The sequence below is a fragment of the Pandoraea cepalis genome, assembly GCF_902459625.1.
In the GTDB taxonomy this organism is placed as follows: Bacteria; Pseudomonadota; Gammaproteobacteria; order Burkholderiales; family Burkholderiaceae; genus Pandoraea; species Pandoraea cepalis.
In genome coordinates this window covers 171,212-228,882 of sequence record NZ_CABPRY010000008.1, presented here as the reverse complement: position 1 = coordinate 228,882, position 57,671 = coordinate 171,212, and the positions used below count along the sequence as shown (strand labels likewise).

General features: G+C 63.4%; 35 protein-coding genes and 1 tRNA gene (2 of these 36 running past the window's edge). 23 read left to right on the top strand and 13 right to left on the bottom strand.

The annotated features are described in order from the left end of the window. Both PCE31107_RS17215 and PCE31107_RS17210 read right to left on the bottom strand, forming a co-directional pair. Nucleotides 1-515, bottom strand: the 5' portion of a protein-coding gene (locus PCE31107_RS17215) for an SDR family NAD(P)-dependent oxidoreductase (RefSeq protein WP_150610005.1). Its footprint begins 298 nt before the window's first position; 515 of the gene's 813 nt are visible here — the first part of the coding sequence; the start codon lies at nucleotides 513-515; the stop codon falls past the left edge of the window. A gap of 9 nt (nucleotides 516-524) precedes the next feature. After that, the gene (locus PCE31107_RS17210; protein ID WP_150610004.1) at nucleotides 525-2,867 is read right to left on the bottom strand and encodes a bifunctional salicylyl-CoA 5-hydroxylase/oxidoreductase; all 2,343 of its coding nucleotides are present in this window, start codon (nucleotides 2,865-2,867) and stop codon (nucleotides 525-527) included. 312 nt (nucleotides 2,868-3,179) lie between these two features. Here PCE31107_RS17210 and PCE31107_RS23435 point away from each other — a divergent pair, with 312 nt between their 5' ends. The 3 genes from PCE31107_RS23435 to PCE31107_RS17200 all read left to right on the top strand — a co-directional run bounded on the left by PCE31107_RS23435 (nucleotide 3,180) and on the right by PCE31107_RS17200 (nucleotide 15,961). Then, nucleotides 3,180-3,377: a hypothetical protein gene (locus PCE31107_RS23435; protein ID WP_174966708.1), complete on the top strand. Its 198-nt coding sequence runs from the start codon at nucleotides 3,180-3,182 to the stop codon at nucleotides 3,375-3,377. Nucleotides 3,378-3,508: 131 nt separating this feature from the next. Then, nucleotides 3,509-5,182 carry a ShlB/FhaC/HecB family hemolysin secretion/activation protein gene (locus PCE31107_RS17205; RefSeq protein WP_174966707.1) on the top strand — a complete coding sequence of 558 codons (1,674 nt, stop codon included), beginning with the start codon at nucleotides 3,509-3,511 and terminating at the stop codon, nucleotides 5,180-5,182. 9 nt (nucleotides 5,183-5,191) lie between these two features. Beyond that, entirely contained in the window at nucleotides 5,192-15,961 is a 10,770-nt protein-coding gene (locus tag PCE31107_RS17200) for a two-partner secretion domain-containing protein (protein ID WP_150610001.1), read from the top strand. A 35-nt stretch (nucleotides 15,962-15,996) separates the two neighbouring features. Here PCE31107_RS17200 and PCE31107_RS23430 read toward each other — a convergent pair whose 3' ends face one another. Then, complete coding sequence (locus PCE31107_RS23430) at nucleotides 15,997-16,158, bottom strand: hypothetical protein (RefSeq protein ID WP_174966706.1); 162 nt, start codon at nucleotides 16,156-16,158, stop codon at nucleotides 15,997-15,999. A gap of 6 nt (nucleotides 16,159-16,164) precedes the next feature. Between PCE31107_RS23430 and PCE31107_RS17195 the strand changes: the two genes are divergently transcribed. The 3 genes from PCE31107_RS17195 (at nucleotide 16,165) to PCE31107_RS17185 (ending at nucleotide 18,634) form a co-directional block, all read left to right on the top strand. Next, entirely contained in the window at nucleotides 16,165-17,235 is a 1,071-nt protein-coding gene (locus tag PCE31107_RS17195) for a hypothetical protein (protein WP_150610000.1), read from the top strand. Between the two features lie 538 nt (nucleotides 17,236-17,773). After that, nucleotides 17,774-18,034 carry a hypothetical protein gene (locus PCE31107_RS17190; RefSeq protein ID WP_150609998.1) on the top strand — a complete coding sequence of 87 codons (261 nt, stop codon included), beginning with the start codon at nucleotides 17,774-17,776 and terminating at the stop codon, nucleotides 18,032-18,034. Between the two features lie 6 nt (nucleotides 18,035-18,040). Further along, the gene (locus PCE31107_RS17185) at nucleotides 18,041-18,634 is read left to right on the top strand and encodes a hypothetical protein (protein ID WP_150609997.1); all 594 of its coding nucleotides are present in this window, start codon (nucleotides 18,041-18,043) and stop codon (nucleotides 18,632-18,634) included. Between the two features lie 251 nt (nucleotides 18,635-18,885). On the opposite strand, the gene PCE31107_RS17180 is transcribed toward PCE31107_RS17185, so the two are convergent. Both PCE31107_RS17180 and PCE31107_RS17175 read right to left on the bottom strand, forming a co-directional pair. Beyond that, complete coding sequence (locus tag PCE31107_RS17180) at nucleotides 18,886-20,241, bottom strand: MFS transporter (protein ID WP_246181866.1); 1,356 nt, start codon at nucleotides 20,239-20,241, stop codon at nucleotides 18,886-18,888. Further along, on the bottom strand, nucleotides 20,238-21,635 hold the full coding sequence (locus PCE31107_RS17175) for a M20 family metallopeptidase (protein WP_150609996.1): 1,398 nt from the start codon (nucleotides 21,633-21,635) through the stop codon (nucleotides 20,238-20,240). The genes PCE31107_RS17180 and PCE31107_RS17175 overlap by 4 nt, the downstream gene beginning before the upstream one ends. Nucleotides 21,636-21,852: 217 nt before the next feature. Between PCE31107_RS17175 and PCE31107_RS17170 the strand changes: the two genes are divergently transcribed. Further along, nucleotides 21,853-22,770: a LysR family transcriptional regulator gene (locus PCE31107_RS17170; RefSeq protein ID WP_150609994.1), complete on the top strand. Its 918-nt coding sequence runs from the start codon at nucleotides 21,853-21,855 to the stop codon at nucleotides 22,768-22,770. A gap of 173 nt (nucleotides 22,771-22,943) precedes the next feature. On the opposite strand, the gene PCE31107_RS17165 is transcribed toward PCE31107_RS17170, so the two are convergent. From PCE31107_RS17165 to gloB, 3 genes are all read right to left on the bottom strand, one after another. Beyond that, nucleotides 22,944-24,845 (bottom strand): propionate--CoA ligase, encoded by a 1,902-nt coding sequence (locus PCE31107_RS17165; protein ID WP_130026508.1) that lies wholly within the window; start codon nucleotides 24,843-24,845, stop codon nucleotides 22,944-22,946. 408 nt (nucleotides 24,846-25,253) lie between these two features. Beyond that, the gene (locus PCE31107_RS17160) at nucleotides 25,254-26,936 is read right to left on the bottom strand and encodes a transglycosylase SLT domain-containing protein (protein WP_150609993.1); all 1,683 of its coding nucleotides are present in this window, start codon (nucleotides 26,934-26,936) and stop codon (nucleotides 25,254-25,256) included. A 325-nt stretch (nucleotides 26,937-27,261) separates the two neighbouring features. Then, the gene (gloB, locus tag PCE31107_RS17155; RefSeq protein WP_246181865.1) at nucleotides 27,262-28,044 is read right to left on the bottom strand and encodes a hydroxyacylglutathione hydrolase; all 783 of its coding nucleotides are present in this window, start codon (nucleotides 28,042-28,044) and stop codon (nucleotides 27,262-27,264) included. Nucleotides 28,045-28,103: 59 nt separating this feature from the next. Between gloB and PCE31107_RS17150 the strand changes: the two genes are divergently transcribed. The 5 genes from PCE31107_RS17150 to PCE31107_RS17130 all read left to right on the top strand — a co-directional run bounded on the left by PCE31107_RS17150 (nucleotide 28,104) and on the right by PCE31107_RS17130 (nucleotide 33,549). Continuing rightward, the gene (locus PCE31107_RS17150; RefSeq protein WP_017231813.1) at nucleotides 28,104-28,964 is read left to right on the top strand and encodes a methyltransferase domain-containing protein; all 861 of its coding nucleotides are present in this window, start codon (nucleotides 28,104-28,106) and stop codon (nucleotides 28,962-28,964) included. 11 nt (nucleotides 28,965-28,975) lie between these two features. Next, complete coding sequence (gene rnhA / locus PCE31107_RS17145; protein ID WP_017231812.1) at nucleotides 28,976-29,425, top strand: ribonuclease HI; 450 nt, start codon at nucleotides 28,976-28,978, stop codon at nucleotides 29,423-29,425. Between the two features lie 112 nt (nucleotides 29,426-29,537). Next, nucleotides 29,538-30,278 carry a DNA polymerase III subunit epsilon gene (dnaQ, locus tag PCE31107_RS17140; protein ID WP_150609990.1) on the top strand — a complete coding sequence of 247 codons (741 nt, stop codon included), beginning with the start codon at nucleotides 29,538-29,540 and terminating at the stop codon, nucleotides 30,276-30,278. A gap of 257 nt (nucleotides 30,279-30,535) precedes the next feature. Further along, nucleotides 30,536-30,610: transfer RNA gene (locus PCE31107_RS17135), tRNA-Val, on the top strand. A gap of 698 nt (nucleotides 30,611-31,308) precedes the next feature. Further along, complete coding sequence (locus PCE31107_RS17130) at nucleotides 31,309-33,549, top strand: NADP-dependent isocitrate dehydrogenase (RefSeq protein WP_150609989.1); 2,241 nt, start codon at nucleotides 31,309-31,311, stop codon at nucleotides 33,547-33,549. Nucleotides 33,550-33,658: 109 nt separating this feature from the next. Here the strand turns inward: PCE31107_RS17130 and PCE31107_RS17125 are convergent, their stop codons facing one another. Next, nucleotides 33,659-34,309 (bottom strand): TetR/AcrR family transcriptional regulator, encoded by a 651-nt coding sequence (locus PCE31107_RS17125; RefSeq protein ID WP_240756010.1) that lies wholly within the window; start codon nucleotides 34,307-34,309, stop codon nucleotides 33,659-33,661. Between the two features lie 156 nt (nucleotides 34,310-34,465). On the opposite strand from PCE31107_RS17125, the gene PCE31107_RS17120 reads away from it, so the two are divergent. From PCE31107_RS17120 to PCE31107_RS17110, 3 genes are all read left to right on the top strand, one after another. Beyond that, entirely contained in the window at nucleotides 34,466-35,305 is an 840-nt protein-coding gene (locus tag PCE31107_RS17120; RefSeq protein ID WP_150609988.1) for a metal-dependent hydrolase, read from the top strand. A gap of 1,117 nt (nucleotides 35,306-36,422) precedes the next feature. Further along, nucleotides 36,423-37,463, top strand: a complete 1,041-nt coding sequence (locus tag PCE31107_RS17115) for a porin (protein WP_150609986.1) — start codon at nucleotides 36,423-36,425, stop codon at nucleotides 37,461-37,463. 91 nt (nucleotides 37,464-37,554) lie between these two features. Further along, entirely contained in the window at nucleotides 37,555-38,847 is a 1,293-nt protein-coding gene (locus tag PCE31107_RS17110; protein ID WP_130026514.1) for an NCS2 family permease, read from the top strand. A gap of 186 nt (nucleotides 38,848-39,033) precedes the next feature. On the opposite strand, the gene PCE31107_RS17105 is transcribed toward PCE31107_RS17110, so the two are convergent. Further along, nucleotides 39,034-39,768 (bottom strand): GNAT family N-acetyltransferase, encoded by a 735-nt coding sequence (locus PCE31107_RS17105; RefSeq protein ID WP_425494733.1) that lies wholly within the window; start codon nucleotides 39,766-39,768, stop codon nucleotides 39,034-39,036. Between the two features lie 252 nt (nucleotides 39,769-40,020). Here PCE31107_RS17105 and pdxR point away from each other — a divergent pair, with 252 nt between their 5' ends. After that, nucleotides 40,021-41,631: a MocR-like pyridoxine biosynthesis transcription factor PdxR gene (gene pdxR, locus PCE31107_RS17100; RefSeq protein ID WP_240756011.1), complete on the top strand. Its 1,611-nt coding sequence runs from the start codon at nucleotides 40,021-40,023 to the stop codon at nucleotides 41,629-41,631. A 15-nt stretch (nucleotides 41,632-41,646) separates the two neighbouring features. On the opposite strand, the gene PCE31107_RS17095 is transcribed toward pdxR, so the two are convergent. Beyond that, nucleotides 41,647-42,867: an MFS transporter gene (locus PCE31107_RS17095; RefSeq protein ID WP_150609985.1), complete on the bottom strand. Its 1,221-nt coding sequence runs from the start codon at nucleotides 42,865-42,867 to the stop codon at nucleotides 41,647-41,649. Nucleotides 42,868-43,103: 236 nt separating this feature from the next. Then, the gene (locus PCE31107_RS17090) at nucleotides 43,104-48,173 is read right to left on the bottom strand and encodes an NAD-glutamate dehydrogenase (protein WP_150609984.1); all 5,070 of its coding nucleotides are present in this window, start codon (nucleotides 48,171-48,173) and stop codon (nucleotides 43,104-43,106) included. Between the two features lie 141 nt (nucleotides 48,174-48,314). Between PCE31107_RS17090 and dbpA the strand changes: the two genes are divergently transcribed. Together dbpA and PCE31107_RS17080 are read left to right on the top strand one after the other, a co-directional pair. Then, nucleotides 48,315-49,727, top strand: a complete 1,413-nt coding sequence (dbpA, locus tag PCE31107_RS17085; RefSeq protein ID WP_026131565.1) for an ATP-dependent RNA helicase DbpA — start codon at nucleotides 48,315-48,317, stop codon at nucleotides 49,725-49,727. A gap of 75 nt (nucleotides 49,728-49,802) precedes the next feature. Continuing rightward, entirely contained in the window at nucleotides 49,803-50,414 is a 612-nt protein-coding gene (locus PCE31107_RS17080) for a hypothetical protein (protein ID WP_017231799.1), read from the top strand. A 15-nt stretch (nucleotides 50,415-50,429) separates the two neighbouring features. On the opposite strand, the gene PCE31107_RS17075 is transcribed toward PCE31107_RS17080, so the two are convergent. Next, nucleotides 50,430-51,389, bottom strand: a complete 960-nt coding sequence (locus PCE31107_RS17075; protein ID WP_150609982.1) for a LysR family transcriptional regulator — start codon at nucleotides 51,387-51,389, stop codon at nucleotides 50,430-50,432. A gap of 219 nt (nucleotides 51,390-51,608) precedes the next feature. Between PCE31107_RS17075 and PCE31107_RS17070 the strand changes: the two genes are divergently transcribed. The 5 genes from PCE31107_RS17070 to PCE31107_RS17050 all read left to right on the top strand — a co-directional run. Beyond that, entirely contained in the window at nucleotides 51,609-52,865 is a 1,257-nt protein-coding gene (locus tag PCE31107_RS17070; RefSeq protein WP_150609981.1) for a D-amino acid dehydrogenase, read from the top strand. A 191-nt stretch (nucleotides 52,866-53,056) separates the two neighbouring features. Further along, nucleotides 53,057-53,959, top strand: coding sequence for a transporter substrate-binding domain-containing protein (locus PCE31107_RS17065; RefSeq protein WP_017231796.1), 903 nt, complete (start codon nucleotides 53,057-53,059; stop codon nucleotides 53,957-53,959). Between the two features lie 92 nt (nucleotides 53,960-54,051). Next, a complete protein-coding gene (cuyB, locus tag PCE31107_RS17060) occupies nucleotides 54,052-54,789 on the top strand; it encodes a cysteate racemase (RefSeq protein ID WP_174966705.1) in 738 nt (245 codons plus the stop codon). A gap of 336 nt (nucleotides 54,790-55,125) precedes the next feature. Further along, nucleotides 55,126-56,865: a putative bifunctional diguanylate cyclase/phosphodiesterase gene (locus tag PCE31107_RS17055; protein WP_174966704.1), complete on the top strand. Its 1,740-nt coding sequence runs from the start codon at nucleotides 55,126-55,128 to the stop codon at nucleotides 56,863-56,865. An 18-nt stretch (nucleotides 56,866-56,883) separates the two neighbouring features. Beyond that, nucleotides 56,884-57,671 carry the 5' portion of an HDOD domain-containing protein gene (locus PCE31107_RS17050; protein WP_150609977.1) on the top strand. It continues 721 nt past the right edge of the window, so 788 of the gene's 1,509 nt are visible here — the first part of the coding sequence; it begins with the start codon at nucleotides 56,884-56,886; the stop codon falls past the right edge of the window.

Below are 57,671 nucleotides of genomic sequence, written 5' to 3'. Positions count from 1 at the left end.
ACGCCGTGCTTGGCCGCGCAATACGCAGTGACATACGGATACCCGATCAGCCCGGCGGTACTCGCCACGTTCACGATGCGGCCCCACCCGGCCGACAGCATCGAGGGCAGCGCGGCGGAAATACAGTGAAACGTCCCCGTCAGGTTGACGTCGATCATTTGTTGCCAGAGCGCGCTGTCCGTCTTGCCGAATGGCGCGCTGAGTGCTTGCCCCGCGTTGTTCACCAGCACCTGCACCGGCCCGAAGCGCCCGGCCGCGCCTGCAAAGGCCGCGGCGACGGCGGAGGCATCCGAGATATCCGCACTGACCCAGGCCACCTTGCCATGCGCGGCCAAGGCGTGTGCACCGCTCGCGAGCGTGGCTTGATTGCGTCCGAGCAGCGTCACCCGTGCGCCCTGCGCCAGCAGTGACCGGGCCACGGCCTCACCGATACCGCGCGCGCCGCCCGTCACCAGCGCATGCACACCCGCGAGCGATGCGGGCGATGCGCCAGCCGAGATTGTCGTTGACGTCATGAACTGTCCTTATTTACCGATCTGTTGAGCGTAGGCGGCCGCACGCTCCAGATTGGTCTCGTACTGCCGCTTGCCCGCATAGTACTGTGACGGCCACGGCAGATCCTTGTAGCCGATCTTCGCGGCTTCGTGCAGCGTCCAGAACGGATCGGCGAGGTGCGGTCGCGCCAGCGCGCACAGATCGGCACGGCCCGACGCGATGATGCTGTTCACGTGATCCGCCTCGAAAATCGCGCCCACCGCCATCGTCGGAATGCCGGCCTCGTTGCGCACACGGTCGGCAAACGGCGTCTGGAACATGCGCCCGTAGACCGGCTTCTCGTCCTTGCTGACCTGGCCCGACGAGCAGTCGATGAGATCCGCACCAGCGTCCTTGAAGGCGCGCGCAATCGTCACGGCGTCGTCCGGCGTGATGCCGCCTTCGACCCAGTCGTGTGCCGAAATCCGCACCGACATCGGCTTGGCCGCCGGCCAGACATCGCGCACAGCATGGAAGACTTCCAGCGGATAACGCAGCCGGTTCTCCAGCGAGCCGCCGTACGCGTCCTGACGCTGGTTCGTGAGCGGGGAGATGAAGCTCGAGAGCAGATAGCCGTGAGCGCAGTGCAGTTCGAGCCAGTCGAAGCCTGCCTCGGCAGCGCGACGGGCGGCGTGCACGAAGTCGTCCTTGACGCGGTCCATGTCGGCGCGGGTCATCTCGCGCGGCGTCTGCGACACGCCCTCGATGTAAGGCAGCGGCGAGGCCGAGATCAGCGGCCAGTTGCCGTCGTCGAGCGGCTGGTCGATGCCGTCCCAGGCCAGCCGCGTCGAGCCCTTGCGACCGGCGTGGCCGATCTGCATGGCGATCCTGGCGTCGCTGCCCGCGTGCACGAAGTCGACGATGCGCTTCCACGCGTCGCGTTGCGTATCGTTCCACAGGCCGGGGCACCCCGGCGTGATGCGTGCGTCGGGCGACACGCAGGTCATCTCCGCGACGATCATGCCCGCACCGCCCAGCGCGCGGCTGCCCAGGTGTACGAGGTGGAAGTCGCCCGGCACACCGTCGACCGACGAGTACATGGCCATCGGCGACATCACGATACGGTTCTTGAGCGTGAGTTCGCGCGCCCGGTACGGGGTGAACATCGGCGGAATCGCCTGCTGGCCGTCGGCGCGCGTCACGCCGGAACGCTTGGCGAGCCAGTCTTCGAAGCCTTCGACATAGGCGGGGTCGCGCACGCGCAGGTTCTCGTGAGAAATCCGTTGCGAGCGCGTGAGCAGCGAGTAAGCGAATTGCTCCGGCGCGAAGCGAGCATAGCGATCGACGGTTTCGAACCACTCCGTCGAATTCCGGGCGGCGTTCTGAATCTTGAGCACTTCGACGCCGCGCGCGGCTTCGTAGTCGGCCAGCACGCGCGGCAGGGCATCGATGCCCTCGCTGCGCAGACCGTCGGCGAGGGCGATGGCGTCTTCCAGCGCGAGCTTGGTGCCCGAGCCGATCGAGAAGTGCGCGGTGTGGGCGGCGTCGCCCATGAGGACGATGGGTACGCGCTTGCCGTCGACATCGCGCCAGTGCACCCAATGTTCGCAGATCACGCGCGGGAAGCGGATCCAGATGGCCGAGCCGCGCAGGTGCTTGGCGTTGCTCATGAGTTCATGGCCGCCGAGGTACTTCGCGAAGAGGTTTTCGCAGAACTTCACGCCCTCTTCCTGGCTCATTCGATCGATGCCGTGGGCGCGCCAGACTTCCTCGGGCGTCTCGACGATGAACGTCGACGTGTCGGCATCGAACTGATAGGCGTGCGCCTGAAACCAGCCGTGCTCGGTCTTCTCGAAGGCGAACGTGAAGGCGTCGAAGCGTTGATGCGTACCGAGCCAGACGAAACGATTCTGCCGCGTATCGATGTCCGGGCGATAGGTGTCGGCGTAACGGGTACGGATGCGACTGTTCAGGCCGTCCGACGCGATCACCAGGTCGGCCTGATAGCGGCGGGCGATCTCGTCATCGTCGGCCACGTCGGTCTCGAAAACCAGTTCGACGCCGAGCGCTTCGCAGCGCGCCTGCAAGATGTTGAGCAGCTTCTTGCGGCCGATGCCGATGAAGCCGTGACCGCCCGAGGTGATCGTGCGCCCTTCGAAGTGGATGTCGATGTCATCCCACCGGTTGAAGGCGGCGTTGATCTGCGCGGCACTCTCCGGATCGGCCTCCTGAAGGTTGTCCATGGTGGCATCGGAGAACACGACGCCCCAGCCGAACGTGTCGTAGGGCCGATTCCGTTCGACCACCACCACACGATGCGACGGATCGCGCAGCTTCATCAACAACCCGAAATACAGGCCCGCAGGACCGCCACCGATACAGACGATATTCATCTCCAGCCTCCGGATTCACAGATCGCGCCGCATTCGCCGATCTTTGTTAAATCGTAAATAGTTTATACCTAAAATACTAGCGAAAAAAAATGCGGCCGGCAAGGTGGTCAGACCCTGATGTTCAACGGGTCGGGAAAGCCCTTAGAAGGGGAATCGTCTGAGGCGACCATCGGACGATTCCGAAATTTTGCCAATGGGTCCAAAACCGAAATACTTGGCAATGCCCGTCTGCCAGAATTCTCGCCGTCGTGTCACTCACGGTTCCTTCCAACCTCTGGCCTGACGCCAGGGTGTAAGCCCCCCGGCTGCTGCATGTTCACCATGCTCACTGTTGCGCCCTTTTTGCGCATTCGCGTCTGCGTGCGCGTCGATCTCCGCCATGGCGGATTCCGGCGTGCGCGTGATGTCGCGATGCCCCGTTTCGACTACAAAAAAGGGCAACATCATCCGTGGTACATCGTGACCGTCCGGTCTTCATCGCATCGCTGCATCGCCGCCTTGGCGCCGTAGTCCCTTACCTCCCTTGCGCTCCTCGCGTCCCCCACGTCCTTTGCACACCGGCCGTCCTGCGCGCGAGCCTGCTGGCGTGTGGGCTCGCGCTTCAGTGCCCGACCGGCATCGCGCAAGGCCACCCGTCCGCGTTGCACGACGCCGTGCGGCAAGGCGTGCAGGACGAACAACTGGAGCGCCAGCGCCGGGAGGCCGACGAGCGCGAACAACGCGCCGACGCGCCCGACGTTCGCCTGCCCGCCCTCCCCGACGGCGCACTGGCCGCGCAAGACAACCTACGGCTTCCCGCCGAATCGCCCTGCGTTGCGCTGCGCAGCGTCACGCTCACGGGCCTGGGCGGCGCCCCGCTGCCAGCGCCCTTCGCGTCTGTCGAAGCAGCGATCGTGCCGTTCGTCGGACAGTGCGCCGGCACGAACGGGGTGGCCCGGGTTGCCGCAGTGGTCACCCAAGCGATCCTGACCGAGGGCTGGGTCACCACACGCGTGATCGTTCCCGAGCAGGATATGGCCGATGGGCATCTGACGCTCCAGGTCATCCCCGGCACCGTCTCGGCGATGCGCTTCTCGGATCCGGCCACACGCGGCACCTGGCGGTCCGCAGTCCCCTTGCGCGACGGTGACTTGCTCTCGCTGAGCGCGCTGGAGCAGGGACTCGAACAACTCAAGCGCCTGCCGAGCCAGGATGCCGATATTCGCATCGAGCCCGGTGACACGCCCGGATCTAGCGAGGTCCTGATCGACGTGCAACGGCAACGGCCGTGGCGTCTGCTGGCCTCCGTCGATAACGGCGGTACGCGCGACACCGGGCGCTTGCAGGGTCAACTGGCGATCGGCGTCGATAACCCGCTCGGCCTGAACGACCTTCTCGATGTTGCCGTCCAGCACGACCTGTCGACCGGCGACGACCGGTTCGGCACCCGGGGCGCGAGCGCCAGTTATTCGGTGCCCTGGGGTTACCACACCGTCTCGATCTTCGGCAGCACGCGCGCTTACTTCCAACGCATTGCGGGGGCCAACGAATCGTTCGTGTCGAGCGGGCGCAACCAGACGGTCGAACTGCGGCTGGAGCGCGTGGTCCATCGCGACAGCCGTGGCAAGACGGCACTCGACGCCCGGCTGGGACGCCGTTTCGGCAAGAGCTTCATCGAAGACTTCGAGATCTCGCAGCAGTATCGGAACAACACCTATCTGCAAATCGGGACCACGCACCGGCATTACTTCGGTGCGGCGCAGGCGGACCTAGCGCTGAGCTACCGGCAAGGCATGCCTTGGTTCGGCGCACAGGACGACCTGCGCGATCCCGTCACCCGCCAGCCGACGAAGCAGACGTATCGGTACCGCATGTTCACGCTGGACGTGCAGTGGTCCGTACCACTCCCCGTGGAGCGTTTCCCCATCCGGTATGTCGGCACGCTCCACGCACAGACCACCGCCAACGCCTTGTGGGCCGTCGACCAGATCGCCATCGGCGGCCGGTACAGCGTGCGCGGCTTCACCGGCGACCAGACCCTGAGCGCCGAGCGCGGCTTCTTCCTTCGCAACGAATTGCACGTGCCAATCGCGACGAGTGCGCACGCCGCGTACGTGGGTGTGGACTACGGCCGGGTGTTCGGCCCGAGCGCCCGCTACCTTCCCGGCACCCAACTGGCCGGCGCGGTCATCGGCCTGCGCGGACAAATCGGCACGTACGGCGGCCCGTGGGGCAACGCCAGCTACGACGTGTTCGTCGCCAAACCCCTCCTGCGCCCCGCCCGGTTTCCCGTCAACGCCGCCGTTGCCGGCATCTCGATCGCCCTTCGCTACTGAGTCCCGACCATGAACACACGTTGCTTCCATCTGATCTTCAGCCATGTCCAACGCCAGTGGGTCGCGGTCGGCGAGAACGTTCGGCGCGGCCGAACGCCCGGATGCGGGCGCAATTCGCGTCGTCACCTGCCGGGCGCTACGCCTGCGGTAGCGCCGCGGCACCACGTCCTGCATCCGCTTCGTTCTGCGCTCGTGCCCGCGCTGCTCGCCCTCGGCTTCCCGATCACTGCGGCATCGCAAATCGTTGCCACCCCCGGCCCTCATGCGCCCGGCGTCAGCACCACGCCGAACGGCTTGCCGCTCGTCAACATCACGGCACCCAGCGCAGCGGGCGTTTCGCAAAACCAGTACCAGCAGTTCGACGTTCCCACGCAAGGGGCGATTCTCAACAACTCGCGCTCCATTGTGCAGACGCAAATCGGCGGTCTCGTGCCCGGCAACCCCAACCTCGCGGGCGCACCAGCGCGAATCATCGTCAACCAGGTCACCGGGGCGCTGCCATCGCGCCTCGCCGGCTATCTCGAAGTGGCCGGGCAACGGGCCGAAGTCATCGTCAGCAACCCCAATGGGCTCACCTGCGACGGCTGCGGTTTCATCAACACCGATCGTGGCGTACTCACTACCGGCCTGCCGGTGTTTGGCGGCACCGGCTCGCTCGAAGCGTTTCGCGTGACCGACGGGCGCCTGCTCATTACCGGCAGCGGCCTGAACGCCAGCAACCTGGCGCACGCCGCCTTGCTGGCCCGCGCCGTCGAGGTGAACGCCGCCGTTCACGCGCAACAACTGGAGGTCATCGCGGGCCTGAACGAGATCGACGCGGCGACGTTCGGCGTGAACAGCAGCGTCGTGTCCGCGAGCGGCGCGCCGCCCTTCGCGCTCGACGTCTCCCGTCTGGGCGGCATGTATGCCGGGAAAATCCGGCTCATTGGCACCGAAGCCGGCGTGGGCGTCAACGTAGACGGGCACATCACCGCCAACCAGGGGTCGCTGGTGCTGAACAGCGCCGGGCAACTTCAGATTGGCGGACGGCTGAGCGCGCGCGAGGACCTGCACGCAACCGCTGCCGGTGACTTGTCCATCCGTGGCGAGACGGTAGCCGACGGCGCAATGACGCTGCGAAGCACGCGCGACCTCGTCAGTTCGGGCACCCTGCGCGGAGCGCGTGACGTGACGCTCGATGCCGGCGGCACGTGGCGCCATACCGGCACCGTGTCGGCAGGGCGACATCTGGTCGCCAATGCGGCGGCCGTGGCGTCCTCTGGCGCGATGGCTGCCGGTGCCAACGCCGACGGCACCCACGGGGAAACAGGCAACCTGTCGCTCTCCACCGCGGGCCTGATGCAAGCCGGGGGTACCCATTCGGCCACCGGCGACATCGCCTTGATCGGCGACGCCCTCGATTTCACCGGCGCGACATCGAACACCTTACGCGGGCTGCGGATGCACGCACGCAACGGCGCCGTTACGATGACGCGCGCGACGACACAAGTCGGGGGCGCCACGCAAATTGCCGCGCAGCACGATGTGATGCACGACGGGGCAACGCTCAGAACGTCCGGCCTCGTCGTCGAGGCTTCCGGACTGAGCAATCGCGGCGGGCGCCTCTCGCAATGGGGCGTGTCCCCGCTCCGAATCTCGCTGTCCGGCCTGCTGCGCAATCGCGAGGGGCAGATACATGCCAACGGCAGCGATTTCTCGCTGACATCCGGGCACATCGACAACACGTCGGGCAAGATCGAGCACGCTGGCGCGGGCGACTTCCGCGTTGCCAGCGGGGGTGTCGACAACACGCGCGGGACGCTCGCCACCAACGGCGCCCTGTCCATCGACGCGAGCACCTGGCGCAACGATGACGGCACCGTCTCGGCGAAACGTTCCCTGACGGCCGGACTACTCGGCCTGGTGACGAACACCGGCGGGCTGATGCAATCCGGGGGCTTGTTTTCGCTGCGGGCGGACACCATCGAGAACCGCGGTGGACGATTGCTGGCGCTGGGCAATGCCGACCTTCGCCTGCACGCCGAGACGCGCATAGACAACGCACGTCTGGGCGATACCCAGGGGCAAATTGCCGGACGCGGCGACGTGACGCTCTCAGGCGCATCGCTCTCCAATAGCGGGACATGGACGGCGCAAGGGTCGCTCGTCGCCAATGCCGCGGGCCCCTTGCTGAACGCAGGGGGGCGTATCGTCGCGCGGCATCACGTCACCCTTGCTGTTCGTGGCCTGTTCGACAACGCCAGCGGCAGCTTGAGCGCGGGCGAGGCATTGATCCTGCGTGCCGACACGATCGGCAACACGCGCGGGCAGATGCAGGCGACTTCGCTTGCGGTGAACGCCCAGCACCTGGACAACGGCGTCGGGGCGATCCGCCAGACAGGCACCGGCGCCGATCACTCGGCACTATTGAGCATCGGCGGGCGTCTTCAAAATCGCGAGGGCGAGATCCACTTCGCCGCCGGTGACGCCAACCTGGACGCCACCGAATTCGACAACTCGGTTGGCACCGTGGCACATGCCGGGTACGGCAAGTTGTCCATCAAGGGGCAGTCGCTCGACAATCGCGAGGGCCGCGTTGGCACGAACGGCGACTTGTTGTTGCGTGTAACGTCGCTGACGAATGCCCACGGCCGCATGACGGCATTGAGACGCTTGAACGCGAACGTCGACGCGAGTCTGAACAACGCGTCGGGGCGGCTGGCGGGGAAGTCCGTGACGCTGGAGGTCGGCGAGACGCTGGCTAACCGCGCGGGTTCGGTCGAAGCCGGCGACGCGCTACGGGTGAAGGCTCGCAATGTCGACAACGCGGCGGGGGCCCTGCTCAACAGCGGCCAAGCCCCCACGACCCTGGCCGTTCAAGATAAGTTGACCAACACGGAAGGCGGCCGAATCGCGGCCAATGCGGACGTCACCGTCACGGCGGGCAGCTTCGACAACACTGGGGGTCGGCTGCATGCGGGCAAGTCCCTTGCGCTGACGACCGCCTCGGATCTACTGAACGCGGCAGGCTACCTCACGGCGGGCGAGCGCCTAGACATCGTCGCCGGTGGCGGCATCGTCAATCGCGCCGGCCAAATGAGCGCACGCGACGCCTTGCGCATCGCGGCCACCGGCAACCTCGACAACGGGTTGGGGACATTCGACGTCAGCGCGCCCTATGGATACCTGCGCTTGTCCGGGCGACAACTGGACAACGCCGGTGGCCGCGTCGCGAACGCTGGCACCGGAGCCGTCGACATCGTCCTGCGCGAACGGCTACGCAATCGCGCCTCTGCCGGAAACGCGGCGAAGTCCGTCGGCAGCATTGCCGGCAACGGTGCCGTCAACGTGTCGGCCAATGGTATCGACAACCTCGAGGGTGCATGGATCGCCGCCGGCGGATCGCTCAAGCTCACCTCGACCCGAGACATCGACAATCGCTTCGGGCGGCTGCAAGCGCATGGCCCGTTGACCACGACAGCGGATGAAAACATCACGAACGCGGATGGCGTGATGCATGCCGGCAAGGCGCTCTACGTCGCGGCGGGCGGCAAGCTCGACAACACGCGCGGAAGTATTGAGACCGCAGGCGATCCGTCGACTGGCGGCGACGAAGCGCTCACCCTCGCCTCCGTCACGCTCGACAACACCGACGGCCGGATCGTCAACGGCACGCGCGGCGACATGACCCTCACGGCGAACGCGATCACGAATGCGCTGACCCGCCCTTCGTCGGCGAATCGTCCGGACGGACTGTTGGGCGGTAACGGTCGCGTCTCCATCACCACGTTCGCGCTGATGAATGGCCCGAACGCGCTGATCAGTGCCGGTGCGGACCTATCGCTGAGCGTGCGCGACACCCTCGGCAATGGTGGAAGCCTGTTCTCGGGCGCCGATCTCGGCGTGATGTGGCGCGAGACGCAACGAACGCGGTCGTTCGAGAACACCGGGACGGTTCATGCGCGTCGCGATGCGTCCGTCGCCGTGGCCGAACTGGCCCACCAGGCCGGCGAAATCGCCGTCAATCAGAATCTGATCCTGCGCACCGAGCGCCTGCGCGGCAGTGCGCGATTACGGGCGGGCAACGATCTGCACGTCTCGTTGCCGGGCGACTTTACCTATGGCGTCGACCACGCCTGGCAGGCGAACGGCAGTCTCAAGCTCGACGTCGGCGGCTTGTTGCGCGTTCACGGCGCGCTCGGGGCCATGAAGCAACTCACGGTGAACGCGGCACGCGTCGTCAACACGGCGCAAGGCCGCTTGCGCGCCGGCTCGGTGTTCGTCACCGTGGCGGACGACATCACCAACGACACACGCATCGATGGCGACGAGGTCAGCCTCATCGGCGCCCGCTTCACGAACACCGGCGCCGTCATCGGCGGCCGCATCCGATTCGACGGCGCTAGCTTCGTCAACACGGGCGAGCGCGCCGTGCTGGCGGCAACGCAGCAATTGGATCTCTTCGTCACGGGCAATGTCCTCAACGAGAACGGCGCGACGCTCTACAGCCTGGGCACCCTGCGTGTCGCCGCGGGCGAGACGCGCGATGCGCAGGGCTACCTGACGCAGCAAACCGGTAGCTTCATCAACCGATCGGCCGTCCTCGAAGCGGGTGGCGATGTCGACATCGCGACGCGCGAGTTCGTGAACGAGCGCAGCTACATCAACATTGTGCGAGCCGGCGACGCGGGCGAGACCCAGACGGTGCGCGACGTCTGGATCGCCGGCTACGTGGCGCTGCCGAGGGAATCGGGCAGCCGGGCACGCTGCGCTGCCGGCACGGCGTCCGCCTGCGAAGAATTGCCGACCGAGCATACGAGCCATAGCCTGAGCGTGAACGGCGAACCGGCGATGATCGAGGAGACCTACGAAGAGACCAACCAGTTCGGCAAAGTCGTGCGACAAACACGCCTGATCCCGAATCCGCGCAACCAAGCCTTTACGCAGTGGCGTTGGGGACGTGAAGCGCGCGCGGCACTCTCAGCAGAGAAGCTCCACGTAGTGAACAGCCCCATCAGCGTCACGATCGCCAAGCGCGGGGTGACGGCGCTCGACACCGACAAGAAGACGTTCTCGCTGGAGCACCCCATCATCGAGTTGTACAAGCGGAACTTCTTCTCGAAAGATTACAGCTCCCGCAACATCACCCAACGCGCCGTTCAGCATTTCGAGTCGATCGCGGACGATGGCAACGGCAATTGGGTCATCCAGTTCTGGCCCGACTACGATCCCGGCGAGCACATCCGGCCCACCGTCGTCGACCAGTCCCGTCAGACCATTACCGGGGATTCAGAGGAAGGCGTGCGGATCTTCCGCCGTGGACACGGCATCGAGGACGGCCGCGACACCAACGAGTACCGTCGCCGCATTACCGTTCGCAGCACGACCGACGTGCTGGGTGACGTCGCCGCGCCGGGCGTCATCACGTCGCAAGGCACGATCCGCCTGAACGTGGACAACGGCACCGCGTTGAATCATGCGTCGACGATCAGCGCCGGCGGCGACCTGCAGGTTCGCGGCAACGGCGGTCAAATCACGAGCCGCAGCGTCGGGCTTGAGCGCGTGGAGCGCATCGCGCAATCGTCCGATCTGTATTGGCACGAGAAGAGCGGCAACAGCGACAGCTGGTTCACGACCGTCGATCTCGACGTGACGGAACGGCGCTCCATCGTCGGGGGGCTGCCCAGTCTGATCACGTCGAACCAGACGACCAGCCTTCGCGGCCGCGACGTCACCATCGAGACCGGCACCGTCGACGGAACGATCATCGGCAGCCGGCAAACGGACAGTGCGGTCGGCACATCGACGCGTGTTGCCGTCGATACGGACACGACGACAGTTGCGACCGGCACGCCTGCAGGCGTCGATCCCGTGACCGCGGCGCCAGCGACGGCAGACGTCTCGGGTGCAATTCAGACGCTGGATAGCGTCTCCGGCGGCATTCCCGACCTCAAGCTTCCGCGCAGCGCCCTGTTCAAGGTCGTGACGGCCCCTGACCAGCCGTATCTCGTCGAGACCGATTCGCGGTTCACCGATTACGGTGTGTTCGTCTCCAGCAACTACCAGCTCGAGTTGCTCGGCGTCGACCCGGCCGGCATCGAGCGTCGTATCGGCGATGGCTTCTACGAGGCGAAGCTGGTGCGCGAGCAGGTGCTGACCCTGACGGGACGCGCGGCGCTGGGCAACCAAGAGGGTGGCGGCACGGCGACTGCCGACGCCGAGTTCCGCACGCTGCTGGCGCAAGGTGCCCGCGCCGGTCGCGATCTCGAACTGCGCGTGGGCATTCGACTCACGCCTGAGCAAATGCGGGCCCTCACCGACGACATCGTCTGGCTGGTTCGCCAAACGGTCACCTTGCCGGACGGCAGCACGACGACCGTGCTGGTGCCCACGGTGTATCTGGCACATGGCAAACGCGTCGTCATGCAACCCGGCGGCGCACTGGTCACCGGCCGGGACGTCGTTGTCGAGGCAACGAACGACTTCAACAATAGCGGCCAGATCGTCGGCGACACGAGCACTCGGGTCCATGCGAGAGACGTCGACAATCGCGGCGTGATCGGCGGCACGAGCGGCTTGGGCAGTGTTGGTCAGGTGGAAGTGGTTGCCGAACGCGATATGCGCAACATCGGCGGTGAAATTGCGGGCAAGCAGGTCAATGTCACCGCCGGACGAGACGTTGTCGTCGCCAGTCAGACCCATACGAGCGAGTGGGTGAACGGATCGCAGTCCGGTTCGGCAACTACTGTCGAATCGCAGGGGCGCATCGGTGCACTGGATTCGCTGGTGATCACAGCGGGGCGAGATCTCTCGGTCAACGGTGCGGAAATCGACGCCGGTGGCGACGCCGGCTTGGCCGCCGGACGCGACATCTCGCTGGGCGCGGTGGCGTTGAACCGCGAATTCGGCGGCGGATCGGGAGATAACCACAATTACACGCAGGTCACGGACCAACTGACGGCCACCGTCAACACGGGCGGCAACGTTACCGTCGTGGCGGGACGCGACGCGTCCACCGCGGGCACCGGTATCGACGCGGGCAAGACGGTCGTCATTGCGGCAGCCCGCGACGTGGAGATTGGCGCGGCCATCGGCAGCATCACGGACTCGGGTCGTGTGAACAGCGACACCTATGCCGCGTCGGTGGACTCGTATGAAGAAACCGTGCGCGGTAGTCAAGTTCAGGGCGGCAGCGGGATCACCGTCGCCGCCGGGCAAGCCGCGGCTGTCGAGCGGCTGCTCGATGAGCGAGGCGTCACCGCGTATGTGACGTCGGGGGACGCGACGACCGGTGAAGTGAAAATACTCGGCTCGTATCTGAGCGGTGGGTCTGGCGATGGCACACCATCGGGGGCGGCATCGGCATCGACGTCGGCCAAGGCATCGGCATCGACGTCGGCCAAGGCGGGCAAGTCCGACGTCACCGTCGTCGCGACCGGCGATGTGACCATCGGCGGCGTTTCAGCCCGTTACGACGACACCCGTTGGTCGCGAAGGACCCAGCAGGGCCTCCTCTCCTCCACGACTGAAGAACATTTGCGCGAATCGCACGGCACGCGCACGACGGGCAGCACGTTGTCGGGCGATGGCGTCACGGTCGCGGCGGGGCGCGACGTCACGATCACCGGGTCGCAGGTGGTGGCCGATGACGACATGACGATCGGGGCGAAGCGGAACGTGACGATCACGTCCGCGGAAGACCGCAGCAACTCGCTGAGCGTTACGGAGAAGCAGACCAGTGGCGTCTTCGGAAGTGGTATGGGCTTCACCATCGGCAGCCGGTCGGAGAAGGAAAAACAACGGCGCGAGCAGGTCACGCAAACCGGGAGTGTGGTCGGTTCGGTGACCGGAGACGTCAGCGTTCAGGCGGGCAACGACTACCGGCAGGAAGGCAGCACGGTCGTTGCCCGCGATGGCGACGTGACGATTGCGGGTAAGCGCGTTGCCATTGTCGAGAGTGAAGACAGCGAGCAGAGCGTGCATGAACGGGAAGTCGAGCAGGCAGGATTGACCGTTGCCGTCTCCAGCCCGCTGCTGGATGCCGCGGAGTCCGTCGGTCAGATGGGCAAGGCGGTCAGCAAGGTCAAGGACCCGCGCATGAAGGCGCTCGGTGTCGCCGCCGGCGGACTCGCGGTGAAGAATGCCGCCGATACCGTCAAGAATCTCAAGGATGCGGCCAACGTCAGTATCTCGGTGACGGTCGGCGGATCCAAGCACGAAAGCCGCGAGACCAACGACAGCACAACGGCCAATGGCTCAAGCGTGCGTGCTGGTGGCAACGTCACTGTTGCGGCCACCGGCGATGGAGATCAGTCGTCGTTGCTCATTCGGGGTAGTGAGATCGACGCCGGGCACGACGCCAAGCTCACCTCCGATGGCACGCTCGACATCCTCGCGGCCAAGGACACCTCGGAACACCACCGCAGATCCACCGGCGTGTCGGGCGGCATCGGCCTGGGCATTTCCATGGGCACCAATGGCATGTCGATGGGGGTGACGGCCAAGGCCAGCGCGTCGCGTGGCAAGGCGGACGGCAAGGACGTTACCCAACGCAACAGCCATATCTCGGCGGGCGGCGTGGCCGAGATCGTCTCTGGTGGCGACACGAACATTAGAGGCGGGACGGTGGTCGGCGAACGAGTCGTTGCCAACGTCGGCGGCGATTTGAACATCGAGAGCCTGCAGGACACCAGCGTCTACGCATCGAAGGATCAGTCGATCGGGGGAAGCGCCACGGTGGGGTTGGGTGGTGCGTCCGGCAGCATCAACGTCAGCCATCAGCAGGTCAACAGCGATTTCGCCAGCGTCACGGAGCAGTCGGGAATCAAGGCGGGCGATGGAGGTTTCGATGTCACCGTCAAGGGCAACACCGATCTGACCGGCGCCATCATCGCGTCGACCGACAAGGCCGCTGACGAGGATAGGAACCGTCTGAAAACCGGTTCTTTGACGACCCGTGATGTGGAAAACCACGCAGAGTACGACGCCTTCGGCATCAGCCTGGGGGGCGGTGTCAGCATGGGCTTCGGAGACAACGCCAAGGTCGGCACGGACCAGAAGGGGGATGCGCAAACCGGTGCGAACGCCACACCGGGCAGCGAGCTGCCGAAAACGGGTCCGGTGAGCATTAAGCCGCCGGTGGTGGTGGCCGCTGGCGATAGCGCATCGAGCACGACGCGCAGCGGCATCAGTGCGGGGGTGATCGAGATCACCGACGAAGTCAGCCAACTGGAACGAACTGGCAAGACGGCCAAGGAAACCGTAGCTGCCGTCAACCGCGACGTGTCGTCAGACAAGGACGGCAGCGGCACACTCGCCAATAAATTCGACAAGGAGCAGATCGAAACCAGCTTCGAGATCATGCGGACGCTTCAGCGCGAGGTGGGGACGTTTGTAGAGAATCGGGCTAAGGAGGCTGACGAGCTGAAAAAGGCGCGCGATAAGGAGACAGATCCGACCAAGCGGGCCGAGCTGGACTCACAACTAGCCGACGCGCAGCAATGGGGCCCGGGTGGCGATTACCGGCGTATCGCGACGGCCATTGTTGCAGCTGCTGCAGGGAACGTAACGGCCGGCATGGGCGACATGATCACGCGCGGCGCGGTGAATTACCTGCAGAGCTTGGGCGCAGAGAAGGTCAAGGCGATTGCCGATGAGCTGAATAGCGAGACGGCGCGCGCTGCCTTGCAGGGCATCGTGGGTTGTGCGGGAGCTGCAGCCTCGGGCGGCAACTGTGGCGCGGGAGCGATGGGTGCGTCGGCGAGCGTCGTGCTTAACAACCTGCTGGACAAGGCGGGCGGGAAGTCCGCCAACGACCTGAGTGCGGAGGCGAAGGAAGCGCACGCGAATCTGGTCACAAGTGTGGTGGTGGGGATCGCAGCCGTCGCGGGAGGTGATGCAACTACGGCAGCCACAAGCGCAAAGATCGAAGTTGAAAATAATTACCTGACCGAAAAAGAAGCGCGAAATCTCGATAAAGAATTGTCGTCATGCAAAACATCCGGCGGGAATTGCAAGGAAGTTATTAATAAATATATCGATACAAGCAATAAAAATAGCAAGGAATTGGCCGAGGCGTGCACTGGTGGAGGTGTGGCTTGTGTGACGTGGGAGGAGCTTATTCGAGCCAGTACAAGTGTCGCGATGGACGAGAATGGCCTGCAGGTGCGGATGAGTGACAAGCTGAAAGACCCCGGGGCATCTGCGTTACTCGAATATCTTAACGGGAAGGACCTCAAGTTCTTGAATGAAAACATATCGACAATGGACAGGGTTCTTTCGGTGGTCAGCGATCCAACGAGTTGGCCGGTGATTGTTATGAGCGCCAAAGCCTTTATCACAGGACCGAGCGGGAAAGAGAAATTGATTGCTGCTGGCGTTACCGGTGGGGCGAGTTCTGCGATCCAATATGGCATCGAAAAAGATGTAAATCTATCAGATTTAATTGGCGCTGCCGTCATCGGATCAATAACCGCAGGAAAGAATTTCAACACAACTGTGACGTGGAACGCGGTCGGTGGTTATTATTCAGCAGAAATAAGAGGTGACGATCCGTTTATCGCTGGATTATTAAGTGGCACTGGCGCATCCGCAGGCTATGCCGCGGGGAACGTTATTAAAATACCCATGGATAAAATTATGAACCCGATATCGAAACAGTATGAGTGGACCCCCACAGGATTTTGGACAATTACAAAGCCACCCCCTCAACACCCCCTTCCATCCATATCAGGCAACGTCGCAGACTCAATAACCTCAGAAATAATGCAAAATAAAATAAAAAATCAACTGCAAAATTAATTAAAAATGAGCAAAAAGTCATTATTTGTTTTAATTTATCTTTGCATATCAATACCAATTGGATTGTTTGTTGCAGCATTCATTTCCGGAATTTCAATCGCCTTTTTATTTTTGGATTTAAAATATGAATTTCCATTCTCCGCAAAAGAAATATACCAGTACTTGAAAGCATCAACAGTAGGAGTTCCGATTGGCATGGTTTTATGGTTTTTTTACTACAGAAAAGTATAAATATTTCACATCAATTAATGAAATCGACCTCCCTGGACTTAGCGTCAGGCACAGGCGAATTCCTGCAGCGTGCCGCGGTGAGCTATCTGCAAACGCTCGCGGTGGAAAAGGTCAAGGAGATCGCCGACGAGCTCAAGAGCGAAACGGCACGCACTGCCTTGCATGGGATCGTTGGCTGTGCCGGTGCGGCTGCGGTCGGGAGCAGCTGCGGCGCGGGTGCGATGGGTGGAGCGGCGAGTGTGGTTCTCGGCAATTTGCTTAACGCCGTCGCGGATACCCGCAACGACGGGCTCTCGCAGCCCGAGAAGGAAGCTCGAATGAACCTGATTGAATCGCTCGTCGCCGGCGTCACGGCCGCAGCGGGTGGGGATGCCACCGCAGCGAGCATCGCGTCAAGGCTAGAGCTGGAGAACAACCAATTCGAGCTTCCGCAGGGAATCGTAAGGGCCGGAGCTGCGTCAACGTCGTTGGGCGAATTCATGGCGAAGAACGGCGCATCCGCTGAAGAAATTCAGCAAGCTCAGACAGACTTGCTTCGCGGATTGGGGACGGATGCGGCTCAGCCCGCGACGGAGTTGTTGAAAAGTTGGGCAATGCTCATGGCGGCAGCGCCGTCCATCGCTGGTGGCACCACTGCGACCTTGGCCGGGGTGGCGGCGGGTGCGGCTATTGGTGGCACAACTAACGCCATGGTCCAGCAAACACTCAATGGAGAGCAAGAAATGAGCACCGTCGACGTCCTTGTTGCAATTGCGACCGGAGCGGCAACTCAAGGTCGGGGCATTGTCGCGACTGTGTCCACAAGCGCCAGTGGTGCCGCGATTGGGGCAACGTTGAAAGGCGAGAAAGCCACGAGTCCAATTATCGGAGCCGTGCTGGGTGCAGCAGTCGGAGCAAAGATAGGTCACGCAATTAGTGAATCGGCAAAAAATGTAATAACGAATGGCGCATCCAACATCGTCGGATCAGGTTCTGGGTCTCTCATTTCAGAAGCCATCTCATCGGGCATCCAAGATCAACTCAACGAAGAAAAAAGTAAATGATAAAAATCAAAGATGTTATTCAAATACTTCTTTTTATAATCTACCTATCAGCATCATTATCCTTACTCACATTATCAGCGAGATTCTTCGTGGCAATTTATTTCTTCATCACACATGGCGAATTCTATTTCAGCACCAGCAATTTCACTTACTCGATAAAAGCAGGAACTGCAGCCGGAATTCCATTGGGATTTGGAGTCTGGATTCTCGGGAGAATTAACAACAAAAACCTTGACAAATAAGGCATCATCATTAGCACAAACCAGAACCTCAATACCCACCCGCCAGATCATTCCTAATTGCAAAACCAGGAAGACTTACACGCTCGATAAATTTAGATTTACCTGTCCGTGAAATTTCGTACCAACGAAATCTGGAGATCATGGCTCCTCTGATCTGCTCGGCTAACTCCGGCCAGTTTGAATGTTAGTTTTCCGGCGCCTTGATCTGCTCAGATGAGGAGGAAGTATGAAGAAGAGCCGGTACAGCTTAGCCTCCAGTTTCCAGTGCAACGCCGCGAATGGCGTACGGTGTTGCGATGAAGAATAGCTACAGGCATTTGACTGCGGAGGAACGCGCGGCAATCATGATTGAAAACACGAAGGACACGAGCACGACTCGCAGCAGTATTAACGCAGACGTTATCGAGATAACCAACGAGACCAGCCAACGCGAACGAACCAATCAGACAGCAGAAATGACAGTGGCTGGCGTCAATCGCGACGTGTCCTCGGACGGGGACAGCAGCGGCGCACTTGCCAACAACTTCGACACGAAGATCCCTTTACTCTATGGATAATAAAGAATGTTGATGAGTCAAAAAAACCTATTTTCTCTGGCAGCAATCTTTTTATTTTCGGCTTGCGCCACCACACATTTACCGGCCATCAGTCAACAGTACGACCCATCCAACTCTGCGCGCATCCGCTTATTCGGACAAAATGGAAAGCCGTCTTTCATGACGGTCGAAATGCCACAAGGAAATACTGTTGAAGTGACTGTTGGCGGCAGTGCAGGGGATGCATTTAGCTCTTTTCTAGGAACAACCAAGAATGAAAGCATCGGCATTAGCGAAACCGAGAATACAAAAAACATTCAACAGCGTGGAAGCCTGCTTTCCAAGGTTTTTTATCGCGAATTTGTCATCCCTGCGGGGCGTAAATTGCAGGTCAGAAATGCATTTATCGAACTAGGCCATTTTTATCATAGGCCGGGAGGATCCATCGCAATGGTAAAGAATTCAGTGAGTTGCTCAAGCCAGATTGTTAGCTTCGTACCTGAAGCAGGAAAAGACTACGAAGTCGGCTCCTACAGAAATGGGCGCCAATGCTCGGTTATGGTTTTCGAAATCCGTAATCAGCAAGGAACAGTACTATCAAGTCCCATTGAGATCGACTAGGACATTCGGACGCCCCCCCAAATTTGAATAGCGCGTCACGTTGCAAAACGACACTGCTGGCTAGATGCCTCAAACGAACACAGCGCACCGCCCGATTCACCGCACACCGAAATTCCGGATGTATCGCAAAACGCATACATTCCGGCAGGGGAACTGCCGGCAAACCAAAAAGGCGCCACGACCGCCTCGCATGCATCCCTCACACGCGACGCCGCCGGGCGCCTCTTCATTCCACAACCAATCGTCTCGCTTCAGCGCACGCCCATCCGCGTTTTGGCGATCACTAGCGTCGTCAGACTCACCACCGCCCCCACCATCAAATACAGCCCCGGCGCCAGCTTGTTGCCCGTCGCCGCAATCAGCCACGCCACCGCCAGCGGAGTGAAGCCGCCAAAGATCGTCGTACCAAGGTTGTAGCCGACCGCCATGCCCGTCGCCCGTGTTCGTGTCGGGAACAACGACGAAATCAACGCCGGAATCGGTGCGAAGTACACTGCCTTCAACGTGCCCACCCACAGCATCACGACCATCATCGTCAGCAACGACGCATGCGCATTCATGTATGCAAACGCCGGATACACCGTACAGAAGAACAGTGTCCCCGCTGCCAGCATGATGCGAATACGCCCCACCTTGTCCGACCAATGACCGACGAACGGCGTCAGCGTCATGATGACGAAGCCCGTCACCAGCGTCGCAATGTAGCCCTGCGCCGGCGGCAAACCCAACTGTTTCGTCGCGTAAGTCGGCATGTACAAGATCATGTAGTTGGCCGTCGTCGTCAGCACCAGCGCCCCAATCGACACCAGCAGACGTGACTTCTGCGTTGCCAACACCTCTCGCACCGGCGATTGGCCCGCGTCGTCGCCAGCCACCTGCGCCTGACGCTTGCGCGCCACGTCATGCTCGAACGCCGGCGTCTCGTCCACGTACTTCCGGATGTAAAGCCCGATCGGCCCGACCAGCATCCCGAACAGGAACGGAATCCGCCATCCCCACGACTCCAGTTGCGGCTGGGTCAGCGCCCCGGTCAGCACCGCCCCGAACGCCGACGCCAGCAACGTGCTCGCCCCCTGGCTCGCAAACTGCCAGCTCGACATGAAGCCCGGCCGGTTCGGTACATGCTCAACGAGAAATGCCGTCGAGCTACCAAACTCGCCGCCCGCCGAAAATCCCTGCAACAAGCGCGACAAGAAAATGCCGATCGGCGCCCAAACACCAATCGCCGCGTATGTCGGCATGAACGCGATCAGCCCGGTGCCCAAGGTCATCATCGCAATCGACAACATCAACGACGCGCGACGCCCGCTGCGGTCCGCGTACGCGCCCAGCACAAACGCCCCCAGCGGTCGCGCAAGATAAGACAACGCGAATGTCCCCAGCGCCATGAGCAGCGACACCGTCGCATCGTGCGCAGGAAAGAACAACTTGGAGATCGTCACGGCAAAGTAGCCATAGACGATCAGGTCATACCACTCGAGCGCGTTGCCGATCGACGTCGCGACAATCAACTTGTAGACGGGCACGCTCGCATGCGCGCCCTCACTGCCGACGCTCAACGCGCCATTCGCTTGATCCGCCCCGGCGGCGGTCACTGAGCTATTCATCGCGGCTTCCCCTCTTTCAGATCGACTTCCCCCAGATCCCAGAACAGACCCGCCATGATCTGCAACGCCTCGCGCGCCACCGATCCCAGCAGATGCTCGTCCGGCGCGTGCTGCGAACAGGCCGGGTACGAGTGCGGCACCCACAGCGTCGGCAGCCCCAGAACGTCCGCGAACACATCGTTCGGCAACGTGCCCCCCAGATTCGGCAGCAGCACCGGCGGCTTGCCCGTCGTCTCGCGCATCGACGTCAACGCCCACAGCACCCACGGATCTTCCGGATCGAGACGCGTCGCCATCACGCCGCGCTCGACCTCCACCTCGACCATCGGGAAACCGTGCGCGTCGAGATGCGCGCGCAAGATCTCGCCCAGCCGCTCCCAGTCGGTGCCGACGACGAAGCGAATTTGCATGTGCGCATAGGCATACGGGGGAATCGCGTTGACCGGCTTTTCCGGATTGCCGGTCTTGAACGCCAGCACCTCGATGTTGTTCCAGCCGATCACGCGCTCCGTCGGCGTCAATCCCGGCTCGCCATAATCGACGTCGACCTCGGGATCGTTCGGTCCGCCGCCCACCTCCAACCCAGCAAGCGCGCGACGCACCGACGCCGGCACCTCGGGCGGACGCAACCCGTCGACAAGAATCTTGCCGTTGCCATCGACAATCGATGCAATCGCGTTCGCGAGCACGACGCCTGGATTGCGCAACAGTCCGCCCCAGTTGCCCGAGTGATGCCCGCCGTCGCGCAAATTCAGACTGAGCTTGAAGTTGACCAAGCCGCGCGAGCCGAGAAACACCGTCGGACGTTGCGCCGCCAGTCGCGGCCCGTCAGAGGCGATCAGCACATCGGCCCGCAGTTCGTCACGCAGTTGCTCGCAAATCGCGTGCAGCCCCGGCGAGCCCATCTCCTCGCCCATCTCCACGATCATCTTCACGTTGTAGCCGAGCTTGCCGCCACGCAACGCCAACACCTCCGCCAACGCCGACAGGTTGATCGTGTGCTGCCCCTTGTTGTCGGCGGTGCCACGCCCGTACCAGCGATCACCTTCCACCACGATCTCCCAGGGCTTCAGTCCGTCGCGCCATTGCGCGTCGTAGCCTCGCACCACGTCGCCGTGACCGTAGGTGAGGACCGTGGGGGCATCGTCGCTCTCGTGTCGTTGCGCAATCAGGAACGGGCCGCCGCCCGGCACCGGGTTGGGCACGATGCGCGACGTAAAGCCGAGCGCCGCCAGCGCGGGCGTCATTTCGTCAGCGAGATAAGCATTAAGGACGTCGCCGCTGTTCGGCTCCTGACTCTCGGTCTTGTAGGCGATGCGGCGGTTGAGCGTATCGAGGAACGCGCCCGAATCGTATTGGGCGGTGGCTTGGGTAATGGCTGCGCTACGTGTCACTGCTTGTCTCCAGATGGCTTTCGAGGGCACGGCTGCCTGGCTCGCACACACGGCCACGCGTGTCGGTAGCACGCTGCAACGCAACCGTTCAGGCCATTCTAGGAGCGGGTATTTTTGACAACAATGATAATATTTCGAAGGTTTCGTTGCCGTTTCGGCAAAGCTGAAATCGGTGCCAATCCCCACGCAACCGGCGGCGCCATCCGCCCATCCGTCCATGCAAACACACGCGCTACGCTACTTTCTCGAAGTCGCTCGTACCGGCTCGCTCAGTCGCGCGTCCGAGCGTCTGCACGTGGCCGTTTCCGCCCTGAGCCGGCAGATCGCGAAACTTGAGGAAGATCTCGGTACGCCGCTGTTCGAACGTCGTCCGCGCGGCATGGTGTTGAGTGAGGCAGGCGCGTTGCTTGCCGATCATGCGCGTCGCATGCTGCTCGACGCGGAGCGCGTCACGTCAGAAATCCGGGGGCTGACGGAAGTGGGACGCGCGACGATTCGCATCGCCAGTGCGGAGGGTGTCGCGCGGGATTTCCTGCCACAGGTCTTCGCACGCTTTCGCGAAACCTACCCTGGCGCGCACTTTCTGCTCGATGTTGTCTCGCCGTTCGTCGCCACGGAGCGCGTACGCGACGGCGAAGCGGATATCGCCGTGTGCTTCAGCGTCGCTCCGGAAAAAGGGGTGCAGGTCGTTCACACGCAGCCGGCGCCGATCTATGCCTTGATGGCCAAGAAACACCCACTCGCCAAACGACGCGACATCGCGCTTGCCGACTTGCTGCCCTACCCGATGGCGCTATCGAATGCCGGCGTGACCATCCGCCAGATGTTCGACCTGTGCTGCATTCTCGAAGGCCTGCTGTTCGAACCCGTCTTCGTGAGCAACTATCACGCCTCGCTGCACAGCTTCGTGCGCTCAGGCAATGCGGTGACGCTCACCGGTCTGCTTACGGTACGCAGCCGGCTCGCCCCGGAAGGGCTCGTTGCCATCCCGATTCGAAATCCGGCGCTGCACCAACGCTCACTGCAAGTGCAAACGATGGCCGGACGCACCCTGCCCGCCCCTGTCGAAGCCTTTCTCGGCCTGCTGATCGATGCCATCCGTGCACCCGAAATTCTCGACAAACCCTTCGGTTGACGCCACTGAATCAGCTGCATCAACTGCATCGGCTGCATCGGCTGCATCGGCTGCATCGGCTGCATTGGATGAATCAGATGAATTGGGCTAATCGGGCGAATTAGGTGACGTCGCGTCGAGGGGCGATGCGCCGTCAAGGGCACGCGCGTGCGCCGTGCCCTTGACGGCGCGAACTACACGCCCTTCACCGCGTCGCGCACCTGATCGAGCGCGGCCGGGTCTTCCAATGTAATCAGATCCCCGGTCTCGCGGCCTTCGCAGATGGCCTGGATGGCGCGACGCAACAGCTTGCCGGAACGCGTCTTCGGCAGCATCGCGACGAAGAACACGCGCGCCGGGCGCGCCACGGCCCCCAACTGCTTGTCCACCGTCTTCATGACATCGCCCTCCAGTGCCAGACGCGCCTCCGGCGTGGCCACCAACTCCGGTTGACGCAACACCGCGAACGCCATCGCCACCTGCCCCTTCAACGCATCCTGCGCGCCGATGACCGCCACTTCCGCCACGGCCGGGTGACTCGCGATGCTCTCCTCGATCTCACGCGAACCCAGCCGGTGGCCGGCCACGTTGATCACGTCATCGGTACGTCCAAGAATGAAGTAATAGCCGTCCGCATCGCGCACGCCCCAGTCGAAGCTCGAATACAGCGTGCGGCCCGGCACTGTCTGCCAGTAGGTCTTGACGAAGCGGGCATCGTCTCCCCAGACGGTGCTCATGCACCCCGGCGGCAGCGGCCCCTCGATGGCCAGCACGCCCTTCTGGTTCGGCCCGCAGTCCTCGCCGGTCACCTCGTCGACGAGCTTCACGTCGTAGCCATACACCGGCTTGCCCGGCGACCCGAGCTTGCCAGGCAGAACCTCCACGCCGCGCGCCATGCCGAGAATCGGCCAACCGGTCTCCGTCTGCCAGTAGTTGTCGACGACGGGCTTGCCCACGCCGTCGGTGAGCCACCGCGCCGTGGGTTCGTCGAGCGGCTCGCCTGCGAGGAAGATCAGCCGCAGCGACGACAGGTCGTATCGCGTCAGATAGGCCGGGTCTTGTTTCTTGAGCACGCGAATCGCCGTGGGTGCGGTGAATAGCTGCGTGACCTTGTACTTCTCGACGATGCGCCACCAGATCCCGCCATCGGGCCGGATCGGCGTGCCCTCGTACATCACGGTCGCAATGCCGGCGAGCAACGGCGCGTACACGATGTAGCTGTGCCCGACCACCCAGCCGATATCCGACGCGCAGAACATCGTGTCACCCGGCTTCGCGCAGAAGATGTGCTGCATCGACGCGGCCAGCGCCACCGCATACCCGCCGGTATCGCGCTGTACGCCCTTCGGCTTGCCCGTCGTGCCGGAGGTGTAGAGCACATACGACGGCTCACTCGATTCGAGCCATTCGCAAGCCACGGCGGCATCGAAAAACTGCTCGCGCAACGGCGCGTAGTCGACGTCGCGGCCGGGCACATGTGTCATCGGCGAGAGGCCCCGGTCGATCAGCAGCACATTAGACGGCTTGTGCTGCGCGAGCGCGATGCCCTCATCGAGCAGCGGCTTGTAGGGCACAACCTTGCCGTTGCGCGAACCGGCGTCGGCCGAGACGATGACGGTCGGTTGCGCGTCATCGATACGCGCTGCCAGATTGACCGAGGCGAAGCCGCCAAACACCACCGAGTGAATCGCACCGAGCCGCGTGCATGCGAGCATGGCGAACAGGGCTTCGGGCACCATCGGCATGTAGATCAGCACCCGCTTGCCGCGCGCAACGCCCAGCGATTGCAGCGACGCCGCCATGCGATTGACTTCCGCCGCGAGCTCGTCGTACGTGTAGACGCGCTCCTGCTCGGTCTCCGTCGACACCCAGATCAGCGCATTTTGTGAGCCGCGCGACGGCAAATGGCGGTCGACGGCGTTGTGGCACAGATTCGTTCGGCCACCAACGAACCATCGTGCAAATGGTGGCTTGTCGTAATCGAGCACCTGGGTGAAGGGGGTCTCCCAGTCGATCAGACGGGCCTGCTCCTCCCAGAAGGCCGCGCGCGAATCGGGCGCAATCGAACGGGCGTGAAACGACGCATACGAAGTCATGGTGTCTCCTTGCATATAGGAATTGGCTCGCGCGCCCGGTGCCCGACCGGGAGTGCCGGTGGGGAACGGAGCTGGCGCGGCGCCGGATCGGGCCGGCAAGGTCGAGCGGCATGTCGCCGTCGACCGGCAATGCGTTTCGGTGCAATGAAATCGTCGGACACGGATGCCGTGCCTCGCGCTCAGTGTGCGCGTTGACGCTTACGGAAGGCTTACCGGATGGGCTAACCCGCGGTCGAAAGCGCTAGGGGATTACGCGAAGTCAAGCAGGAACGGTGACGGCGGGACGGCGCGGCGAGACATTCGCGACCGAAAAAGACAAACGCCCGTGACGGGGCATCGTCACGGGCGTTAGGTCATGCGCGGTGCTTCTACGATCTGACGATCGTCCAGCGCGGTCGATGCCGCCGCTCAGCGCTGTGCCGTGCGGGTGACCTTCGAGGATGTCTTGGCCGCCGGCTTCGCGGCCGTCCTGGCCACCGTCTTGGCTGGCGCCTTCGCCGCGACCTTGGTCCGGGCCGTCTTGCCGCCGGATGCAGCCGCCTTGGTTGTCTTGGCCTGGCTGACCGCCGGCCGACGCTCCACCACGCGAATCATCTTGCCGTGCTTGCCGCGCACCAGACGCGTGCGCGGGGCTTCGCCGTCCCCCGTGGCCGCCGGGGCCTCGGACGCAGCTGCCACGCGCAAGGCGTCCTTGACCGGTACGTGAAGCACCAGCAGTTGGCCCGACGTGAGCGTATCGCGACGCAGACGATTCCAGCTCTTGATTTGCGCAACGCTCACGCCACTGCGCTGGGCCACGCGGGCGAGCGTGTCATGCTTGCGAGCGCGCACCATCACCTTGCGCGTATCGGGAATATCCGGCTCCAGCGCAAGCACGGCATTGCGTGCCACCGACGCGCTGATGTCCTGGTCAATGTCGTCCGAGCGCGGTACCAGCAACGTCGAGCCCGCCTTGAGGCGCATGCGCGGCGCAATGTTATTGACCGACCGGATGACCGCGGCGTCGACACCCAGCTTGCGCGCGACGTCTTCCGGACGCTCACGCGATGCGGACGTGTAGGTCGTCCAGCTCGATAGCGGCTTGTCATAGCCCTTCAGACGACGCTGGAACACTTCGGCGCTATCGAACGGCAGGAGAATTTTCGGCTGTGCCGCGCCAAGAATCACCGGCTTGCGGAACGACGGATTGAGCGCGCGGAATTCGTCGAGCGGCAGGTCGGCCAGCTTCGCGGCCAATGCCACGTCGATGTCGCGCTTGGTGGTTACGCTGACGAAATACGGGTGATTCGGAATCTCGGGCAGCTTCACGCTGTAGATTTCCGGGTGCGCAATGATGTTCTTGATCGCCTGCAGCTTCGGCACGTAGTAACGCGTCTCGGTCGGCATGCGCAGACTCAGGTAATCGGTCGGCAACCCTTGCGCCTGATTACGCTCGATCGCGCGCTGCACGTTGCCTTCGCCCCAGTTATAGGCCGCGAGCGCCAGTTGCCAGTCACCGAACATCGCATAGAGCTTCGAGAGGTAGTCGAGCGCCGCCGTCGTCGAGGCGAGCACGTCGCGGCGCTCGTCCTGGAACATGTTCTGCTTGAGGTTGTACGTCTTGCCCGTGCTGGGAATGAACTGCCACATGCCGGCCGCCTTCGCCGTAGAGAGCGCCTGCGGGTTGTACGCGCTTTCCACGAACGGCAGCAGCGCGAGTTCCGTCGGCATATGACGGCGCTCGAGTTCTTCGACGATGTGGAACAGATACTTGCTCGAGCGCTCGATCATGCGCTCGACATATTCGGGACGCTGCGCGTACCACTGTGTGCGGTCCTGCGCGAGGTCGGTGTCCAGATCGGGAATCGCGAAACCGTGACGAATGCGCGACCAGAGGTCGGCGTCGTCGCTCCCGTAGGCCAGATCGTTGATCGAGTCGCTGTCCAGGTCGATGGTCTGATCGCTTGAGACGCGTTGCTTGCCTTTGGCCGTCGTGACGAGAGGCGATTGGCCCTGCGCAGTCGGCGTGGAACTCAATGCACCGTTGGTCGGTGCTGTGCCGGCACACGCCGCCAGAAGCAGCGTCAGTAGCAAGCTAACGATAAGTCGCATTGATCGGGCTCGAATTGGGTTGCATCTTCATGAAATTGGCAAGAATGGTAAGGAAACCCTTCAGATGCGTCAACCATTCTGCTTATTTTTTTTGCAAAATTTACGCAAAAAGACCCCAAATTTGAGGGTTATCCCCGATCTTGGACGGTCGCGATGTGGCTGAAACGAGACGCCCGGACAGCGGACTCGATAGGATCGATAAGAGACCGAAACATCAAAGGGCGGAGATGCGACAAGGCTGAGCAGGCGCGGGCGAACATGTCAACGCCCGTTTTGTGACAATGTCATGCCATGCCACGCTGTTGACAGCGTGGCAGAGTCACGATCAACGGAAGCTGTCTTTCCAGCTACGCACGGTGGCAAATACCGCCTCGCGAGAGAGCGACGCGCGCCCTGCATGGCGTTGCGCAGCCGCGATGACGGCCGGTGCGTCGCTGCGCAGGAAGGGGTTGGTCACGCGCTCCTGGGCGAGCGTCGTGGGCAATGTCGGACGGCCGGCCGCGCGAAGCGCCGTTGCCTCACGATGCCACGCGTGAAGCGCCGCGTTATCCGGATCGACCGCCAGCGCGAAGCGAATGTTCGACAGCGTGTATTCGTGCGCGCAATGCACGAGCGTGGCGGGCGGCAGCGCCGCGAGCGCATCCAGCGACGCGAGCATCTGTGCGGGCGTGCCCTCGAACAGGCGTCCGCAGCCGCACGAGAACAGTGTGTCGCCGCAGAAGAGGTGCGGCGCGCCTGCGGCCCCGGCGCCAAGGAAATATGCGATATGCCCCGCGGTGTGGCCGGGCACGTCGATCACGTCCAGCGTCATGACCGGGGCGGCGATGTGAACGGTCTCGCCGCCGCGATGCGGATGATCGACGCAGGCGATGGCTTCGCCGGCCGGGCCGTGCACGGGAACGTTGAAATGCTCGAGCAGCGCATCGACACCGCCGATGTGATCGGCATGTTTGTGCGTGATGAGAATGGCGCGCAGCGTGAGATGACGCGATTCGAGATAGGCGAGCACCGGTGCGGCGTCGCCCGGGTCGACCACCACGGCATCTTTGCCGTTATCGACGACCCAGAGATAATTGTCCTGGAACGCGGGGACGGGGAAGACGGTCATTGTTCCGGCCGACGCCTCACTTACCGCATCTGCGTGCGCATCCATATATACTCGCCACCATGTCAGAACGTCCGATTATAGACTGGCCCCTCTGGCTCGTCTCACCACCAGGCCGCTACGCGCTCGCATGGGAACAGGCCCTTTTCGACCAATGGGTCGGGGATCTGTTCGGCTATCACGCGCTGCAACTCGGCCGCCCCGAACTGGATACGCTGCGCGAAAACCGCATGCCCTATCGCGGTCTCGTCCTGACGGCTGCGCGCGGCCCCGACGCCTCACCGCTCGTGACCAAGGCCGCCAGCGACACAACCAGTGGCACGCCGTCGTGCCACGCGGGCGCGGCCGACATGATCCCACGCGACATCCTCGTGAGCCGCTTCGACGAGTTGCCTATCGCCACGGCGAGCACCGATCTCGTGGTCCTGCCGCACGTGCTCGAGTTTGCCGAAAATCCGCATGACATCCTGCGCGAAGTCGAACGCATTCTCGTGCCCGAGGGGCAGGTCATCATCACCGGCTTCAACAATCTGAGCTTGTGGGGCGCGCGCGAAGAGCTGGGGCGACTCGCCGGCACGCCGTTCCTGCCGCCTGGCGCCGATCTCATCGCCTTCACGCGCCTGAAGGACTGGCTCAAGCTGCTCTCCTTCGATATCGATCGCGGCCGCTTCGGCTGCTACCGCCCGCCCCTGCGCGGCGAGCACTGGCTGCAGCGCTTCGAGTTCATGGAACCCGCCGGCGACCGTTGGTGGCCAATCTTCGGGGCACTCTATGCGGTGCGCGCGGTCAAGCGCGTGCGAGGCATGCGCTTGGTCGGCAAAGTGCGCAAGCGTATACTCGGCCTCCAGCCGGCGGCGGCCCCCGTGGCAACACCCAACACCACGCATCGCCAGATGGCGGAAGCGGCCGACGCGCCCGATTGATCGTTTGAGAGATGACCTTGCCGCAAGTTGAGATCTACACCGACGGTGCCTGCAAAGGCAATCCTGGCCCCGGCGGCTGGGGCGCCCTGCTCGTCGCGGGCAAACACCGCAAGGAAATGTTCGGCGGCGAAGCCAACACGACCAACAACCGCATGGAGCTTCTGGCCGTCATTCGCGCGCTCGAAGCCCTGAACAAGCCCTGCAGCGTGGTGCTGCACACCGACTCGCAGTATGTGCAGAAAGGCATCAGCGAGTGGATTCACGGCTGGAAGGCCCGTGGCTGGAAAACCGCAGCCAAGGCGCCGGTGAAGAACGCCGACCTGTGGCAGACACTCGACGCCGTCTCGCAGAAACACGAGATCGACTGGCGTTGGGTGAAAGGTCATGCCGGCCACGACGGCAACGAAGCCGCCGACCAGTTGGCCAACCGCGGCGTGGAGAGTCTGCGTCGCGGCCAGTGAGCCGGCGGCCATCGCCGCAGCTTGAGCAGTATCCGCGCATTGCGTGAGAGGTCACGGCCCGCGGCGCGTCAATTCCGAAAGCACACGAAGCACACTAGATTCAACGAACAGCATGCGACAACTGATCCTCGATACCGAAACCACCGGCCTGAATGCGAAGACGGGGGACCGTCTGCTGGAAATCGGTTGCGTCGAACTGGTCAATCGCCGCCTGACCGGCAACAACCTGCACTTCTACATCAACCCCGAGCGCGACAGCGATCCGGGCGCATTGGCGGTGCACGGACTCACAACGGAATTCCTTTCCGACAAACCCAAATTCGCCGAGATTGCGGAAGAGTTGCGCGAGTACTGCCGCGACGCCGAAATCATCATTCACAACGCGGCGTTCGACCTGGGCTTCCTGGATATGGAATTCGCCCGCCTTGGCTGGCCGCCGTTCATGCAGCATTGCTCGAGTCTGATCGACACGCTGCTGCGTGCCCGGGAGATGTTCCCCGGTCGACGCAATTCGCTGGACGCCCTTTGTGAGCGTCTCGGCGTGAACAACGCGCACCGTACGCTGCACGGCGCCTTGCTCGACGCGGAATTGCTCGCCGACGTGTACCTCGCCATGACGCGCGGCCAGGAGAGTCTCGTCATCGAGATCGGCGATGGCGATGGGGGCGATGTGGGCACCCAGCGCGAAAAGATTTCGTTGCGCCAGTTCGATCTTCCCGTGATCGCGGCAGCAGATGACGAGGTAGCTCAGCATGCCGGTGTGCTGAACGACATCGACAAGGGGATGAAGGGGACGTGCGTGTGGCGTACCGAACCGGCGCTACCGGAAGGCGACACCGCACCCACGGCGTGAGTTCGCAACGAGCCACACGGAAAATTCGCACGAAGGCCTTCCCAAGCACGAAAAACATCCCTATAATCGCGCTCTTTGCTGCTTGCGAGTCATCGCGAGAAACGGCGTGAAGTGATCGAGAGATATCGTCACGGCGGCAGCAAAAAAGAACAAAAGAAAAGTTGCAGACTTCTACGAAAACAGTTAAAGTTCTGCTCCTGATTGCGAATCAAAAGCTTCAGCAATCAGCACTAAATCATTGATTTAGTTAATGATTTGGGTGGTTAGCTCAGCGGTAGAGCACTGCCTTCACACGGCAGGGGTCACAGGTTCAATCCCTGTACCACCCACCAGATTCGAAGGGCCGACGATGCGTCGGCCCTTTTTGCATTTGCCATCCGAATCGAACGCGGAATACCTGGCGCGTCGTGGCCGCCGCATTGGCGAAAAAGCGTCCTCCGTTCTTCCGCAAGCCTCACGACTGGCGCACCTTCCCGCCTGCACCTCAAACGCACCGCCGCAGCCGTGAGCTTTACGCCTCGCCTCGCTACCGAATAATCGCCCCCTCCTCATTGATCACCGAGGCTCCGGTCGGCCCGTGCTTCCCGTTTTCGCCGAGAACGGACAAGCCGCACCAGCGCATGCACCTCCGGCCACAACAAGCTGGGCGCCCGCCCGACCTCGCGGCGCGCAACGCTGCAAGTCGCGCCCTCCCCCCCACGGAATCCCGGTCACCCATCCGCGTTACGGAGCGAATTTTGATAGATTATTTCTATTGAAAATAAAAATTCATCTAAATTAACCCACATCCTTTGCACCGCATCGCCCTGCTTCCGGGAAGCAGCGCCCCATCCTGCGGGGTTTTCCACGACATCATGGGAGCTTCAGTGCCAGTCTTATATAAGACTCAAGCATTCACATTACGAAAAGGCATTTCAGTTTTGCCCCCGACCCGTGTCACAATCGGAAAAATTCGTCATGGCTAGCTGACTGTTACCCCAGTCGGCAGCGCTCCCCCACCGTTCCCTGCTTCTTGAATCCGAGACCAGCGATGAGTACGCAGCAACCCAGCATCATCTACACCCTGACCGACGAAGCACCGCTTCTGGCCACCAGCGCTTTCCTCCCGATCATTCGCACGTTCACGGCACCGGCCGGCGTGTCGGTCGAGACGAGCGACATCTCGGTCGCGGCCCGTATCCTCGGAGAATTCCCCGAGTTCCTGACGGAAGCGCAGCGCGTGCCGGACAACCTCGCCGAACTGGGTCGTCTGACGCAAGATCCGGATACGAACATCATCAAGCTGCCGAACATCAGCGCCTCGGTGTTCCAGCTCCAGAGCGCGATCAAGGAACTGCAATCGAAGGGCTACAAGGTGCCGGACTATCCGGAAGATCCGAAGACCGACGAAGATAAGGCCATCCAGAAGCGTTACTCGAAGTGCCTCGGTTCGGCTGTCAACCCGGTGCTGCGCGAAGGCAACTCGGATCGTCGCGCCCCGCTCGCCGTCAAGAACTACGCCAAGAAGCACCCCCACAGCATGGGCGAGTGGAGCATGGCATCGCGCACGCACGTGGCGCACATGAAGCATGGCGACTTCTACCACGGCGAAAAGTCGATGACGCTCGACCGCGCCCGTGACGTCAAGATGGAACTCGTCACCAAGAGCGGCAAGACGATCGTGCTCAAGCCGAAGGTCGCGCTGCTCGACGGCGAAATCATCGACAGCATGTTCATGAGCAAGAAGGCGCTGTGCGACTTCTATGAAGAGCAGATGGAAGACGCGCGCAAGACCGGCGTGATGCTCTCGCTGCACGTGAAGGCCACCATGATGAAGGTCTCGCACCCGATCGTGTTCGGCCACGCCGTGAAGATCTTCTACAAGGAAGCCTTCGAGAAGCATGGCAAGCTGTTCGACGAACTGGGCGTGAACGTCAACAACGGCCTCGTGAACCTTTACGAGAAGATCGAATCGCTGCCGAGCACGCAGCGTGAAGAAATCATCCGCGACCTGCATGCTTGCCACGAGCATCGCCCGGAACTGGCGATGGTCGACTCCGCCAAGGGCATCTCGAACCTGCACGCGCCGAACGACGTGATCGTCGACGCCTCGATGCCGGCCATGATCCGCATCGGCGGCAAGATGTGGGGTGCCGACGGCCGTCCGAAGGACACCAAGGCCGTGATCCCGGAGAGCACGTTCGCGCGCATCTATCAGGAAATCATCAACTTCTGCAAGACCAACGGCAACTTCGACCCGACCACCATGGGTACGGTGCCGAACGTCGGCCTGATGGCTCAGAAAGCGGAAGAGTACGGCTCACACGACAAGACCTTCGAAATCGCCGAAGACGGCGTGGCGAACATCGTCGACATCGCCACGGGCGAAGTGCTGCTCTCGCAGAACGTGGAAGCCGGCGACATCTGGCGTATGTGCCAGGTCAAGGACGCGCCGATCCGTGACTGGGTGAAGCTTGCCGTGAACCGCGTGCGCAACTCGGGCATGCCGGCCGTGTTCTGGCTCGACCCGTACCGTCCGCACGAAGCCGAGTTGATCAAGAAGGTCGAAACGTACCTGAAGGATTACGACACCAACGGTCTCGACATTCAGATCATGTCGCAAGTGCGCGCCATGCGTTACACGCTCGAGCGCGTGATTCGCGGTCTGGACACCATCTCGGTGACCGGCAACATTCTGCGCGACTACCTGACCGACCTGTTCCCGATCATGGAACTGGGCACCAGCGCCAAGATGCTGTCGATCGTGCCGCTCATGGCCGGTGGCGGCATGTACGAAACGGGTGCCGGCGGCTCGGCACCGAAGCACGTCAAGCAATTGGTGGAAGAGAACCACCTGCGCTGGGACTCGCTGGGTGAATTCCTGGCACTGGCAGTCTCGCTGGAAGACCTGGGTATCAAGACGGGTAACCCGCGCGCCAAGATCCTTGCCAAGACGCTCGACGCGGCCACGGGCACCCTGCTCGACAACAACAAGGGCCCGTCGCCGAAGACCGGTCAGTTGGACAACCGCGGCAGCCAGTTCTATCTGGCGATGTACTGGGCGCAGGAATTGGCTGCACAGAAGGACGATGCCGATCTGGCCAAGCACTTCGCACCGCTCGCCAAGCAACTGACCGAGAACGAGAAGGCCATCGTGGGCGAACTCGCCGACGTGCAGGGCAAGCCGACGGACATCGGCGGCTACTACAAGCCGGACTTCGAGAAGCTCGAGCAGGTCATGCGTCCGAGCAAGACGTTCAACGCCGCGCTGGAAAGCGTCGCGAAGGCGTAATGAGGACGTAACAACGACGTAACGACGAGTTAGGTCAAACGACGGGCGGTCTGCAAGGATCGCCCGGCAGTCCTCACAAAAAAGCTGGCATATGCCAGCTTTTTTTGCCTTAGCCCTCTGCGCGCAACAATCCCCAGCACAGCCGGTAAAGTTCGTCCTCGAACTCCGGCGTGCCAAGCAAGGGGGAATCTTCCAGTGCGGCCGAGCGCAGCGTGCCCATGACGGCCCGCGTGAGCACGAAGACGGTGGCCGCGGTGGGTGGACGCATTTCGGGCGCGTCGCGCCGCGACATGGCGACGGCGATATGTTCGGCCGCCTCGCGCATGGCTTGCATGATGTTCTCGTGGTGATCGAGCTGCCACGCCATCTTGATGAGCGAGCGTTTCACGCGCCCGCCTGCGCCGAAGGCGTCGATGAGCACCCGCAATCGCTCGCGAATCACGCGTTCCGGGTCGGCGCCCTCTTCTGCCGCACGGGCGATGCGCTCGTTGAGTTCGTCCATCACCCGGCGCCGTTCGCGCGCGATCATTGCGAGCAGGATCGCTTCCTTGGTCGGGAAGTACTGGTACAGGGTACCGATGGAGAAGCCGGCCTTGCGGGCAATGCGATTGGTCGTGAGCGCCGCCTCGCCTTCTTCGTCGAGAACCTGAGCGGTGGCCTCGAAAATGGTCTCGACGGTGTGTTGCGCCCGTGCCTGCATCGGCCGCTTTCGCATGGCGGACGGGGCGTTTTGGGTCGCGGGCGGCTTGGGTGTGGCCATATTGAAAACCTGAGCGGGAAGCGAGTTGCGGCAAAGCGCCTGAAAAATGAATAATGCTCACATTCGCCAAAAAACTCAAGAGAAGGCAACGCAACACGCCTGCCGCGCCACTCAGGCGCCGCGAATCCCTCAACATCGCCGCGGAGGCAAGACACCATGAGCCATGACCTTTCTGCCCTGACCGTACGCAAACTGACTGTCGATCTGGCCGATGGCTTCGAGCGTCATTGGCACAGCGGCGACGCCTACCGCACCATGTATTACAACGCGCTGTCGATGAGCTTCCCGGTCGGCGAGCAATCGTTCATCGACTCGGTGCGCGACACGATGGATCGCCTGCCCGACGATGCGAGCTACGACACGCTTCGGGCAGACATCGCCCAGTTCATCGGACAGGAAGCGACGCATCGGCACCTGCATGGTCAGTACAACGCACAATTGGCGAAGCAGGGACTGATCAATCACTGGGAGAACTGGGCGACGACACGCATTCAGTGGGCGCGCCGCCGCAAGCTCTCGCCGATGTACATGCTGGCCGTGACGGCCGCCTACGAGCACTGCACGGCGGTATTCGGCGACGGGGCCCTTCGTTACGACCGTTGGCTCGCGAAGGCCGAACCGAAGATGCGCATGATGTGGCGCTGGCACGCGGCCGAGGAAACGGAGCACAAGGCGGTGGCGTTCGATCTCTATCGCGCGCTAGGCGGCAGCGAACGCCAACGTGTTCTCACGTATCTCTACGTGCTGTTCATGTTTGCTGTAGAGAGCCACGCGCAGACGATCAATAATCTCTGGCATGACGGCACCCTCTTCAAGCCCCGCACGTGGTGGGGTTTCGTCACGATGTTCTTCGGGCGCGATGGTGTCGTCTGGCGTAGCACCGGACCAATGCTCAAGTACCTCGCGCCTTCGTTTCATCCGAACCGACACGGCGATCCGTCGCTCGCCGAAAAGTGGCTGGCGGCGCATCAGGCCAACTGGCGAGCGGTTCGCTGATTTTTACTCGATGCTCGGTTCCTGCTGCCGGGCGCTTCACCCTCGTATCCCTCTGCGGTCGGCCGCCGGGCCGGTGCCCGTTTTCGTCGCTCCACGAAATTCGCTTTGGAAAACGGGCACCGGCCCGACAGCTCGAAACGCGCCCACGCATCGTCGCCCCCTCCCCCACGTCCCCACCTCGCCGCATTTCCCCACCTCGTCGTCACGATGACACCGTCTTCTCATGCGCCCAGGCTCTCGCCGACCGTCCCCACGTGCTACGCATCTGCTGGTGACGATCGTCGAGAGCCTCGCCATCCCCCAAGCACTTCTCTACGCCCAGTTTCGTGACGTCGTCGCGAAATGTTTCACGCTCCGTCTGGATGCGTCCAGAGCACCTCGCCACGCCCGCATCGTGATGTCTTCGTCGTGAGTTTTTTCTCGCCCTGAGTAGGCCCACTCTGAAACACTTGGCCACGCCGGGTACCGTGATGTCGTCTCCGCGCGCTGTTTCTCTCCCTGATCAGGCCCACACCGAATCACTTAACCGCACCTGGTAATGCGATGTCGGCACGAATTGAAGCATGGGCTGGTTGGACGCATTGTGCTGCAGCGTCGTCGGTAGCCATGGCCGTTGTGGACAGGGCGAGGCGAGGTACTGATGCGATGTCGAGGGTCTCGCCGACCGTCACCAGCAGATGCGCAGCACGTGGGGACGGTCGGCGAGAGCCTGCGCGCATGAAGCGGCGGTGTCGTCGTGACGGTGGGGTTGGCGATGGTGGCGGGGTGGGTGGATGGGGAGGTTGCGACGATGGATTGGCGTGTTTCGAGTCGTCGGGCCGGTACCCGTTTTCCAAAGCGAATTTCGTGGAGCGACGAAAACGGGTACCGGCCCGACGACCGACCGCAGCCGGGTGCGAGGGTGAAGCGTCACCCCAACAACGGAATACCGAGTATCAACGCCGAGTGATATGCCACAAGCGGCATCTTGATAATAATAATCACACCTCAAAGCAGCACCGATACCCGCGCAACGTGAAGTCAGTGTGTCAATGACTCAGGCGTGCCCCCTTGCACCCTTCGGTGAGAAGCGAAGTTCAGAGGCACGTATAAATCAAAACGAGACGGAGACACAGTCATGAGCAAGGCAGCAGGTTGGCTGCGGGGCGCGCTTGCCCTCGCGGTTTGCGGAGCCGCGGGCGTCGCCCACGCGCAATCGAATGTATCGCTTTACGGTCAGGTCGACGCCTGGGCCGGTGCGGTCAAAACGCCCGGCGGCGAACGCGCCTGGACGCAGGCCGGCGGCGGGATGTCCACGTCGTACTGGGGGATGAAGGGCACGGAAGATCTCGGCGACGGTCTCAAGGCGATCTTTGCGCTGGAGGACTTCTTCCTGCCGCAAACCGGACATTACGGACGCTTCACCGGCGACAGCTTCTTTTCCCGGAATGCCTACGTCGGCCTACAGTCGAATACGCTCGGTACGGTCACGATGGGCCGACTTACCACGTCGTATTTCGTCTCGACGATTTTGTTCAACCCCTTCGTTGACTCGTATACGTTCAGCCCGATGGTCTATCACACGTTCCTTGGCCTCGCCGGTCAAGGCATCGTCGGTGATTCGGGATGGAACAACGCCGTGATGTACGCCACGCCGGATTACAAGGGGCTCGGGGCCAGCGTGTCTTATGCCTTCGGCAACAAAGCCGGCGAGACCGGGCAGAACAAGTGGAGCGCCGCCGCGATGTATTTTCACGGCCCGCTCGCCGCCACGCTCGCGTATCAGCAAGTGAAGTTCGATTCAACGCCCGACGATCAGGCCGGCATCACCGGCTTTCGCAATCAGCAAGCGCTCCAGGCTGGCCTGACTTACGATTTTCACGTCGTCAAACTCTACGGGCAATATCAGTACATCAGGAACACGATCACCGGGGGCAATCTGACGTCGAACGGCGCTCAGTTCGGGGTGTCGGTGCCGCTCGGCGCAGGCAGCGCGATCGCGTCGTACGCCTATACGAAGAATTCTGGCCAGAACGACGTCAGCCGGAATACCTGGGCCGTCGGTTATGACTACAACGTCTCGAAGCGCACCGATCTTTATGTGGCCTACCTGAACGACAAGGTATCCGGGCTGGAGGCCGGGAATACTTTTGGGCTGGGCATGCGAACCAAGTTCTGAGAAACTCCGCTGCACGGACTCGCGCACAGTACAATGCGCGCGCCCCCGCGGCACACGGACAACGGCATAACAAAGGCACAAGGAGAGCACGTTGCTGACCAAATTCTTCAAACTCCAGGAGCATGGCTCCAACGTACGCACCGAAATGGTGGCGGGTCTCACGACCTTCCTGACCATGTCGTACATCATCTTCGTCAACCCCAATATTCTCGGCACGACGGGCATGGACAAGAGCGCCGTGTTCGTGGCGACCTGTCTCGCAGCCGCGATCGGCTCGGTGGTGATGGCCTTCATCGCCAACTACCCGATCGGCATGGCGCCGGGCATGGGGCTGAACGCCTTCTTCGCCTTCACGGTCGTGGGCGCGATGGGCTACACGTGGCAGCAAGCCCTGGGGGCAGTGTTCATCTCAGGCTGTTTGTTCATCATTTTGACGGTGACGGGCATACGCTCCTGGCTGATTGCCGGGGTACCCAAATCGTTGCGATGCGCCATCGCCGCCGGTATCGGTCTGTTCCTCGCCATCATCGCGCTCGGTAACGCCGGCGTGGTCGTCGCCAATCCGGCAACGAAGATCGGCCTGGGCGATCTCCACGCCCCGCAAGCCCTGCTCGCGATTTTCGGCTTCTTCCTGATTGCCGTGCTCGACGCCCTGCGCGTTCGCGGCGCGATCCTGATCGGCATTCTGGCCGTGACGGTGCTCTCGATGGTGTTGGGACTGAATCAGTTCCAGGGCGTTTTCGCCATGCCGCCGAGCCTCGCCCCGACGTTCCTCAAACTCGACATCCCGGGCGCATTGCATGCAGGCTTCGCTCACGTCATTCTGGCCTTCGTGCTGGTGGAAGTGTTTGACGCAACGGGCACGCTGATGGGCGTGGCAAAGCGAGCCGGTCTGCTCGAAGGTACGCACTACAAGGGCCTCGGCCGCGCGCTCTTCGCCGATTCGATTGCGATTTTCTTCGGTTCGCTGTTGGGCACGAGCAGCACGACGGCCTACGTGGAAAGCGCCTCGGGTGTGCAGGCGGGCGGACGCACCGGCCTCACCGCGCTCACGATTGCCGCGCTCTTCATCCTCGCCCTGTTCATCGCGCCGCTGGCCGGTTCGGTGCCCGCCTACGCGGCCGCACCGGCATTGCTCTACGTGGCCGGGTTGATGCTGCGCGAGCTGCTCGACGTGGAGTGGGACGACATCACGGAAGCCACCCCGGCCGCCCTGACCGCCCTCGCCATGCCGTTCACGTATTCGATCGCCACCGGTCTGGCTTTCGGCTTCATCTCGTACGCCGTGCTCAAGCTCTTCACGGGACGTGCGAAGGATGTCCACCCGGCCGCCTGGGTGATCGCCGTACTCTTCGTGCTGAAGTACGCGTTCTTCCCGAGCTGATCGAGACGATGTCCCGATAGCGTGACGGCCCGCCGGAGCATCCCCGGCGGGCCGTTTGCTTTTGGATGCCAATGAATGAAGGGGGGCGGTCACCGCAGTCGCCACCGTCGCGGCAGTTGTCGCAGTTGCTGGCGTTCGCGCGGCTCCCGCTATCGCCCGCCTCGCGCTACCCACCTCACCCGCCGCTCACGCCCTCGCCGCCGAAATCAATTCGGCAAGCCCCGTACGATGGCGGCCCTGCGCGTCGAAGTTCTCCGGCGAAAGCCATTGTTCGAACCCCCGGCTGACGGCCGGCCATTCGCCATCCGTGATCGAGAACCACGCCGTGTCGCGACTGCGACCCCGGTAGACGATCGCCTGACGGAATATGCCCTCGAACGTGAACCCGTAACGTGCCGCCGCCCGCCGCGACGGGGCATTGAGCGCGTCGCATTTCCACTCGTATCGGCGATACCCCAACTCGTCGAACGCCCGACGCATCAGCAAGTATTGCGCCTCCGTGCCAGCACGCGTGCGCTTGAGCAACGGCGAGTACGCCACGTGCCCGACTTCAATCACACCGTTCGCCGCGTCGATGCGCATGAGCGCCAACGTCCCCACCGCCCGCCCCGTCTCCCGATCGATGACCGCGTAATGCAACGGGTCGCTGGACGCCGCCATCCTGGTCGCGTACGCGTAGTAGCTGTCGAAATCCGGAAACGGCCCCCCACTCATGTATGTCCAGTCGCGACCGTCCGCGGCACTGGCGTACGCCTCGTACAGGTCATTCGCATGACGCTCCACGTCGATCGGCTCGATCCGGCAGTAACGCCCATCGATCGGCGCACGCGGCGGCTGCGCTCTCGACTTCCAGTCCGGCAGCGCCGCACCGATAGGCTGGTCGTATTCGTTGAAATTCGGGGCGTCAGTCATCTCGCTCATCTCTCGCTCATCTCCGGAAGTTGGCGCAACACGCAAGTCATGACGTCTAAAGTATCGCCTCAGTGGTACGATGAAAAGCACCACACGTTGATAATCTCATGGTGCCACATACTCACTCCACCGCTCGGTAAGCCAGACCGGCACCCCGCCCCGCCACTCAGACAGTGACCCAACTCGCAGCGGGACGGGGCGCCGGTCCGGCCACACACGCCCACGGTCATCCCTGAACACCCCTTCTCCCCCTCTCTCGCCATGCCCGCCTTCCCGAAATCCCGTCCCGGCACCCTCGATCCTGCTCCGGAGAACGTCGCCGCACTGTTCGACAGCCCCCTGACGACCGGACTCGGGCGCGCTGGCACCTCGCTTCAGAAACAACTCCTCTCCCGCCTCAAACACGCCATTCTCGAAGGCCGCCTGCCCGCCGGCGCCCGTCTGCCCGCCTCGCGCACGCTCGCCGAAGATCTCGCCATTTCACGCAACACGGTCTCGATCGTCTACGACCAACTGGCCGCCGAAGGCTTTATCGTGCCCCACCGGCTCGGCACCCGCGTCGCCCAACTCCCTCTCGATCCACACTTCGCCGCCAACGCCGCACGTACCGCCAGCGCCAGGACGCCGAAAGCAACAGACCCAGGGGCGACGCCCCCAAACGCCCCCGACGATCCCCCAACACCACTCGCCTCACGCCGCATCCAACGCTTGCCCGCAACGCGCCACGCCGCCCGCGCCGACGAGACGCCCCTGCCGTTTACGCCCGGGGTTCCCGCACTCACGCGCTTTCCCATCAGTACCTGGCGACGCACGCTCGAACGCGTCATGCGTGAAGCCCAACCCCGTCACTATCACTACGGCGATCCCCTCGGCGAACCCGCGCTGCGAGACGCCATTGCCGCGCACTTGCGGATCTCGCGCGGCGTGCGTTGCGATGCGTCGCAAGTCGTGATCACGGAAGGCGCCCACGAGGCGCTGATTCTCTGCGGCCGCCTGCTCACGGATCCCGGCGATACGGTGTGGATGGAAGACCCAGGCTATCGCGGCGCGAAGGCCGCTTTCCATTCGGCCGATGTTCGACTTCACGCACTGCGCGTCGACGATGAGGGGATCGTGATTCCGGAAGGACAGTGGGAACGCTCGCCGCCACGACTGGTGTATGTCACGCCGTCGCATCAGTATCCGCTCGGCAGTGTGCTGTCGGCCTCGCGCCGCCTCGATCTGATCGCGCAGGCGCGGCGCCACGGCGCCTGGATTCTGGAAGATGATTACGACAGCGAGTTTCGCCATCAAGGCGAACCGATCGCCGCGATGCAGGGGATGGTGGCCAACGCCCCCGTTGTCTATGTGGGGACGTTCAGCAAGACGATGTTTCCCGCGCTGCGCCTGGGCTTTCTGATTCTGCCGACCGCGCTCGCCGCGCAAGCCCGCGACGCCCTCGACGAACTCTTGCGCGGCGGTCACCGCTTCGAACAACTGGCACTGGCGGAATTCATCCGCAGCGGCCAGTTTGCACGGCATCTGGGTCGCATGCGACGGCTGTATCGGGAACGTCAGACGGCTTTGCGCAACGCACTGGCTACGCACTTCGACCCGGCGTATGCGGTGATTGGCGAGCGCTGCGGCCTGCACCTGACGGTGCGGCTCGATCCCGCATTCCCGGACAAGGCAATCGTGGCCGCTGCGCAGCGCGAAGGCATCGGCCCCCGCGCCCTGTCGAGCTTTGCACTCGATCCGCAACCCGCGGATAACGGTCTGGTGATCGGCTACGGCGATACGGACGCGGCACGCATCCCCGGCCTGATCCAGCGGCTCGCCGCGATTGTCGCGGCGCAGCAGCGAGCGACGTTGGCGTCAGTGGCGGCCGACTGACCCCGCCGCCAGCGATTACGCCGTCTGCACGGCTTTCTTGTCGGCGTCGCGCGCTTGCTCGGCTCGCGCCATCCATAGCGTGAGCAAGACGGCCGCCACCGCAGCCACTGATGCACACAGGTAGACCTCGGCATAGCCGTAAGCCCCGACGATCAGGCCCGCCACCGGTCCGGTCACGCCAAGCGCAACATCGAGGAAGACGGAGTACGCCCCCAGTGCCGCACCCCGGTTCTGTGCCGGAACCAGATTGACGGCCGCCACGCCCAACGACGGGAACACGAGCGAGAACCCCGCGCCCGAGAGTGCCGCGCCGAGCAACGCCGTGAATCCCGTGGGCGCGATCCCGAGCACGATCAGGCCGAACGCCTCGAGCGTGAATGACGTCATGGCCACACGGTAGCCGCCGAAGCGCCCGATGCTGCTGCCGAAGAGCAGTCGTACGCCCATGAAGCACACGCCAAACGCCGTCAACGCCAGCGCCGCGTTGTCCCAGTGATGGCTTGCGTAGTAAAGCGTAATGAACGTGGAGATGGCACCAAAACCGATGGAGCCCAGCGCAAGCCCCATGCCGAACGGCAACACGCGACCGAGCACGGCGCGGAATGCAAGACGTTCTCCATGGATGACCGGCGTCGCACGCTTCATGCGCGCGAGCAGCAGACCAGCGACGCCCGCCAGCGCGATCGCCGCGCCAAGTACTTGGATGCCATACGCATTGTCGAGTGCAACGCCAAGCGGCGCACCCAGCGCAAGCGCGCCGTAGGTTGCCACGCCGTTCCATGAGATGACGCGTGCAGTGTGCGACGGACCCACCTGGCCAATGCCCCACATGATCGCGCCCGTCGACACCCAGCTCTCACCAAAGCCAAGCACAAGACGTCCAAGAATCAGCGTGAGGAGCGCCAGCCACGGCACGCCGGAAAACACACCGCCCAAGGCCACGAGCAACCCGGAGGCACCGCAAGCCACCAACCCGCATAACACGGTGCGTTTCGGGCCCCAGGCGTCGGCAGTCCGCCCTGCGTAAGGGCGCGAGAGCAACGTCGCAAGGTACTGAACGCTGATGGCCAACCCGGCAATGACCGAGCTGTAAGCGAGATCGACGTGCACGAACGACGGCAACACCGCGAGCGGCAATCCGATCGTCAGATAGCAGAGGAACGTGAAGAACACGGTGGAGACGATCTGCAGCGTCGTGGCGAACGGTGGGTTCGCAGGGCGGGTGTCGTTGGGCATTGCGCAGGAGTTCAGGAATCGACGAAACCCCAGGACGCGCCACCCCACGCGACGGGCAAGCATCCGCGCAGGTCAACTCAATCCTAGGGTTTTCCCGGATCATACGCGGTTTCATGTCTTTTGTGTAAACGCTTAAAAATACCCCCGCGACGGCGTCCGACGACAGCCCGTCGCCTACCGGCCCGTGACCGCACGGACGGCTCCCAGGATGCCCGGGGGTGGCCGTCCTGGTCGGCTCAGCGGTCGACTTCCGCCAGCGCTTTCAGGCTCACGGACAACATGGCCAGGTCGGCGTTACCGGCCGCGACCTGATCGGCCAGCACACGGTGGTAGCGCGCGAGTGCGTCTGCATGCAACGTCTCCCAGTGGGCAACGCGCTTGCCCGCCGAGCTTGCGTCGGCTGGCTCGCCGGCATTACCCGGATCGCGCACCGCCTCGCCGCCCGCCAGCACGCTCGCCGTCAGGCGTCGCCGCAATACCGACAATTCTTCCAGCAAGGTGGCCCGCGCGAGGCGTTGCCAGTGCGTCTGCATCGGCAGGCCGAGCACCCCCGCCTGGAGCCAACCGTAGCCAAGCGGTGCGTCGAGGGCGAAATACACCTGCGCGGCCAGCGACGGTTCGCACCCGCTGCTGCTCGCCACTTCGGCAATGTCGAGCAATGCCACCCGCGCGCCGACGCCCGCGGCCGTTTGTGCAAGCACCGGCGGCACGCCCGCATCGATCATGGTCTGGCATCTGGCCCGCGCGTCATCGGCGGCCGCGCCGCTGACCAGGGTGTCCAGCGTCGGCAGGATGGGCGTGAGCACGGCGCGCAGACGCTCGAGCGTCTGTGGTACGTCGGCCACACGGCGCCGCAAGAACCATAGGGTGGCGTGTTCGTGCCACTGCGCAATCGCGGCAAAGAGCGAGGCCTGCGTTTCGTGCGAGACGCGCGCGTCAAGCGCATCGATCTCGCCCCACAACGTGTCGAGGTCGTAGGCCCCGCGCGCTGCCAGACTGGCCCGCACGACATCGGCCGGCTCAGCGCCGGTTTCCTCGCTGAGCCGGTGCACAAACGTGACCCCCGCCCGGTTGACCAGCGCATTGGCCTGCATCGTCGCGAGAATTTCCCGCTTGAGCGGATGACGCCACATCGCCGCGCCGCATCGGCTCGTGAGCGGCTTGGGAAAGTACGACGGCAGTTCGTCGGCAACGAAATCGGCGTCGGGCAGGTCGCTTGCCAGCAGCAGGTCGTAGAGCCACATCTTGCTGTAGGCCATGAGGACCGCGCGTTCGGGGGAGGTCAGCCCCGCGCCGGACGCACGCCGCGCGTCAAGTGTTTCGTCGTCGGGCAGGAACTCGATGGTGCGCGAGAGCCGCTGCGCCCGCTCCAGGTACCGCATGAAGCGCGTCTCGTCGTCGAGCGACGCCACCGCTCGCAAGCGGCCCAGTGAAAGCGCCTGCGTCTGCAAATAGTTGTCGCGCAACACAAGAGTGCCGACTTCCTCGGTCATCTCCGCGAGCAACGTGTTGCGCTGCTTCAGTGTCATCTCGCCGTCCGTCACCACCAGGCCCAAGAGAATCTTGATGTTGACCTCGTGATCGGAACAATCGACACCGGCCGAATTGTCGATGGCGTCGGTATTGATGCGACCGCCATGCTGCGCGTATTCGATGCGCCCGAGCTGCGTCAGCCCAAGGTTGCCGCCCTCGGCCACGACCTTGCAACGCAGTTCCGCGCCATTCACGCGCAAGCCGTCGTTGGCACGATCGCCCACCTGCGCGTGCGTCTCGGCGCTCGCTTTCACGTACGTGCCAATGCCGCCGTTGTAGAGCAGATCGACCGGCGCTTTCAGCAACGCCCGCAACAGGTCGTTCGGCGCCATCTCCGTGGCCTCGGTACCGATCAGCTCCCTCACCGGCGCAGAGACCGCAATGGCTTTGGCCGTGCGCGGGAACACGCCACCGCCCGCCGAAATCAACCGCGTGTCATAGTCGGCCCAGCTGGAACGCGGCAGTTGGAACAGGCGCTCGCGCTCGGCAAACGACGTTGCAGCATCGGGCGTGGGGTCGAGGAAGATGTGTCGATGGTCGAACGCGGCCACGAGCCGGATGTGTTTCGAGAGCAACATGCCGTTGCCGAAGACATCGCCCGACATATCGCCGATACCCACCACGGTGAAGTCCTGCGTCTGTGTGTCGACGCCCATCTCGCTGAAATGCCGCTTGACGGACTCCCACGCGCCGCGCGCCGTGATGGCCATCTTCTTGTGGTCGTAGCCGACCGAGCCGCCGGACGCAAAGGCATCGCCGAGCCAGAATCCGTACTCCGCCGAAATGGCGTTGGCGTAATCGGAAAAAGTCGCCGTCCCTTTGTCGGCCGCGACGACGAGATACGGATCGTCGCCGTCGATGCGCACGGTCTGCAACGGAGGCACCAGTTGGCCGTCGACGTAGTTGTCGGTCAGATCCAGCAGCCCGCGCAGGAATGTCTGGTAGCACGCCACCCCCTCGGCCAGATAAGCATCCCGGTCGCCTGGCGATGGCGGTTGCTTCACCACGAACCCGCCCTTCGAACCGACCGGCACGATGACAGTGTTCTTCACCATCTGCGCCTTGACGAGACCCAGCACCTCGGTGCGGAAGTCTTCGCGGCGATCCGACCAGCGCAAGCCACCACGCGCCACACGCCCTCCACGCAAATGCACGCCCTCCACGCGGGGCGAATACACCCAGATCTCGAACATTGGCTTGGGCTCCGGCAAGCCCGGTACCTTCGACGGATCGAACTTGAACGACAGATAGGCCTTCTGCGTTACGCCGTCCTTGCCGGTCTGGAAGTAATTGGTGCGCAAGGTCGCTTCGAGCACGCCAAGAAATTGACGCAGGATGCGATCCTCGTCGAGGTTGGGAACATCTTCGAGCGCCGCGTGAATTTGCGCCCGTAGCCGCTCCGCCTGCGATGCGCGAGCTTGCGCCGCCAGCCCCGGATCGAAGCGGGCCAGGAACAACCGCACGAGCATGCCCGAAATCGATGGATTACCGGTCAGCGCGTTCTCAATGTACGCATTGCTGAAGGTCGAGCCCACCTGGCGGATGTACTTCGCGTAGGCGCGCAAAATGCGGACTTCCCGCCAGGTCAGCCCGGCGCGTAATACCAGCCGATTAAGGTCATCGTTCTCGACGTCGCCCGCCCAGATGCGCGCGAACGCCTCCTCGAAGCGCAGGCGGGCATTCTCCAGGTCGACATCCGCGCCGTCGAGGCTGGTCATGCCGAAGTCGTGCATCCAGACAACGCCGGTGTCGGCCGGCTCGATTCGATAGGGGCGCTCGTCGTTGACGCGCACGCCGAGGTGTTCGAGCATCGGCAGGCTGCGCGAGAGTGCGATGGGCTCGCCCGCCTGGTAGATCTTGAAGCGCAGCGTGCCGGGCGCGGCCTCCAGCGGCCGGTAGAGCTGCATGGCCAGCGCCGTGGCGTCGGGAGATCCGGCCGGCACCGCGTGTCCGACGCTCAACAGCGGCTCGATCAACTCGACGTCGCGCACCGCCATGCGCGCGGCGTAGTCTTCTCGATACGCCGCGGGGAACGCCTGCGCGTACCGCCGCAGTGCGCGCGTGCCGCGCTCTTCGCCGAACTGCTCGCGCAGCGCGTCGGACAGATCGTCCTGCCAGCGGCGGGTCGCCTCGACGATGCGCGCTTCCAGTTCGTTGACATCGACATCCGGCACATTGCCCGGCTCGGTCCGCACGGTGATGTGAATGCGCGCGAGCATCGACTCGGAGAGCTGCGGCGTGAATTCAACACTGGTCCCGTGATACGCCGCCTGCAACAAGTTCTGCACGCGCACGCGCAAATCGGTGTTGAATTTCTCGCGCGGCACGAAGACCAGGCACGAGACGAAGCGATCGAAGCGGTCGCGCCGCACGAACAGGCGCGTGCGCTGACGCTCCTGCAATCGCAGAATGCCCAGCGCGATATTGGCCAGGGGATCGACATCGATCTGAAAGAGTTCGTCGCGCGGATATTGTTCGAGGATCGTCGCGAGCGTCTTCGCCAGATGCCCGTTAGGCAGGAAGCCGGTGCGCCCGATCACTTCGGCCACCTTGCGTCGCACGAGCGGAATTTCGTCGGCGGGCACCATGTAGACGTTCGACGTGTAAAGCCCGAGGAAGCGCCGCTCACCGCACACGCGCCCCTGCGCATCGAAGCATTTGACGCCTACGTAATCGAGATAGCCGGGACGATGGACGCTCGCCCGCGAATTGGCCTTGGTCAGAAAGATCGGCGTACTCGTCTGGGCCACGCCAATGGCCCCGGGCGACAGGCGCGTCTCGTCGGGGGTGCTGGCATCGCGGCGGGCCTCGCGCAATACGCCAAGCCCCGTGCCCGCCACGCCTTGCAGGTAGTGCTCGCCGTCGCGCACGACCAGCGCGTAATCGCGATAACCGAGGAACGTGAAATGCCGGGCAAGCATCCAGTCGAGAAACGCCTGCGCTTCGTCAATCTCCACGCGCTCCGGCGGGCTCACGCTCGTTTGCCCGGCCCGCTGCCGAAGGGACTCGATGGCCGCATGCGCGGCCGCCTGCATCGCTCGCCAGTCTTCGACCGCCGCGCGTACGTCGCCAAGCACGCGCTGCAATCCGTCAGCCAGTGCCTGAATGCGGTCCGGCTCGGAAAATCGGTCGACTTCGATGTGGATATACGACTCGAAGCGGCCGCTATCGGCGCTCGCATCGCCCGCCCGTTGCGCCGTCGCGCCCGACGCCAGCAGCGCCCCGACGTCGCCGCCGTTCACGCCGTTCACGCCGTTCTCCCCTTTACTGCCGCTATCGCCGCCATCACCGTGATCGCCCGTCACCCGCTCGCCCGCGGACACCGGCTGCCCAAGGCCACCGCCTGGCGACACGGCGAGGCGCTTGCCCGCGCCGTCGCGCTTGATGCGATAGACCGGGTGAAATGCGGAGTGCAGTGCGAGCCCCTGCCGGTTGATCTCCATCGTCACCGAATCGACGAGAAACGGCATGTCGTCGTTGACGATCTCGACGACCGTATGGCTGCAATGCCAGCCATGCTGATCGAGCGTGGGGTTGTAGATGCGGATGCGCGGCTCGCCGCTGACGAACTTCTGGCCGAGTTGCCAATGCGCCATCGCCGCGCCATACAGGTCGTCGACACTGCGCGAGACAACGTCCTCGGCATCGGCCAGACCGTAGTAATGCCGCACGAAGGGCTCGAACAGCGCGACCACGTCGGGCGCACGCTCACGGGCCATCGCGACGACTTCCGCCATATGCTGGCGGACTTTCTCTTCCGGATTCACAGGCATGGGCAACCTCTGCGGGAATGGACGAGACATCGACAAGCAAAGCCATGCTACGCCCGGCGGCCCCGGACTGGCAACGGCGGGATCCCTAACCCCGCGTCGGCGCCAACCCCGGCGGCCCCGGTCGGCCCGGTATAATTGCGCATGAACTCAAAAGCCACCGATTCGCGCACCGACAGCGCCCCCTTCTCGAGCCTGCCGCTCTCGCCCGCCATGCAGGAGAACCTCGCACGGCTGGGTTACGTCTCGATGACGCCCATCCAGCAGGCGTCGCTCCCCGATATGCTCGCCGGGCACGACCTCATTGCTCAGGCCAAGACCGGCAGCGGCAAGACCGCCGCATTCTCGCTCGGCCTGCTCCAGCGTGTCGATGCCCGCGATTTCGCGGTGCAGGCCGCCGTGCTCTGCCCCACGCGAGAACTCGCCGAGCAGGTGGCGCAGGAAGTGCGACGCATCGCGCGCGCCGAAGACAACATCAAGATCCTGACGCTGTGCGGCGGCGCACCGCTGCGTCCGCAGGCGGAGAGCCTCGCCCACGGCGCGCACGTGGTCGTCGGCACGCCGGGCCGCATCATGGATCACCTGGAGCGCGGCACGCTCTCGCTCGCCGGGATCAAGACGTTGGTGCTCGACGAAGCCGATCGCATGCTCGACATGGGCTTTTTCGACGACATCGCCACGGTCGCACGTCAAACGCCTGCCTCGCGCCAGACGCTGCTCTTCTCCGCCACCTACCCGGAGGGCATCGCGAAGCTCGCACAGCGCCTGCTGCGCACGCCGCGCGAAATTCGTCTGACAGAGAAGCACGACGCCAGCAAGATTCGCCAACGCTTCTACGAAGTGCGCGAAGAGGAACGTCTGCACGCCGTGGGCCAGTTGCTCGATCATTTCCGGCCGGTCAGCACCATCGCGTTCTGTAATACGCGAGCGCAATGCCGCGATCTGACCGACGTGCTGCGCGCCGAAGGTTTTCACGCCCTGACGCTGCACGGCGAGCTGGAGCAGCGCGAGCGCGACCTCGTGCTGATCCAGTTCGCGAACCGCAGTTGCTCGGTGCTGGTCGCCACCGACGTGGCCGCTCGCGGGCTGGACATCACGCAACTCGAAGCCGTGATCAACGTCGATGTGACGCCCGACCCCGAGGTGTATGTGCACCGCATCGGCCGCACGGGCCGCGCCGACGAAGCGGGTTGGGCCTTCAGCCTGGCAAGCATGAACGAGATGGGCCGCGTGGGTAACCTCGAAGCGGCGCTGGGCCACGAAGTGCCGTGGCACAAGCTCGAGGAACTCACGCCGTCAGGCGGCGGGCACCTGCTGCCGCCAATGGTCACGCTCCAGATGCTGGGCGGCAAAAAAGACAAGATCCGGCCGGGCGACGTGCTCGGCGCCCTCACCGGCGAAGCCGGCTTTGCCGCCAGCCAGATCGGAAAAATCAACGTTCTGGATAACTTCACGTATATTGCGGTGGAGCGCGACATCGCCCCGGTGGCGTTGCGCAAGTTGTCCGACGGCCGCGTCAAGGGCCGCAAGGTCAAGGTAAGATTCCTGCAGGATTAAGGGCGGGTCAGACCCCGACATCCGCCGCCGTTTTCGGATCGTCCCCTGCGCGCCGCGCGCGGCAAGGAGGCTGCAATGAGGTCACTGCGTACCCTGTGGTTCTCTCCTGTCGCGCGCCGTGCGCGATGCTCGGCGCTCGCCGCGCTTGCCGCAGGCTGGCTGACGGCCTGCAGCACCCAGGGCGTGCCGCCCAACCCTGTCCTCACCGAAGACACGCTCGACGAGTACGCGATCGTCATCGTTGGCCTCGACACGCCACTGCAAAGCACCTGGGGCCCGTGGAATTACTCGGACTTCTCACAGACAGTGAATGGCATCGTCGGCGGCAAGGTCACGCGCACACTCAACAGCAATCCGCCGACGCGTGGCTTCGTGGCCATGCGCGTCTCGCCGCTCATGCGCAACGAGCGCTTCGGTCCGATGGAATTCACGCCGGCCGACAAGAGTTATCGCTTTCGCTATTGCAAGGGCCGCAAGGTGCCAACGGTGCAGGTTCAGCGGGGCGATGTGATCTACGCGGGCACGCTGATGCTCGATAGCCACGACGGCAAGCTCTGGCTGCGCACCGAATTCGACATGGCCGGTGCGCGGCGCTTCGTGCAGGCGAACTATCCGTCGCTGGCCGGCAAGCTCCAGCCGCAACCGTTTACCTATTTCGAAGTGAAGAGCGAGCCCGGCTGCCGGTGAGTCCTGCCGGCACGCTTACTGCTCGTCGACGTCCTTGCCCGGCGCCAGGACGATCTCGCGCCCTTCGCACAACGCCTCGGCCCGCGCGCTGAGTTCGCTGGCCACGTCCGCCAGATGCCGCCGCAGGGTGTCGGCAAGCACCGACTCGGGTTCATGCGACGGTCGCAACATCTCGACCGGAAATTCGATGGCCGGAGCCACGCGATACAGGCGCTGCGCTTGCTCATGGGCACTGGCCGCCGTGAATTGATCGAGCAGCGCGTAGCCCAGACCGTGCTCGACAAGCGCCGCCGCGAGCGAATAGGTCTGCACCATCACTTCGGCGTCCTGCAGCAACGCGGTCTGCTCCAGACGCTCGTTGATCAGGGCACCGAGCGGTGTGTCGTCGTGCAGCTTGATGAGATCGCGCCCAGCGAGCGCATCGGCACTGGCCGGCCCGCGTCGCGAGAGCTTCGGCCACGCCGCGGGCACCGCCAGCACAATATGCCCCTGCGCCACCGGACGGCTCACGATGCCGGCCGCCATCGGCGGGGCCGACACGATGCCCACGTCGACCGACGAGGTGAGGATCGCCGTGATCATCTCGGTCGTGTGGTGCGTAATGAGTTCGAAGACCACGTCTGGATGCGCGCGCCGCATGCGCTCGATGGCGGCAGGCAACAGGCTCTGCGCAAGACTCGGTGTCGCGGCAATGCGTAGATGACCCACGCCATGCTGGCGCAGATTGCGCGACGTGGTACGCAGGCGTTCCAGATCGCTGAAGATGCGTTCGACATCGGGGTAGAGGCGACGCGCTTCGGCCGTCGGCACGAGCCGGCCCTTGACGCGGTCGAACAGCTTGAAGCCGAGTTGCTGTTCGGCATGCTGCAACACGCGCGAGACGACGGGTTGCGAGACGTTGAGCAATTGCGCGGCGCCGCTGGCCGAGCCCGTCAGTACCACTGCGCGAAACGTCTCGATATGCCGCAATTTCATGCCTGACGTCGTCCCCGTGTCGCGGAAAGCGGATCGGCGGCGGTGCCGACCCTATAGCCAAAAGACATATGCTGCCTCAAATCCGCATAGGTTACCGAATTTTCTCGCCCTACACTGCGTAGCAAAGGTGGGGGGAAACACGGCCGCGAGGCCCACCCTCCCACGCCGAATATTTTCCCGCCTTGCATTCCCTGACGTTTTTGGTTGTCATTCATCGCTATGCATATTGGAGTCATCGGGGCGGGCATCGTAGGCCTCGCCAGCGCGTATGAACTGCTGCGCGCAGGCCATGCGGTCACGGTCATCGACGCCGGACGCGGTCCGGGTCTGGCGACAAGTTTCGCCAACGGTGGCCAACTGAGCTACGGGTACGTGTCGCCACTGGCCGCCCCCGGCGTACTTTCGCAGTTGCCCTCGCTGCTGTTCTCTCGCACCGGGCCGTTGAGAATCAAGCCGTCGTTCGATCCGGACTTCTGGCGCTGGTCGATCGCATTCGTCAAGCATTGCAATGCGCAGGCGAACGCCAGCTCCACATTGCGCTTGCTCTCGCTCGGCCTGCACAGCCGTGCGGTGATGCAGGAATTTCTGGCGCGGGAATCGGTGTCGTTCGATTACCGTCTGAGCGGCAAGCTCGTGGTGTACCGCGATGCGGACAAGCTCGCCGCCGCCGAACGCTCGCTCGAACTGGCCAACGGACTCGGCTACACACAGCGACGGGTCGACGCCGCGACATGCGCCATGCTGGAGCCCGCCCTGGAGACGATCGCCGGCGAGCTGGCCGGCGGAATTCACACGCCGGGCGAAGGCACCGGGGACTGCCAGTCGTTATGCATGGAACTGGCGCGGATCGTCGCTGCGCACGCCGACGGCAGGTTGCTGTATGAACGCGAAGTGACCGGCTTCGATGTGCATGGCGGCACGGTGCGGTCGATTCGCACACGCATGGGCGACGTGGCCGTCGATGCCTGTGTCGTCGCCAATGGCCTGGCGGCGATGCCGTTGCTGCACAAGGTCGGTGAGTCGGTGTCGCTTTACCCGCTCAAGGGCTACAGCCTGACGTATCGCCACGCCCCGGTCGACGCGCGTCCGCAGGTATCGGTGACGGACGCCGACAACAAGGTCGTCTACGCCAGCCTCGGCGAGCATCTGCGAGTGGCGGGCATGGCCGACCTCGTGGGGTACGACTATCGCATCGCGGCCCGGCGCATCCAGGCGCTGCGCACGCTCTCGGCGGCGTTGTTTCCCGCATTGGCCGGCGAGCGGGCTCCGCTGGAATGGACCGGTATGCGACCGGCCACGCCGCACGGCCGCCCGATCCTCCAGCGTGCGGATACATTGGACAATTTGTGGCTGAACGTTGGCCATGGCGGGTTGGGCTTCACGTTGTCGATGGGCGCGGCGCGCGTGATTGCCGATGCCATCGGCGGCAAGCGTCCCGCGGTCGATCTGGCAGGGTTTGCCCGGCTGGCCGCGTGAATCGCGTTGATCGAACATAGCCGGCCTCCCGGGGCGATCGCCGTCATGACACGGGGCGTTACGGGGTATTGCGGGGCGTCGTTTCCGTGGGGAACAGCGGAAGGACGTGTCGGGTTGTATCAGTGTTTTTGGCAGTAGACATACCAACGGCGCGGACCACCGTGCCATTCACTTCCGATAGGACAGAGACCATGAAGAAGCTGTTTGCTCCCCTGCTGCTCGTCAGCGCCGCCGCCGCCCTGTTCGCGCACACCGCGAGCGCGCAGGAACTGACCGGCACGCTCAAGAAGATCAAGGACACCGGCGTGATCGCACTCGGGGTGCGGGAGTCGTCGATTCCGTTCTCGTACACGGACAACGCCGGCAAGACGATCGGCTACTCGCAGGAAATTGCGCTCAAGATCGTCGACGCCGTCAAGAAAGACCTGAACCTGCCGAACCTGAAGGTCACGGAGACGCCGATCACGTCGCAGAACCGTATCGCGCTGGTGCAGAACGGCACGATCGACCTGGAATGCGGCTCGACCACGCACACGTTCGAGCGCGAGAAGCAAGTGGGCTTCTCGCACAACATCTTCCTGTACTCGATCAAGATGATCGCCAAGTCGGGCTCGGGCATCACCGATCTGAACAGCCTGAAGGGCAAGACGATCGCGACGACCGCCGGCACGACCGCCGATCGGATTCTCTCGGGCAAGAAGGGCGAGGTCGGCTTCAACCTGATTCAGACGAAGGATCACTCGGACGGCTTCCTGACCGTCAAGCAAGGCCGCTCGGTGGCCTTCGTGATGGACGAGCCGCTGCTCTACGGCCAGCGCGCCGCCCTGTCGGCCGACGAAGCCAAGGGCTACGAAGTCGTCGGTCCGAACCTCCAGTTCGAAAACTATGCCTGCATGCTGCGCCATGACGATCCGGCGTTCACGAAGGTCGTGGACACGGTCATCGCCAAGATGGAGAAGTCCGGCGAGATGGAGAAGCTGTACAACAAGTGGTTCATGGAACCGGTGCCGCCGAAGAACCAGAATATGCACTATCCGATGACGGCGGAAATGCGTGCCATGTTCAAGGATCCGATCACCAAGGCTTACGACTGATCCTGTCGGACGCCGTGCGGGGCGGGGCCACGGCCCCTGCCCTCGCGCGCGATCCCGATGTTTGCCGTTCCCGTTGAATGATGGTCATCACCATGAACTCGCACGCCACGCTCGGCATCCTCGGCGGCATGGGCCCCGCCGCCGGCATCGACCTCTGCCGCAAGATCGTCGATCAACATCCGGCCCACCGCGATCAGGATCACATCCCGTTCATTCTCTACTCGGTTCCCCAGATCCCCGACCGCACCGAGGCGCTATTGCGCGACGGTGCTTCACCGCTGGACGGCATGCTCGACGGCGTTCACGCGCTGGAGCAGTCCGGCGTTGGCTGCATTGCCATTGCCTGCAACACGGCCCATGCCTGGCTTGACGCACTGCGTCATCGCACCCGGCTGCCGGTGCTCGATGTGGTCGAAGCCGTCGCGGGCGAGCTGGCCCAATGCGTCGCGCCGGGCGCGCTCATCGGCCTGATGGCCACCGAAGGCACCCATCACGCCAACGTCTACCGGCCACGGCTCGAAGCGCTGGGCTATCGTTTCGTTCAGGTTGCCGAACCGCTTGCGCACCAGGCGCTCGTGAACGAAGGCATCCGGCTGACCAAGGCTGGGGAGAATCGTCGCGGCGGCGAGGCCCTCGCCATGGCGATGGAGACCCTGTTGGCCGCGGGCGCGCAACGCGTCATCCTCGGGTGTACGGAAATCCCGGTGGCGCTGGCCACCTGCGAAACACCGCTGGGCCGCTTCGGCCTGGACGCCTCGGCCGCCCTCGCGCGCGCCTGCATCGCCTGGTCGCTTGCGCACGAGACGCCCACGGGAAAATCGCGCCAGTGAATGTCCCGATGTGCGGAAGTGCCATCTGACGGGCAATTCCAAGGAAATACTGGCGACAGGCCAGCCGCCGTGCAGGAATAATCCCCGATCGCCTTGTCAGAAAAAAACCTACGCGAGAAAACGTGTGGAAAGTGGCATGAATCGGGGATTCCCGCTACCAAATTCGCTGGCGTCTTTAGCTATAATGGCCCACAATCCATCGGACACCTGCCGGACCAAGGTTCGGCCATGAGCGCGTTTGCCTGAACGGGGAAGCACATGGGTCGCAGCGCGCTCGACGTGATGCATGCACAGACAACAACAATGAGTTCAGATCGACTCCCCGCCGGCGTCTCTTTGGTCGAACCTTCGACCCTGGCATCGGCAATCGCCGAGGCTCACGCCGCGGTGCCGGCCCCGGCATTGTCCCGGGCGCTGGTCGAGCTGACCGGCGGACTCTCGGCGCACGTTGCTGCCGACGGCCGTTTCCTTTTCATTGCCGAAGCCTCCCTGCGCCTGCTGGAATATTCGCGCGAGTACACCGATCACGCCACGCTGTTCGAGCTGACCGGTATCGAAGATGTGCCGACGCTGCAGGATGCCTTCTCCGCCGCCCAGATGCTCGGCCCCCAGCAGTGCACCGTGCGCCTGCTGCGCGGTCTGACGGACCGGGTCTGGATGCGTCTGCGCATTGCCCAGTACACGCCCCGTATCGCCGGAACGAGCGCAACGTTCGTCGTGCACGGCGAGGACATCACCGCGTTCAAGGAAAACGAAGCACGCCTGTCCGATCTGGCGGTGCGCGATGCGGTGACCGGGCTGGGGAATCGTCAGTACATTCATCAATGCATTACCGAAGCCATCCAGCACGCGCGTGAAGGCGGGCCGAACTTTGCCGTCGCCCTGCTCGACCTGGACGGCTTCAAGAAGGTCAACGACTCGCTCGGCCACGACGTGGGCGATCAGCTCCTGTGCGACGCCGGCCAACGCCTGATCGCACAGATCCGCGAGACGGACATGGCCGCGCGCATGGGCGGCGACGAGTTCGTGCTCGTGCTGCCCGGCTGCGACGACGAACAGGCGCTTGGCGGCATCATGAAGCGCCTGCTCTCGGCGGTGCAGCAACCGTTCCAGGTTGGCGACCAGTTGCTGCACCTCACCACGAGCATCGGCGTGTCGTTTTATCCCCACCATGGCGACTCGGCCGGCCTGCTCATCAGGCACGCCGACGCCGCCATGTACTGCGCCAAGGATCGCGGCCGCAACGGCCTGTTCGTCTATACAGACGATCTCGGCGACCTGCACCGCAAGGCGTTTTCGCTCGAATCGGCGATGTTCGAGGCGATTCACAATGGCGAATTCAGCCTGCACTACCAGCCGATCTGCGATCCGATCTCGCTGAACGTGAAGGGTGTCGAGGCGCTCATGCGCTGGCATCCCGCGCTCGGCCCGGTTTCACCGGCCGAATTCATTCCGCTGGCCGAGGCCAATGGCCTGATCAACCTGCTGGGCGGCTGGGCATTACGCGCCGCCTGCATGCAGCTCGCGCGCTGGGATCGCACCCGGCTCGACGGGCTGTACATGTCGGTCAACGTCTCGGCACAGCAATTTCACCATCCGTCGTTCCCGAGCCTGGTCTGGCAAGCGATTGCCGATTCGGGCGTGGAAGGGCACCGGTTGGTGCTCGAAATCACCGAGAGCGTACTGATGCGCGACCCGGAACAGGCCAATCTGGTGCTGCGCGAGTTGCAAACGCTGGGCGTGCGCTTCTCCGTCGACGATTTCGGCGCGGGCTACTCGAGCCTGGGATACCTCAAGCGTTTCCCGCTCTCCGCGCTCAAGATCGACCGCAGCTTCGTGAAAGACATGCCCACGTCATCGAATGACCGTACGATTGTGACGGCAGTCCTGGGACTGGCGCGTGAGTTGGGGCTGTCGGCGGTCGCCGAAGGGGTCGAGACAGAAGAACAACGGCAGATGCTGATCGAGCGCGGCTGCCATTCCATCCAGGGCTGGCTGGTGTCGAAGGCCCTGCCTGCGGGAGAACTGGAGGCGGCCTTTGCGAGCGGGCGTCTCAATGTGGATGCCGGCCACTGACCGGATAACCCCGCTACCATGAGCCTGACCAAAGAAAAAACGCTCGAATTATTGTGGCAGCGCCTGGCTGAGCGCGGCGAGTTTCCGTCGCTGCAGCGCTCCGTCAGCGGCATCGTGAGCGCCATGCAAAGCGAGAACACGAGCACGGCCGACCTGGCGGCGTCGGTGCTCTCCGACTTCGCCCTCACCCAGAAAGTGATCCGCCTGGCCAACTCCGCCATGTATGCGCCGTTCGGTTGCAACGTGACGACGGTCTCGCGCGCCATCATGATTCTCGGTGTCGACACGATCGGCCACCTTGCCCTGAGCCTGAAACTGCTCGAGGGTTTCGGCGAGGTCGCCGCACAGCGCGACGACATGGCCCGCGAACTTGCGCGCGCCACGCTCGCCGGGGCGTTCGCCCGTGACATCACCGCCAAGAATGGCATTCGCGACGGCGAGGAAGCCGTAGTCTGCACCTTGCTGCACCATGTCGCGCGACTGCTCGTGACCTATTGCTTCCCGGCCGAATGGGGGGAAATCCAGACCCTCGCCGCAGCGCAAGGCATCAGCGACAGCGACGCCTGCGAGCAGGTGCTCGCCATCTCGTTCCCGGAGTTGGCCGAAGCGGCGGCCCGCAAGTGGGGCTTGCCGGAGTCGATCGCGACGAGCATGCGTCCGATCGATCTGGAGGGCGACGCCCCGCTCTCGCATAGCGACTGGCTGTGCGCGGTGGCGAACATGTCCAACGAGATGGTGACGGAACTCACGCGCGGGGCCGACCCGGAGCGTCTGGCCGAATTGGCGGAGCGCTATGCCGAGCGTCT

Bases quoted from the DNA above. Each gene is read 5' to 3' on its own strand.
- PCE31107_RS17065 (WP_017231796.1), top strand. From the start codon at position 53,057: ATGAAGAAGCTGTTTGCTCCCCTGCTGCTCGTCAGCGCCGCCGCCGCC.
- pdxR (WP_240756011.1), top strand. From the start codon at position 40,021: ATGCCCGCCTTCCCGAAATCCCGTCCCGGCACCCTCGATCCTGCTCCG.
- PCE31107_RS17190 (WP_150609998.1), top strand. From the start codon at position 17,774: ATGAAGAATAGCTACAGGCATTTGACTGCGGAGGAACGCGCGGCAATC.
- PCE31107_RS23435 (WP_174966708.1), top strand. From the start codon at position 3,180: ATGTTCACCATGCTCACTGTTGCGCCCTTTTTGCGCATTCGCGTCTGC.
- PCE31107_RS17165 (WP_130026508.1), bottom strand. From the start codon at position 24,845: ATGACTTCGTATGCGTCGTTTCACGCCCGTTCGATTGCGCCCGATTCG.
- PCE31107_RS17150 (WP_017231813.1), top strand. From the start codon at position 28,104: ATGTCAGAACGTCCGATTATAGACTGGCCCCTCTGGCTCGTCTCACCA.
- PCE31107_RS17180 (WP_246181866.1), bottom strand. From the start codon at position 20,241: ATGAATAGCTCAGTGACCGCCGCCGGGGCGGATCAAGCGAATGGCGCG.
- PCE31107_RS17095 (WP_150609985.1), bottom strand. From the start codon at position 42,867: ATGCCCAACGACACCCGCCCTGCGAACCCACCGTTCGCCACGACGCTG.
- PCE31107_RS17105 (WP_425494733.1), bottom strand. From the start codon at position 39,768: ATGAGCGAGATGACTGACGCCCCGAATTTCAACGAATACGACCAGCCT.
- cuyB (WP_174966705.1), top strand. From the start codon at position 54,052: ATGAACTCGCACGCCACGCTCGGCATCCTCGGCGGCATGGGCCCCGCC.
- PCE31107_RS17185 (WP_150609997.1), top strand. From the start codon at position 18,041: ATGTTGATGAGTCAAAAAAACCTATTTTCTCTGGCAGCAATCTTTTTA.
- PCE31107_RS17070 (WP_150609981.1), top strand. From the start codon at position 51,609: ATGCATATTGGAGTCATCGGGGCGGGCATCGTAGGCCTCGCCAGCGCG.
- PCE31107_RS17120 (WP_150609988.1), top strand. From the start codon at position 34,466: ATGAGCCATGACCTTTCTGCCCTGACCGTACGCAAACTGACTGTCGAT.
- PCE31107_RS23430 (WP_174966706.1), bottom strand. From the start codon at position 16,158: ATGCCAATCGGAACTCCTACTGTTGATGCTTTCAAGTACTGGTATATT.
- PCE31107_RS17075 (WP_150609982.1), bottom strand. From the start codon at position 51,389: ATGAAATTGCGGCATATCGAGACGTTTCGCGCAGTGGTACTGACGGGC.
- gloB (WP_246181865.1), bottom strand. From the start codon at position 28,044: ATGACCGTCTTCCCCGTCCCCGCGTTCCAGGACAATTATCTCTGGGTC.
- PCE31107_RS17090 (WP_150609984.1), bottom strand. From the start codon at position 48,173: ATGCCTGTGAATCCGGAAGAGAAAGTCCGCCAGCATATGGCGGAAGTC.
- PCE31107_RS17130 (WP_150609989.1), top strand. From the start codon at position 31,309: ATGAGTACGCAGCAACCCAGCATCATCTACACCCTGACCGACGAAGCA.
- rnhA (WP_017231812.1), top strand. From the start codon at position 28,976: ATGACCTTGCCGCAAGTTGAGATCTACACCGACGGTGCCTGCAAAGGC.
- PCE31107_RS17115 (WP_150609986.1), top strand. From the start codon at position 36,423: ATGAGCAAGGCAGCAGGTTGGCTGCGGGGCGCGCTTGCCCTCGCGGTT.
- PCE31107_RS17080 (WP_017231799.1), top strand. From the start codon at position 49,803: ATGAGGTCACTGCGTACCCTGTGGTTCTCTCCTGTCGCGCGCCGTGCG.
- PCE31107_RS17210 (WP_150610004.1), bottom strand. From the start codon at position 2,867: ATGAATATCGTCTGTATCGGTGGCGGTCCTGCGGGCCTGTATTTCGGG.
- PCE31107_RS17170 (WP_150609994.1), top strand. From the start codon at position 21,853: ATGCAAACACACGCGCTACGCTACTTTCTCGAAGTCGCTCGTACCGGC.
- dbpA (WP_026131565.1), top strand. From the start codon at position 48,315: ATGAACTCAAAAGCCACCGATTCGCGCACCGACAGCGCCCCCTTCTCG.
- PCE31107_RS17160 (WP_150609993.1), bottom strand. From the start codon at position 26,936: ATGCGACTTATCGTTAGCTTGCTACTGACGCTGCTTCTGGCGGCGTGT.
- PCE31107_RS17200 (WP_150610001.1), top strand. From the start codon at position 5,192: ATGAACACACGTTGCTTCCATCTGATCTTCAGCCATGTCCAACGCCAG.
- PCE31107_RS17195 (WP_150610000.1), top strand. From the start codon at position 16,165: ATGGTTTTTTTACTACAGAAAAGTATAAATATTTCACATCAATTAATG.
- dnaQ (WP_150609990.1), top strand. From the start codon at position 29,538: ATGCGACAACTGATCCTCGATACCGAAACCACCGGCCTGAATGCGAAG.
- PCE31107_RS17125 (WP_240756010.1), bottom strand. From the start codon at position 34,309: ATGGCCACACCCAAGCCGCCCGCGACCCAAAACGCCCCGTCCGCCATG.